Consider the following 48,897-nt stretch of genomic DNA (forward strand, 5'->3'; position numbering starts at 1 on the left):
GCTGGCTGCCTAATAAAAATTTTTATTCAGTTTACAAGTAATTAATATTCAATTCCAGCTTTTTGGGTACACACCAATTCTGGCTATTTTAGTTGGGACCAGCCAGGGCGGCATTCAAGCTTTGAGTCGCTCTTATTTTGGTCGGCTAATTCCTAAAACCGACAGCAGCGAGTTTTTCGGTTTTTATAACATTCTGGGCAAGTTTTCGGCGATTCTGGGACCGGTTTTGGTTGGGCTGGCAACGCAATGGACGGGCAACTCGCGCTGGGGAATCTTTTCTTTGGTAATTCTTTTCGTGATCGGTCTGGCTATCTTCTTGATTCTGCCGCACCTGAACGATGTCAAACCAGAATAGGCAGAGTTAAAGATCAGATCAAACGGCTTGACTGCTGACTTGCGTGAAGCGCGATTCTTCGCTATACTACCAGTGCCGTCTTAGCTCAGATAGGTAGAGCACATCCATGGTAAGGATGAGGTCGGCGGTTCAAATCCGCTAGACGGCTCTATAAAACAGGCAGTAATTTAGAAAGGCTTTCTGCAGCTTGGCAGAAGGCTTTTCTTTTTTGATGAAGCCAATCATTGTTTTTGGTAAGATAAAAATATAGTTTTGTTTTTGAACATTGAAGAAAGGGGAAAGACATGAGTTTTATTGCCACTTTGGCGGGAATCCTTTTAGCCACGCAGCTTGTTTCACACTTGTTTGTACGGTGGGGCATTCCCGATGTCATTGGGCAGATCTTAGTCGGGGTCGTGGCAGGACCGGCTATGCTGAATTGGGTTCACCAAACGGAAATGATCAATGAATTCCAAGAAATCGGCGTGATTATTCTGATGTTTATCGCCGGTTTGGAAAGTGATCTGAACCTGCTGAAGAAGTATCTTAAGCCAGCAGTTGTCGTGGCCTTGATGGGGATGATTCTGCCAGTCGTGGTCATGGGATTTGCATCAGACTTGTTCGGGATGCAGTGGTTTGAGTCATTGTTTGTCGGCGTGATTTTTTCAGCCACCTCTGTCAGCATCTCAGTGGCCGTCTTACGTGAGTATCGCCAGTTAGACAGTAAAGAAGGGGCCACGATTCTGGGGGCAGCGGTTGCTGATGATATTGGCGGCGTGATTGCGCTGAGTATTTTGATCAGTATGATGCGTGGTCAGGGATTTGATGGCGAGCAGAATATGAGTCTGGGGCTGACCATCTTTTTACAGCTGCTGTTTTTTGTTGGCACCTACCTGCTGGTTAAGTTTTTAGCGCCCTATCTGATGCATGCCAGTCAACGCATGCTGACAATCGCGGCCCCTGCAGTCGCGGCAATGATCATCTGTCTGACGATGGCCGCGCTGGCTGATAAGGTTGGCTTGAGTGGCGCTGTGGGAGCATTCTTTGCCGGAATCGCGATCGGTAATACCAAGACCAGCGAAGTCGTTAACCAGAGTTTCGTACCGCTTGGCTACGCCCTATTTATTCCGGTATTTTTCGTAAATGTCGGCTTGAGCATGCGGCTGGATCACTTTATCGACTCGCTTATGTTTATCGTTGTTATGACGATTCTGGCTTGTTTGACTAAGCTGATCGGCTGTGGCGGCGGTGCCAAACTAATGGGCTTTGACTTTAACAGCAGCTACGTGATCGGCAGTGGGATGGTTGCCCGGGGCGAAATGGCACTGATTACGGCTCAGATCGGCTATGAAGCTCATCTGCTTTCTGAAAAATACTATTCTGATGTAATCACAGTCATCGTTTTAGCTACGATTTTAGCACCATTCATCTTGAAAAACGCGCTTCAAAAAACTAAACAGACGGCATAAAAAAGTCCTCGTGCAATCGCACGGGGACTTTTGCTATTGTTTATTCTTCAATCATTTCAACCAGCTGGGCCGCATTTTGATCAATTGCTGAACTGATGGGACCGGCACTGATCAAGGTCAGCTCATGCATTGCACGTGAGGCGATGGTATAGATTAAGCCAACTGCCTCAGGTCTTGGCATATTTTGGTTCGAAACGTCCCAAGCAATGGCAGCGTCAAATTCCAAGCCTTTAGCCAGATAAATCGGCAAGATTACGATTCCGGTCGGCAAAACGCTGTCTTGGTTGTTGAGCAGGTGAGCGTTTGACTTAAACCGACGATGCAGCGTTTGATAAACCTGCTTTGCCTGCGCCTTATCCTTGGTTAAGACGGCAATCGTGGCGTATTTTTGATGCAAAATGGCTGCTTGCTCCAAAAGTACGGTTGAAGCTTCATTTGCATCGGCAGTCTTGATCAGCTTGGGCTTGGTACCATGACGGGTAAACGAGACGATCTGATCGCCATCTGGTAAGAGACTCTTGGCAAAATCCGTAATCTCCATGGTTGACCGATAGCTGCGTTTGAGTTCGATTAAGTTGGGCCGTTTGAAGGCCAGTGCCGTGTTTAATTCATTTAAGAGCTGTTTTGGCAGCTGCAACGGCTTAAACAGCGCCTGCTCACTGTCGCCTAGAATCGTGAAGCGAGCCTTGGGGAAGGCGTGTTTTAAATAAATCAGCATAGCTAGTGAGTAGTCTTGCATCTCATCGATAAAGACGTATTCAAACGCCCGATTCTGACCGCTGCCGCTCATCAAGTCACGCAGATACATCAATGGTGCTGTGTGCATCAGTGCCATGCGATGGTATTCAAGCTGCTGGCGAAAGGCAAAGAGCATAGACTGCCACTCGTGGTCTGCGATTTTTTCAGGCAGTGCAAGCCACTGCAAAAACTTTTCGTATTGAGTGTTAAAGTCGATGAAATAGTTATTGTAGATAGCGTCATAAACGATCCGCAGCCGCTTTTTGGCCAGCTGATACGATAAGTAGGCATACTGGACGTCTTCATCTTCAAAGTCGTCAATAGTCTTTTTGCCATATAGATTATGCAGGCTGATAACGTCTTGATCGTTGAGCTCTTTGGCAATCCAATCGCTTTTGGCCACTTCACGAATCTGGCCTTTTAATTCCTTGATTAAAATGTTTTTGGTTTTGAGCAGGCGGTCGGCAATCGTCATAGCAGCCGGCTGCGTTTGGTAGATTGCCTGAACGTGGGCGGCAGTAAAGAATGGCTGCTGCCTAAAGTTCAGAGCGGTAAAACAGATGTCGTCTGCATGCTGCTGTAGATATGCCAGGTAATCTTTTACCTTATGCATGCAGTCGGAGCCCTCCAAATAGTTGGCGATTGCTAGATTAACGTCTGGATTTTGCGATCGTGTCTCATAGCGCTCAAACAACGACTCCACGTTCAAGCCCTCAAATCGTCGTCGCAAAAAGCCTTCCAGCGTTACCTGGCGCATGTTGCGCTCACCTAAGCTGGGCAATACGTCTGAGATGTAGTGACTAAACAATAGGTTGGGACTGAACAAAACGATCTGATCGGCATTGAGTGCGGCGCGACTGTGATACAGCAAGTAGGCGATCCGCTGTAAAATGGCTGAGGTTTTGCCTGATCCAGCCACCCCTTGTACCAGTAAGAGATCGCTTTTGGTATCTCTGATGATGTCGTTTTGTTCTTTTTGAATCGTTGCCACGATGTTTTGCATGTATTGATCGTTTTGATGACCCAATGCCTCTTGCAGCATCTGGTCGCCAACGGTCTCATTGGTATCGAACATGTTGACGATCTGGCCGTCTTTAATGGTAAACTGCCGCTTTTTAACCAGGGTCGTCGTCTGCATGCCGGCTGGGGTCTGATACTGAACCTTGCCCAGCGTACCGTTGTAATAGATTCCAGAGATCGGTGCACGCCAGTCATAGATGATAAAATCGGTCTTGTCATCGTTCATTAATGAAGCCGTGCCGATATAAAGCGATTCGGGCTCTTTTTCGCCAGGATCCAGAATATCAATGCGGCCAAAATAAGGCGACTGCTTTAATTGCTGCAGCGTGTGCAGCTGTCGTTTCAAAATAGTTTCGTTTTCTACCGTTCGCGCCACCAGCTGCCGCTGCTGCTCTAGCTCGGAGCGGGATTCAGCAATATCGTCGACTTCATAGCGGTTGATCGACGCATTTTCACCAAAATTCTTTTCCACGGCCCGCGTTTCTTGATGGGCACTGGCTAAAGCTGCCTGCGTTTTTTTAATCTGAGCATCGATCTGTTGAATTGTCCAGTCGACGCGTTGCTGTTCATATTCACGTTCTGAGTATTCGTCTGCCAAACTGAATTCCCCACTTTTTCCAAAAATTGCCTAATTATTTTAGCACGTTCGAACATGGATTGCGGGAAAAGCGAATTTTAATGGCAAAATCGGTGTTTATGATGGCAGATAATGGTAACATTAAATGGATATTGAAAAAAATAATGATCAACAAATCATGCGGAGGTGAAAGTGGTGGAAAACCTCGCGATTGTTGACCTGGGATCAAATTCAGCTCGAATGGCGGTAACTGAAATCTCTCCGGATGGGAAGTTTCGGGAAATCAAGCGCGTTAAGGAAAATACGCGTCTTTCAGAGGGGATGGGTCACGAAAAGATTCTCCAGCCCGAGGCAATGGAACGCACAATCTTGGCAATCAAGCACTTTAAGCGTCAGTACCAAGGCCTGCCCAATCTGCAAGTACAAGCGATTGCAACGGCAGCAGTACGCCAAGCCAAGAATCGACAAGAATTTCTTCAACGGGTCAAGCAGGAAACCGGTCTGACGGTCCGTGTTCTTTCCGGCTATAAAGAGGCATATTATGACTATCTGGGCGTAGTGCGCACTTTAAAGCTCAATCATTGTCTGATCCTGGATGTGGGTGGGGCCAGTTGTGAATTGGTCTTAGTGCAGCATCGTAAGGCTCGAGACTTGATTTCACTGCCGATCGGTGCGGTTAACCTTTCCGAGCAGTATCATTTGGGGGGCTATGTGCGCAGTGCCGATCTTTTCAAGGCTCAAGCGGCAGTCTGTGATCGTCTCAATAAGATTCCATGGCTGCGCTATGCTACGCGCATGCCGATCGTTTTGTTGGGCGGGGCCAATCGTACGCTGGCCCGGATGAGTCGCTCATATCGCCATAAGAATCGCGGCTCGATTCATGGTTATCGGCTAACGTCACGCGTAGTCTATGCAACCTACCGTGAGCTTTTGAGTCGTAATCTGGCTCAGCGCAAGAAGATGCCTGGTTTGGAACCAGATCGGGCTGATATTATCATCGGCGGGATGTTGCCATTGGTGACGCTTTTGGAACGCAACAGCGATGGCCGCGTGATCTTTTCGGAAAGCGGCGTTCGTGAAGGGATTATTACCGAATATATTCAGCAGCGTGAAAAACGGAGTCAAAACGATGAAAAACAACGATAACAATAATGATAATTCTGACTGGATGCATGGACTCTACCGACTGTCGGATGCTCAGCGGCGTCAGATCATCAGTGATCGATTTAAGCTGAATGATGACAAACGAGAGCTTTTGGCTCGCAATGCCAGTCAGCTGGGCAATCAGCTGATCGAAAACTATCTGACTGATTATCGATTGCCGGAAGGTTTGGTTACCAACCTGGTCGTTAACGATAAAACGTATGCCGTACCAGTGGTTACTGAAGAACCTTCTGTTGTAGCAGCAGCGTGCAACGGTGCTCGACGCGTGGCTTTAAGCGGCGGCTTTTTTGCTCCGGATGCCAAGCGAGCGATGCTGGGACAGGTTGTCTTAAAAAACGTTGCTGATCCAGACAAGCTGCAAGACTGGCTGACCGGTCACGAAACCGAGATTCTGGCGGTTGCCAATGCTGCGCATCCTTCAATGCAAAAGCGTGGCGGTGGGGCCAAAAAAATTCGGCTCAGAAAAATTGATCCGTTTGTCAGTGTTGATCTGATTATTGGCGTAGGTGAAGCCATGGGAGCCAACACGGTTAATACAATGGCCGAGGCGGTTGCTCATTACCTAAAGGCTCATAATTATGACGTCTTGACGGCTATTTTGACCAACGCGGCATTCATGAGCCTGCAGTCAGCTGCTTGTCGGGTTAGTTTTAAGAATCTGGCAACCGCGACCATGGATGGAGCTACCGTGGCTTTACGGATTGCAGACCTGAGTCAGCTGGCGCAGGTCGATCCATATCGAGCGGCTACTCATAACAAAGGAATCATGAATGGCATCGATGCATTGATGATCGCCAGCGGCAATGATTGGCGGGCCATCGAAAGCGGAGCATACGCCTATGCAGCAAGCAGCGGTCAGCTTAAAGGACTCAGTACCTGGGAAATTGACGGTGATGCCTTATTGGGTCGCATAAAACTGCCATTACCGGTGGGAACGGTTGGTGGCTCAATCGGCCTGAATCCAATGACGCGGCTCAATTTTAAGATTAATGACATTCAATCAGCTGAAGAATTGGCAAAAGTAGCTGCCAGCCTTGGTCTTGCCCAAAATCTGGCAGCGTTGCGAGCCCTGGCTACCAGCGGCATTCAAGCGGGCCATATGCAGATGCAGTATCGTTCACTGGCGGTTGTGGTAGGAGCAAAGGATAAAGAAATTCCGGCCCTGGTCAAGAAGCTCAAGCAAATGCCACAGGTCAGTCAGGCAGTTGCCAAAAAAGCACTGCAGGAATTGAGAAAGGATTCAACAAATGACAGAAGAACAACCGATTAAATTAAATCAAGAAGCGCAAAGTCTTTTGGATGCCGTTAATGCCATCTATCCACAAGGCAGCGTTTTTGTGCAGTTTGAAGGCGAAAAATCTGGCTGGCTCAGACATGATCAGGCCCGTCAGACCACATTGCCTGGGGGCTTGGTAATCACGGTAACCGACTTGACGGCACCTGACTATACTGCCTCACATGAATTACTGCACCTGCTGATGCTTTTGCGTGGTTTTCCCCAGATCTTTTTCCAGCTTTCACTGGGCAATGAAGAACTTGATGAGCAGATGATGATCATGGCGACCGATCTTTACGACACGGTCATGCATCGCGTCGTAGTTTCTGAGCAGCGCAAGCACGGCTTGGTTGACGATCAGATCGAAGAAGAGTACTTTAAGGGCATCGAGCATACCTTGACGCCGGAGTCCGATCAGGTTGATGATGAACGAACGATGCGGCTGCTGACGCTTTTGGATGCATTGGTCTTTTATGGTACCGGTGATCATCTGGATGAATATAAGGCACGAATGACCAAGCTTTATCCATTGGCAGCTAAAGCAGCTGAGCAGATGTATGAGAAGCTGGTTGCAAAGCCGATTGACTCGCCGTTTGACCTGCGTCGCAACGTCGTCAAGCTGTTTGAGCTGTTTGATGAGCAGATGACGGCTTGGAATCTGCCTAAATTGCACAACAAGGAATTTGTTACGCTGTCACCAGTCTTGAGTGAGCGACAATTGCGCTTGAGCGTACGCCAGGTGTTTGAAATCTTCCATTCTGACATGAAGGATCGGAAAACCGGCAAGCGGGCCTACATCGGCGTACGGCGCAATGACGGGCAGAACTCATTTACGATTCCAGCACCTGAAAACGATGCGCCAGCTGAATTTTTAAAGCTGTATGATGAACCAGTGGAAAAGCTGCTGACGGATCTGAACGTGCCATTTATTGTTAGAAAATAACTAAGGAAGTGGTTTGATGGATGCTAAAGATCAAGAATTATTCGATCAGGCAAAACAGATTGTCTTTTTAACCGGCGCTGGCGTCTCAACGGCTTCGGGAATTCCGGATTTTCGCAGTGCCAATGGCTTGTATACACAGAATCACAATGCAGAATACTACTTGAGCCATCGTTATTTTGAAACGGATCCGGATGGCTTTTACGAGTTTTGCAAAAAGAACCTGTATTTTCCTGATGCACTGCCTAACCCGATCCATCAAAAGCAGGTTGCCTTAGCTCTTCAAAATCGAGCGGTAATCATTACCCAAAATATCGATAATCTGTATGAGCTGGAGTTTCAAAGACAAGGTGCCAAGCCCAAGCATCTGATTGACTTTCATGGTAATCTGTATCATGTTTACTGTGAGAAATGCGGGCAGACGGTGCCAGTCAGTGAGTATTTAAACAGCCGGCTGCACAGTACCGATCAAGGCCCGCTGCGTCCTGATATTGTCTTGTATGATGAGGGCATTAAGCAAGATGACATCTTGGATTCGGTGCATGCCATGCAAAAAGCCGATTTAGTGGTAATCGTTGGTACCAGCATGCGTGTTTATCCGTTTGCTGGCTTGTTGGAGTATCGCAATCCGCAGGCTAAGGTAATAGCAATCAATCAAGAAAAGCTTGATTTCCCATTTGACTTTGAAATGATTCAAGCCGATGCTACCAGTTTCTTTGCCCAACTGCATGCCTAAAAGCCACTCAAGGCCCAGCCTGCCGCTGCAGACTGAGCCTTTCTTAATCCAGCCGTTTAAAGCGAAAGGGGCGGTTTTATGACTCAGATTACCATTGGACTGACGACTTGGTCAGAGCATCCAGCACTGATAAAAAATCAGCGCCAGACAACGACGCTCAATGAATATGCTCAGCATTTTCCAACCGTTGAACTCGATACGTTTTTTTATGCTCTGCCTAAGCCGACGACGGTTCAAAAATGGCTGACCGAGGTACCGCGCAATTTTCAGTTTATCGTTAAGGCGCATCGACTCATGACCCAGCACGAAAAACTGGATAAGCAGGAACCAACGCTAAAAGAGGTATTTGAAAGCTACCGTTCTGCTATCATGCCGCTGGTTGCCGCTGGCCGGTTAAAGTGCGTGCTGTTTCAGTTTCCGCCTTTTTTTGATGCACAGCTGGATCATATTGACTATCTGCGTCAGATCCGTTTGCTGATGGGCAATCTGCCACTGGCCGTTGAATTTAGAAATGCCAGCTGGTATCAGCCCGCGATCTTGCAGCCGTTGACTGAGTTTTGTCGCGATTTAAAGATTACCCTGGTGGCTGCCGATGAGCCGCATGATACGCTGACCAGCGTGCCATTTTATCTGATTGTGACCAATCCTGAACTGGTATTGATTCGACTGCACGGTCGCAATCGCGAAGGGTGGAATCATCCAGACAAAGAATGGCGCAAAAAAAGGACGCTCTATCGCTATTCAACGACTGAGCTGCAAGGACTGGCAGCATTAATTGACAATCTGCAGCCGGCTCCAAAAGAGATCTGTGTTATCTTTAACAACAACTCCGGAAAGGACGCGGCTCCCAACGCCATGGAGCTGCAGAAGATCATGCATCTAAGTTTTAATGATTTGGCGCCGCATGATCCTGAACAGTTGAATCTGTTCTAAAATCAGTAAAAACGGTTCATTTTATGTTAAACTAAAGATTATTAAATCCGTATTAGAAAGAAGGGCCAACATGGCTGAACAAAAACCAACCTACTATATCACGACACCTATCTACTACCCATCTGGCAAGCTGCACATCGGCAATTCCTATACCGAAGTTGCCTGTGATGCTGAAGCCCGCTTCAAGCGTCTCGATGGCTACGACGTCTTCTTTTTGACTGGGACCGATGAACATGGTCTCAAGATTGAAGAAAAGGCTGAAAAGCTTGGTATGGAGCCGCAAGCTTACGTTGATGAGATGGCAGCCGGTATTAAAAAACTGTGGAAGAAATTGGAAATCTCCAATGATAAATTTATTCGGACCACCGATGACTATCACGAAAAGGCCGTCCAAAAAATCTTCCAAAAGTTTGTTGACCAAGGTGACATCTACAAGGGCGAATACGTTGGCTGGTACTCAGTTGACGACGAAGAATACTTCACCGAAAGTCAGCTGGCTGAAGTCTACCGTGATGAAAACGGCAATGTTACTGGTGGTAAGGCACCGTCTGGTCATGAGGTTGAGCTGGTTAAAGAAGAGTCTTACTTCTTTAAGATGAGCAAGTACGCGGACTGGCTGATGAACTACTACAAAGAGCATCCTGACTTTATCGAACCGCACACGCGGATGAACGAAATGGTCAAGAACTTCTTGGAACCTGGCCTGGAAGACCTGGCAGTTACGCGGACCTCATTCAACTGGGGGATCAAGGTGCCAAATGATCCAAAGCACGTCGTCTACGTCTGGATCGATGCACTGTCCAACTATATTACGGCACTAGGCTATGGCAGTGATGACGACAGCCTGTTTAAGAAATATTGGCCAGCTGACGTTCACATGGTTGGTAAGGAAATTGTGCGCTTCCACACCATCTATTGGCCAATCATGCTGCACGCCCTGGGACTGCCATTGCCAAAGCACGTTATCGGTCATGGCTGGCTGACGATGAAAGATGGCAAGATGAGCAAGTCCAAGGGTAACGTCATCTACCCAGAAACTTTGGTTGATCGCTATGGCCTGGATGCTACGCGCTACTACCTGTTGAAGGCAATGCCATTTGGCAATGACGGTGTGTTTAGTCCTGAAGACTTTGTCGACAAGGTCAACTATGATCTGGCAAATGACCTGGGGAACCTGCTGAACCGGACCGTTGCCATGATCAACAAGTACCAAGGCGGCGTTTTAAAGGGCGAAAATGCGGTAACGACCGCCTATGATCAAGACCTTGAGAATACGGCTGAACAAGTCTTTGCCGAATATAAAGATCTGATGGACAAGACGCATTTTGCCGATGCCTTGAGTGCCGTTTGGAAGTTGATTGCACGTGCCAACAAGTACATTGATGAAACCACGCCATGGCTGCTGGCTAAAGATGAAGCCAAAAAAGAAGAGCTTTCTGATGTAATGACGCACCTGGCTAAGAGTCTGCGCATGGCAGCCGCAATGCTGCAGCCAGTAATGACGCATGCGCCAAAAGAAATTCAGGAACAGCTTGGTCTGCCAAAAGAAGGCATCTCCTTGACTAACCTGTCATTTAACGACTTCCCAGCTGAAGTCAAGGTTGTAGCCAAGGGAACGCCAATCTTCCCACGGCGCGATGTTGAAGAAGAGGTTGCCTTTATCAAGAGTCAGATGAGTGCCAACCAAAAGGCCAAGGGTCGCAAGGCAATGGCTGAAGCGGCTGAAAAAGCCAAGCCACAGACTGAGACGGCAGAATTGAAAAAAGACATTCGTATCGATGTTTTTGACAAGGTTGATCTGCGGGTTGCTCAGATTAAGGCAGCTGACCATGTTGAAGGGGCCGACAAGCTGCTCAAGTTCCAGCTGGACGATGGTACGACTGAGGGACGTCAGATTCTGTCCGGTATTGCTCAATGGTATCCAGATCCAAGCGTGCTGGTTGGCAAGAAGGTATTGATCGTTGCCAATTTAAAGCCACGTAAGATGCGCGGCGAATTGAGTCAAGGCATGATCCTTTCTAATGAGGATGCAGCCGGCAACGTACAGGTCGTTACGGTTCCAGAAAATATGCAACCAGGGACGACGGTCTGCTAATGTCTGGATTAAAACCAAACTTAAAAATCTATGACTCACATACGCATCTAAACGATGATGCCTTTTATAGTGACGTTCCGGCTTATCTAGCAAGGGCACGGCACTTTGGCGTTGTTGAAATGAATATGATCGGTTCCAATGAACTGCTCAATCAGCGTGCTATTGAGCTGGCGCATCGCTATCAAGGAATGCATGCCGTGATTGGCTGGCATCCTGAGGACATCGCGCGTTTTGATGCAGCGGCTGAAAAAACGCTTTTAAATCAGCTTGAAGATCCCTCCGTCGTTGGTATCGGTGAGATTGGATTGGATTATTTTAACGATGAGCATTCACCGCATGATGATCAGAAGCGAATTTTTGAGCGTCAGCTGGCAATTGCCAAAGACATGCATCTGCCAGTCTCAATTCATTGTCGTGATGCGTTGGCTGATACCTATCAGATTTTGAAGTCCGCGCATGTAGATGAGTTTGGCGGCGTTATGCATAGTTTTAATGGTGATGTTGAATGGATGAAACGCTTCTTAGATTTAGGAATGGAAATCTCCTACAGTGGCGTTGTAACGTTTAACAGTGCCAAAGACGTGCAAGAAGCGATGCTAAAAACGCCATTGGAGCATTTGCTGGTTGAAACGGATGCACCATATCTAACACCGGTGCCATATCGCGGCCAGCAAAACGAACCAGGCTTTACGCGCTTTACAGTCGAAAAAATCGCTGAATTGCGCGAACAATCGTCAGTTGAGGTGGCGTTGGCAACGTTTGACAATGCCAGTCGTCTGTTTTTGAATCATTAATGAAAGGCCTTATGAAAAAGATTAAAGAAGTCATTGTTGTCGAAGGCAAGGATGACACCAAACAAATTGCTAAGGCCGTCAACGCCGACACGTTTGAAACAAACGGGTCGGCGTTGTCGTCAAGCGACCTTAAGCAGTTGTCAGAACTACAGAAAACGCGTGGCTTGATCGTGTTTACCGACCCTGATTTTAATGGCGAGCGGCTACGCAAGATGATTAGCCAGGCTGTTCCTGGCGTCAAGCATGCTTTTATCAGACGCGATCAGGGAGTTCCTGATGAGGCACATGGCAGCCTAGGCGTTGAACATGCAAATCCAGCGGTTATCAAGGCAGCCTTGGAGCATGTCTATACGCAAGAGACTGAACCAGAAGTTGCCATTACGCCAGCGATGATGCGCCAGGCTGGTCTGGTAGGCGGCAATAACGCCCGCACACGACGCGAACGGCTCGGACAGCTTTTGGGAATCGGCTATGGCAATGCCAAGCAGATGTCTAAGCGACTTAACATGTTTCGCGTCAGTGCACAGCGATTTGAAACGGCCATTGAAAAAATTAATCAGGAGGAAAAACGCGATGAGCAGTAATCCGGAGATTGGTAGTTTGAACCGGACACGGGCCATTATGAAAGAATATGGCATTCATGCTAAGAAGGGTTTTGGTCAGAACTTTTTGACGGATCTCAACGTCTTGAAAAACATCGTCAGAGCAGCTGAGATTACCAAGGCTGATAACGTGATCGAGATTGGACCAGGGTTGGGGGCCTTGACCGAACAGCTGGCTCAGGCGGCTGGCCAGGTAGTGGCACTGGAGATTGATACTGACTTGTTGCCGGTTTTGGATGAAGTACTCTCACCATATGACAATGTTAAGGTGATTAATCAAGACGTTTTAAAAGCGGATCTACCGGCACTGATTCAAGAACAGTTCACTGACCCCAGCCGGCCAATCAAAGTCGTTGCCAATCTACCTTATTACATTACCAGTCCAATCCTGATGCGGCTGTTGGAGAGTCCAGTTGAATGGGCGGCAATCTGCGTTATGATGCAAAAAGAGGTTGCCCAACGCTTAACGGCACAACCAGGGACCAAGGAGTATGGAGCATTGACGCTGGCAATTGAGTATCGCATGCAGGCACGGATTGCATTTGGCGTTTCCAGACATGCATTCGTCCCATCACCAAATGTCGACTCAGCCATTGTGGTGCTAACGCGACGGACTCAGCCATTATTGGATAAGCCGTTTGATGAAGGAAGATTCTTTGGGTTCGTAAAGAGCTGTTTTGCTCATCGACGCAAGAGTCTGTGGAACAATCTCAAGCCGCTGGCAGGTAAGGATACCGAAAAACAGGAGACGGTTCAGACCGTATTAGCTGAATTAAACATTTTACCCCAGATCCGTCCAGAAAAATTAACGTTGGAACAATTTATTGCCTTAGCTAATCAGCTTCATGATCATAAACTGTTTTAAAAAATAAATTGATTTTTACCATCAGTTATGATAAAATTTGACTTTTTGCTAATTCTTGCCTTATAATGGTTTTTTGTGAGGTGAGAATATATGCCAACGACAATTGAAGGCATCAAGGAAAAGCTTGATGCACAGGTAGGCCAAAAAGTACTGGTCACGGCGCAGGCTGGTCGTAAAAAGGTTACCCAGCGTCAAGGCATTTTAAGCGAGACGTATCCAGCAATTTTTATCGTCAAGCTTAACAAGCGTGAAGGTTCTTTTGATCGGGTCTCCTACAGCTATGCCGATCTTTTGACCAATAATATCTCTTTGACATTTGAAGAAGCTGAATAACTCAGCCAAAGCATCGTGTTTAGCACGGTGCTTTTTATTTAGGGACAAAAGAATCCATAAGGCTGGCTTTAGTCTTTGAGAATAGTTGCAACCCAGTCAGGCACATTTGTATAATAATTAAAAATTACTTGTCAAAAGGGGGGTATGACCTTGATCATAACTGAAAAAGCTCCCGCCAAAATCAACCTGGCGCTGGATACCCCAATGCGCTATATTGATGGTCTGCCACGCTGGGACATGGTAATGAACTCCATTGACCTTGCGGATTACGTTACGATTGAGACGCACCAGCACCAGCATCGTATCAAGGTTTATACCGACAGCGGCTTTTTACCCAACGATCAGCGCAATCTTGCCTATCAGGCTGCTCATATTCTCAAGAATCGTTTTCATGTTGATGAGGGCGTAACAATCAGAATCAAGAAACGAATCCCGGTCGCAGCAGGGCTCGGCGGTGGCTCGTCGGATGCGGCTGCCGTCTTAAGAGGACTCAATCAAGGCTGGAAGCTGGGACTTTCCTTAAAAGAGCTGGCACAGCTGTCGCTTTCGATCGATTCTGACGTACCCTACTGCGTCTACAGTCGAACGGCTCACGTAACCGGTCACGGTGAGCAGGTCGAGGTGCTAAGATCATTTCCGCATTACTGGGCGGTCGTTGCTAAGCCTAAGATCAGTGTTTCAACGCCAACGATTCTGCGGCAGATTAATTATGAAAAGCTTCAGCACCTGGATGTTGATTCATTGGTGGAGTGTATTCAAGCTGGACGCTGGCAGGAATCTTTTGCCTATATGGGCAATGTATTAGAGCCGGTTACAATGAAAGAATATCCTGAAATTCGTCAACTCAAGCAGCGGATGGAAAAGCTGGGGGCCGATGTAGTTCAGATGAGCGGCACGGGGCCGACCATTTTTGCGTTGTGTCATAATGAGTCAAGGGCTCGGCGGCTGCATAACAGCTTGTGCGGCTTTTGTCGGGAGGTCTATTTAGCCATGCTTTTATAGCAGCATTGGTTTCAATCAGGTTTTGACCCTGGTTGAGACCTTTTTTATTCATTTTGCAATTTACGATAATGAACAATTGATGCGTATGCAACTATTAGTTGTATGTCAATTGTTCATTTTCAAATTTATTTAAAAAAATGATATTCTAATTCTATACATTATTTGCCTAAAATATATTCATAAATTGATTGAGTAAGTATATTCGCGAAAACGTATTCATTTTATATAAAACTGCCACCAAAACGTTGATTTTACAGGATTGACAACGCTTACTTAACGGGTTATATTAAGAACGTAGTCAAGTAAGAAAACAAAGGAGTGACTGTATTATGCCAAGTCCAATTCATGTAACTTCGGAAATTGGCAAGCTGAAGACGGTTATGCTGCACCGTCCTGGCCGTGAAATTGAAAACATCACGCCAGACTCGATGTACCGTCTGCTGTTCGATGACATTCCATACCTGCCAATCGCGCAAGAAGAACACGATTACTTTGCTCAAACGCTGCGCGACCAAGGCATTGAAGTTCTGTATTTCGAAAAGCTGGCTGCTGAAGCACTGGCTGACCAAGACGTTAAGGAAGAATTTGTTGACCGCATGATTGCCGAATCCGGTTACGCAGCTGGTTTGATCCACGACGTTTTGAAGGAATACCTGCTGGCCATGAACACTCAAGACATGGTTAACAAGATCTTCGAAGGGGTTCGTCGTGAAGAAATCGATCTCCCACACATGACGCTGCAACAAGCTGCTGAAGATGCTGATTGGCCATTTGTTATGGACCCAATGCCAAACGCATACTTCACTCGTGACCCACAAGCATCAATTGGTGATGGCATTTCCATCAACCGGATGACTTTCCCAGCTCGTCAGCGTGAATCCTTAATCACTGAATACATCATTAAGCACCACCCACGTTTTGCTGGTCAAGTCAATGTATGGCGTGACCGCAACCACGAAACGCACATTGAAGGTGGGGACGAACTGGTATTAAGCGACCACGTATTTGCCATCGGTATCTCCCAACGGACGACTGCCGACGCAATCGAAGACATCGCTAAGAACCTGTTCAAGAAGTCGAACTACGACACGGTCATTGCCATCAAGATTCCACACAACCACGCAATGATGCACCTTGACACTGTCTTTACGATGATCGACTACGACAAGTTTACGGTTCACCCAGCTATCCTGGATGAAAATGGTCAAGTCGACAACTGGGTTCTGCACCCAGGCAAGGACGGCGAAATCACGATGGAACACCACACGGACATCAAGGAAGTGCTTAAGAAGGCCTTGAACAAGGACGACATTGACTTGATCCCAACTGGTAACGGTGACCCAATCATCGCTGCTCGTGAACAATGGAACGACGGCTCAAACACGTTGGCAATCGCACCTGGCGAGGTTGTTACCTACAACCGTAACTACGTATCCAACGATCTGCTGCGTAAACATGGCATCTTAGTTCACGAGGTTCGCTCAAGCGAATTGTCTCGGGGTCGTGGTGGTCCACGTTGCATGTCCTGCCCAATTGTTCGTGAAGACCTCTAAAAGCAGGCATGCGGCATGACCGCATAAAATCACGTGCCGATCAATGAGATTTGGCGCATATTAAAAGCGAAAGTTGGATCATCGCGATATAAATTCGCAACGGTACGACTTTCGCTTTTTTCGATTAAGAATTAAAATAGTATTAGACAATTCTCGATCATTTATTTTTTTAAGGTGTGTAAGGGTTCAGAGGTGGGCGATTGAGTAAGAGTCGAAGTGTTTTTAAGTCATTTAAGCGAGTTTAGGTTTGATTTGTTTGATGTCGAGTGGCTAGTCGATCTACGAATAGAAACGAGGGGATATTTATGGATACTCAAAAGAAAGGTATCGGCAAGGGCGAACTGATTGCCCTGATCATTAGTTCATGTATCGGTACCGGTATCTTCGGGATTACCAGCGACGTTGCGGCTGCGGCTGCACCTGGTCCAGCTCTTTTGGCCTGGCTGTTCGTTGCCTTTGGTTTCCTGATGCTGGTGCTTTCTTTAAACAACTTGTCAAACAAGCGTCCAGACCTAGAGGGTGGGATCTTTGCCTATGCCGGTGAAGGTTTCGGTCCACTGGGTGAATTTATTTCTGGCTGGTCCTACTGGCTGTCAGCCTGGCTGGGTAACATTGCCTTTGCTACGATGCTGATGAGTTCAATCGGGACATTTATTCCAACCTTTAAAGGTGGCCAAAACGTTCCATCAATTATTGTTGCAATTATTTTCTGTTGGCTGTTAACGATTTTGGTTAACAATGGTGTCGAAAGTGCCACCTTCGTTAACATGATTGGGACGATCTGCAAGATTGTGCCATTGGTAATCTTTATCATTATTATGTTTGTCTGCTTCAAGGGCGGCATGTTTACAGCTGACTTCTGGGGCAAGGTAGCAAGCAACGCTACTAAAGGTACGACGACTGGCTCGGTTTGGACTCAAATGAAGGGTACGCTGATGACTCTGATCTGGGTATTTATCGGGATCGAAGGGGCATCAGTTATGGCTCACCGTGCAAAGTCTCGTTCTGAAGCTGAACAAGCCTCTGTTATCAGTTTCATTCTGCTGGTAATCATCTACGTTTTGATTTCTGTTCTGCCATATGGTGCGCTGACGCGTGCTCAATTAGCCGGCATGGGTCAACCAGCCATTGGCCACGTTCTGGAAATGACGGTTGGTCACTGGGGTGCCGTATTGATTAACGTTGGTTTGATCATTTCAACGATTGTTTCCTGGCTGTCTTGGACGATGCTGCCAGCCGAAACGACGATGCTGGTTGCTGATGACAAGGCGATGCCAAAAGCTTGGGGCAAGGTTAACTCCAAGAACGCACCAACGACTTCTTTGATGATCACGGCCGTTTTGCAGACGATCTTCCTGTTCTCGCTGCTGTTTACGGAAAAGGCTTATGAATTTGCTTACTCGCTCTGTGCTGCCGCAATTTTGTTCTCCTACCTGTTTGTTGGTCTCTACCAAATGAAGTTGAGTTCCGAACGTAAGGAATGGGGTCAATACACGGTTGGTTTACTGTCGGCACTGTTTATGTTTGCCTGCATGTTCCTGGCTGGTTGGCAAGAAGTGCTGCTGGTTACGATCAGCTTTATTCCTGGCTTCTGTGTCTACTACGCCGGCTGCAAGGAAAACAGTCACAAGCTCTCTAAGGCTGAGCTGTGGACGATGGGCCTGATTCTGGTATTGAGCGTTGTTGCCATCGTATTGGTATGCAATGGTACGATCACCATTAGCTAGTGATTTTTGACGGATGATTGTCATTGAATGAATCAAGACTATTTAAAAGCTTAAAGACGAATTTAAATCGTGTTGGAATTTCTCCAGCACGATTTTTTTATATAAAGGATTGCGCAGACGTACAAAATTAGGTAAGATAGTTAACGTTGCTAAATCGTAATTATTACTATTTAATTAAATGGATTTTTAAAGAGGTGAAAAAATGGATCGACGCTTTTGGAAAATGACAGCTGGTCTGGGATTGCTTTTGGCCGTAATTCTTGGTCTGGCAGCTACTGATTGGCGACCACAGCAAAAATCACAGCGTCCAATCAGGGTTGTGACCAGCCTGAATTTCTATGGTGAAGCAGCTCAAGCGGTTGCGGGAAAGTATGGCCAGGTTACCTCTGTCATTGATAATGCCGCGATTGATCCCCATGACTATCAGCCATCAACGGTTCAGGCTGAACAGGTTGCCAAGGCCAATGTCGTAATCTTAAATGGCCTGGGCTATGATCAATGGATGAGTGATCTGGTTAAGGCCAATGCCGATGATTCACAAATCATCGTTAATGTTGGCAGTCAAGTTGCCAAGCGAAAAAACGGCGATAATGAGCATGTTTGGTATCGACCACAGACAATGAAAAAATTAGCCGATCAGCTGGCCAAAAAATATGCCAGCATTGATCCAAAACACAAACAGTATTATTACCGCAATGCCCAAAAGTATGTTCGTTCCCTGGGCGTAATTGATCAGCAGATTGAAAAATGTCGGGTACTGGCCCAAAAACAGAAAGTTGATGTCAGCGAACCGGTTTTTGACTATGCCTTAGAGAATCTGGGCTATCAAATCAATGATCGTCATTTTGAAAAAGCCATTGAAGACGGCAACGACCCATCGCCACAAGATATTCAGCAGCTGCAAGAAGACATTGAGGAGCATCGGATTGCTTTTTTTGTCAACAACAAGCAGTCTGACAGCAAGACGATTGACAATCTGGTCGCATTAGCCAAAAAGAATCACGTCCCGGTTCTCAACGTTACCGAATCACAGCCCAATGGCAAAACATATCGGCAATGGATGATGGGGCAGTATCGGCAGCTTTACCAAATTCTACAGCGAGGTGAATGATCATTTCTCTTATTACAGTTAAAAATCTGACCCTAGCCTATGGCGACAAGGATATTGTTGATGGCCTAAGCTTTTCGCTGACAGCCGGAGATTTTTTGGTTGTCATCGGGGATAATGGCGTGGGTAAGACAACGCTGGTGCGGGCACTTTTAGGACAGCTCAAGCCGAAAAAAGGCACGATTGCCATGCAAGAAAAACTGAAAATTGGCTATGTACCGCAATTTCGCAATCTTGATGAAGAGTATCCGCTGTCAATCAAAGACTTTGTGGCCTTAAACGCCGGCAAGAGTCTGCGGCCATGGCTAAATAAAAAGGAACGCCAGCATTTAAAGCAGATTCTGGAGCTAACGGATCTGATTCGCATTCAAGAACGCCAGCTGGGCCAAGCCTCAGGCGGTGAAAAGCAGCGTGCCTATCTGGCGCAGGCACTGTTGGGCAACCCGCGGCTTTTGATTTTGGATGAGTCGACGGCCAGCCTAGATAATGAAATGAAATACGAGCTGCTGGATCTGGTTGCCAAGCTGCAAAAACAGGGCTTGAGCGTGATTTTTATTACACATGACTGGGAACTGGCGCAAAAATACGGTACGCGTTATCTGAAGATGATGCCGGGTCACTATCAGACGGGGCCAATCGCTGAGTTTCGGCAGGGGGTAAAAAATGTTTGAGTTGAGTTTTATGCGCAATGCATTCATGGCAGGAACGTTTATTGCCATCGTTAGCGGAACGATCGGCGTCTTTGTAATGGCGCGCAATATGTCTTTTTTGACGCATACCCTGTCAGAGATTGGCTTTGCGGGGGCTTCATTTGCCGTCTTTGCTGGCTGGCCAGCCTTAAATGGCATGCTTTTGTTTACCATGCTGAGCTCAGTTTTGGTCGGACAAATGAGTATCAAAGAATCACGTCGGGAGGCCGTGATCAGTGCGGTTTCGGCGCTGTTTATCGGGCTGGGCATCTTGTTTTTGTCACTTTCTAGTCAAACGGCCAGCTCGGCTACCAGCATTTTGTTTGGCAGCGTGGTCGGTATCAGTAAACATGAGGTCTGGCAGCTGGTGGGGCTGTCGCTTTTGGTATTGGCGGTCGTGCTGATCGGCTATCGGCAGCTGAAGTTTGACTCGTTTGATGCGGTTGGTGCACGGGTCAATGGCGTCAATGGTACGATCGTCTCGATCATCTTTTTGCTTTTGTTGGCACTAAGCGTCAGCGTGGCAGCCCAGATTGTTGGCTCGCTTTTGATCTTTATTTTGCTGACGCTGCCGGCAGCCAGTGCTAAGTATTATACGCATGGCGTGGCCAAGATGATCGTTTTGGCGATTTTGTTTGCAATGCTGGGGACCTGGCTGGGACTTTACCTGGGTTATCTAACCAATTGGCCGGTCAGCTTCTTTATTGCGGTGATTGAGGTGACAATCTACATATCCGCATTGATTTTCCAGCATTTGGTCAACGATTAGCAGAAAGTGTTAAAATAAGACACGGCTCAAGCTTTGGGCGGTGTTTTTTAATTTTGGTCGTAAAATGCACCAATGATAATGTTTAGTCCGGAATTTCTCTTTTTTGCTTATCTAAATTGGTTAATCCTTTTAGGTGCCGTGATTATTATGATTATTTACCGAAATGGCTTGTAAGATTATAAATAAAATTGCGGTAAAAGACGAACTATTATGGTATGATTTGAAGGTATCAATAATTATTAGCTCAAGTAAAAGAGGGAGATCACATGAAAGTCAGACGCAGTAATCGCTTGGTTGATATGACGCGCTATTTGATGGAACACCCACGGACATTAGTTTCATTAAAGTTTTTTGGTGAACGTTACGGCTCGGCCAAGTCATCAATCAGTGAGGATCTAAGCATCATTCGGCGGACGCTGCACACATGGGGCGTTGGTCGTCTGGAAACTCTGCCTGGTGCCAGTGGCGGAGCCCGTTTGACGCTGCTCTACTCTGAAGAGAATGCTGCGCAGGTCATTGATGATCTGGTTAAGGCAGTTGATGACGACAGCCGTCTTTTACCAGGTGGTTATGTCTATCTGTCAGATCTTTTGGGTCGACCAGACGTGCTGCGTGAAGTTGGTCGCTTGATTGCAACGCAGTACGTTGACGATGACGTTGACGTGGTGATGACGGTTGAAACCAAGGGGATTCCGATTGCACAAAGCGTAGCAATGTATCTGAATAAGCCATTCGTAATCGTGCGCAACAGCTCACACATTACTGAAGGATCAACGGTCAGCGTCAACTATGTTTCTGGTTCATCACAACGGATCAAGAAAATGGAGCTTTCGCGGCGGACGCTTAAGGAAGGCGCCAATGTGATCGTGGTGGACGACTTTATGAAGGGTGGCGGCACGCTGAACGGCATGAAGTCGCTGATCGAAGAGTTCGGCGCTCACTTGGTTGGCATGACGGTATTTGCTGAGGGACAATTCAGCGGTCAGCGACTGGTTGACGGCTGCACGTCTTTAATTAAGGTTCAGGCAGTTGATGACACGACCAACAAAAAAATCACTGCTCAGCCAGGCAGCTACATGGAAGCCGTATTTGGCAAGAAAAAGGAGAAATAAATCAATATGACGCAACGCAATGCAATTATTCTCGCGGCCGGCAAGGGTACGCGGATGAAGTCCAAGCTTTATAAAGTATTGCACCAGGTATGTGGCAAAACGATGGTTGAACATGTCTTGGGTCAGTTAGAAAAAGCCAAGATCGACAACATCGTAACGGTAGTTGGCTATGGTGCCGAAACTGTTGAGCAGACGCTGGGCAATCGGACCAAATATGCTTTGCAAAAACAGCAGCTGGGGACCGGTCATGCCGTTATGCAGACTGAGCAGCTGCTGGGTGATCAAAAGGGTGAAACGCTGATCGTTAGCGGGGATACGCCTTTGTTTACCGCTGCGACCTTTAACAAGATGTTTGAATACCATGAGCAGCGTCATGCGGCAGTCACCATTTTGACTTCAGTGGCACCGGATCCAACCGGCTATGGTCGTATTGTTCGTAATGACGTGGGCATCGTTGAGCGGATTGTCGAACAAAAGGATGCCACGCGTGAAGAACAGGAGATTCACGAAATCAATACTGGGGTCTACTGCTTTGACAATGAAAAACTGTTCCAGGCCTTGAAATTAATCAATAATGACAATGCTCAGGGCGAATATTACCTGACCGATGTCATCGGTATTTTAAAGAGCCATGGTGAAATCGTCACGGCCTACCGGATGAATGATTTTGATGAATCAATGGGGGTCAATGACCGCGTTGCCTTGGCCCAGGCCAACAAGATCATGAGAAAGCGCATCAACACCCAATTGATGCAAGACGGTGTTACCATGGTTGATCCCGACACGACCTATATTGATGCCGACGTCAAGGTGGGACGTGATACGGTTATTGAAGGCAACGTCGTAATTAAAGGCAATACGACAATCGGCAGTGACTGTTTTATTGGAGCCCATTCCGTAATTACGGATTCCGTGTTGCATGATGACGTTAAGGTTTATGCCTCAACGCTGAAAGAATCCGAAATGCACACCGGTTCCGACATTGGCCCCAATAGTCACCTGCGTCCGCAAGCTGAAATCGGCAAGGGCGCTCACATCGGAAATTTCTGTGAGATCAAGAAGGCCTACATTGGTGAAAATACCAAGATCGGTCATCTGAGTTACGTTGGCGATGCAACCTTGGGCAAGAACATCAATATTGGCTGCGGCGTGGTCTTTGTCAACTACGATGGTTCTAAAAAGCATCACACCAACGTTGGTGATCATGCTTTTATCGGCAGCAATTCAAACATCGTTGCACCAGTTAATATTGCTGAAGACTCATTTATTGCGGCTGGATCGACGATTACGGACAGTACTGAACGTTTCGACATGGCAATCGCACGGGCACGTCAGGTCAACAAACCGGATTATGCCAAGAAGCTTCCTTGGTAACAGTTGCTTTTTGTGCTTTAAATCAATATGATTAGAGTGTTGGAAAAAGTATGCAGATTTCGGAGGACCCCATGAAAGAACGTTATGCTGACCCTAAATTAAAAATCTTTGCCCTAAATTCCAATCGTCCCTTGGCAGAAAAGATTGCCGAAGAAGTTGGCGTGGAACTGGGTAAACTTTCGGTTGACCGCTTTAGCGATGGTGAGATTCAGATCAACATCGAAGAAAGCGTTCGTGGTGATAATGTCTACGTGATTCAGTCAACCTCAGCTCCTGTCAATGACAACCTGATGGAGCTGATGATCATGATCGATGCCTTGCGTCGGGCAAGTGCCAATACGATCAACGTGGTCTTGCCATACTATGGCTACGCACGGCAAGATCGTAAAGCGCGGAGCCGGGAACCCATCACGGCCAAGCTGGTTGCCAACATGCTGCAGAATTCCGGCGTAACGCGGATCGTTGCCCTCGATCTGCATGCAGCTCAGATTCAAGGCTTCTTTGATATTCCGGTTGACCATCTGATGGGGGCACCGCTTTTGGCTGACTACTTTATCAATGAAGGCGTGGCTGCCAATGCCGTTGTTGTCTCGCCTGACCATGGTGGGGTTACGCGGGCACGGGCCCTGGCTGAGTTTTTGAAGGCGCCAATTGCCATTATCGACAAGCGGCGGCCACGGCCAAACGTTGCCAAGATCATGAACATCATTGGTGACGTTAAGGGTAAAAAGTGCATTATGATTGATGACATGATCGACACTGCCGGTACGATCTCCAAAGGTGCGCAGGCACTGATGGATGCTGGTGCAGAAGAAGTCTATGCTTCAGCAACCCACGCCGTTTTATCCGGTCCAGCCATCGAGCGTTTGGATAACTCGCCATTAAAACAGGTCGTCGTTACGGACTCAATCCAGCTGCCGGCTGAAAAGCAGATTGACAAGATCGTGCAGGTTTCCGTAGCACCGCTGATTGGATCGGCCATCAAGCGGATCAACGAAAATCGCCCGGTCAGTCCATTGTTCAACAATCGTTTTGAACAAGCCAACGAAGATTAATCAAACTATGCTTCAAGAGTCGCTGATGGGCGGCTCTTTTTGATTTTGAGGCAAAATAGCAGTCCATGTTATAATGGTTGAGGCAAGACATAAAGGAGCAAAAAATATGAAAATCAAAACTTCGATGAAGCGACTCATGCTGGGCATGGCTTCAGTAATGGTCATGTTTGGCCTGGCTGGATGCGGCAGTACGTCTACTCAGTCCAGCGAGTCGTCTTCTGCGTCGTCACAATCTTCTACCAAGACGACGGCTGCTTCCAAGGCGCGGGATACTGCCAATAATCAGATCATGTCCGGCCAGTACAAGGAAGCATTGAAAACGCTGCTGGCAGTTAAGAATCCCGATTCACAGACTCGCAGCATGATTAAGGATCTGCAAAAATACTTAGCGGCTCAAGATGCCTATAACGATCAGGAATATGAGGAGGCTGCCAGTGATCTGGCTTCAGTATCGTCAAGTTCCAAGCCAATGCGCTCTGCGTTTATCAGCATGAAAAACAAGGTCAAGCAGGCTCAGCAGTCGGCTTCAACCAGCTCTGCCAGTCAGACCAGCACGAGTACTTCGAACAGCACGAGCGCTTCGTCGGCTGCCAGTTCATCCAGTTCAGCGGCTAACTCACAGGCGGCCAGTCAGACTGGTATGGACGTGATTGATGCGTTTGCAGCCAAGATGAGCTTTAACCAATCCAGTTATGGAATCATTCCAGAGGGTAAGGATGGCGACGTGTACACCTTTGAGGTTCGTCAAAACAATGATGACAATACCGTTGCCCACTTGATTGGCATCTATCAATATAATGCCGTAACCGGTGCGGTGGAAAAAATCGGCTAATATCCAACTAAGAAGGTGAGAAATGGAATGAGCGAGGAAATTATTGCCCGTCCGTTGATTACAATCACCAACATCATTTGGAGCTTTAATCGGCAGACGCATGAAATGCAGCTGCTTTTGATCAAGCGATCGGAAGCCCCATTTCAAGATGCCTGGGCCTTGCCGGAAACTCTTTTGCGCAGTACGGAAAGTGCCGATGATGCTGCATTGCGCCTGATCAAAGACAAGATTGGTCTTGAGGTACGTTCAACGGCAACTGAACAGTTGGCAACATTTACGGCTCCACATCGTTCAGTGGGGGAGCGGGCCTTGGCATTGGCCTACATGACTTTTTTGCCGGCCATGCCCAAACTAAAGCCTGGTTATGGTGCGGTAGCTGCAGAATGGTTTGCTTTTGAGAATTTCGGCCATCATTATTTATTAAGTGATGGCAAGCAGCGGTTTGATCTTTCTGATACCTCACAGGCCTTGGCGTTTGATCATGATCAAATCGTTACGACGGCCATTCAGCGGATTCGCAATAAGCTGGACTACCAGCCAACGGTTCTGCAGGTGTTAGGACCAACGTTTACGCTTAAAGAGGCCCGTGAGGTTTATGCGCCGTTTTGGCAGTTGCGAGCTGACCAGATTGATAATTCCAATTTTCGCAAAACGCATCAGCATCTTTTTAAAGAAGTCGGGACGGCTACCACGCGCAGGCGCAGCGGTCGGCCTCCTAAGATATATGCATTGGCGAGCTTGCCAAATCCATTGGAAAGGAGTAAAGTTGACAACAATTAAAGTCAACTTTACTTTTTTTTGCGCTTATTAAAGTAATTTATACTTTTATCCAGTGATTTGAGAGGTGAAACAAATGGTAAACGAGGCACTGCTGATTATTGACTATACCAACGACTTTGTTGCTGATGATGGTGCCCTAACCTGTGGCAAGCCCGCCCAGACTCTAGACGATCACATTACAGAACTGGCCGACTCATTTTTAAAGGCCGGCAAGTGGGTCTATCTGCCAACCGACGTTCATCAGCCAAATGATCCGTATCATCCGGAAAGCAAATTATATCCCCCGCACAACGTTAGAGGAACCTGGGGTCGCAAGCTTTATGGTCAGCTTGGCAATTGGTATGAAGAGCATAAAGATGATGAGCATGTCATTTTAATGGACAAGACGCACTATTCATCATTTTGTGGCACGCCCTTGGATCTGCGCTTGCGTGAAAGAAAAATCGACACGCTGCATTTGACCGGAGTCTGCACGGATATCTGCGTTCTGCATACGGCGATTGCTGCCTATGATCTGAATTACCAGATCGTCGTACATGAAAAAGCCGTAGCAACTTTTGATCCAGCTGGTCAAGACTGGGCAATGCGGCATTTTAAAAACGTATTGAACGCACGAATTGAAGATTAAGCAAAGTTAGATAAGTTGAGGGAGAGAGAAAATGGCAATGTCTGAAGAATTATTGACGGATCTGTATGAATTTTCGATGGCCAATGGCTACTATGCGACCCTGCCGCATGACCAAGAAGCGGTTTTTGACGTCTTTTACCGCAACGTTCCCGATAATGGCAGCTTTGTCATTGCGGCTGGGCTGGCCCAGGTTGTTGAGGCTTTGGAGAATTTTCACTTTACGGATGATGACATCAGCTACCTGCGATCATTAAATCTGTTTTCGGCTGGCTTTTTAGACTACCTGGCCAATCTGGAGTTTTCCTGCACGGTTCGGGCAATTCCGGAAGGTACGCCGGTATTTCCACGGGAGCCAATGCTGACGGTCAAGGGCCCATTGCTGCAGTGTCAATTACTGGAAACGTTTGTATTAAACATCTTGAACCATCAGTCACTGATTGCTACCAAGTCGCGCCGTATCTGTGCGGCGGCTGAGGGACGTGCGGTGATGGAATTTGGCGCGCGGCGGGCACAGGGACCAGATGCCTCGGTCTTTGGTGCACGGGCTGCTGTCATCGGTGGGTGTACCAGCACGTCCAACTGTTTGGCAGCCAAGAAATTTGGCCTGGTGGCTGCTGGGACGATGGCACACAGCTGGATTGAAAGCTATCCTGACGAACTGACGGCTTTTCGGGCATGGGCTCAGGTTTACCCCGACAGTGCCTCACTGTTGGTTGATACCTATGACGTCTTAAAGAGCGGGGTGCCAAATGCAATTAAGGTCTTTAAAGAACTACGGCAGGCCGGGCATGAACCGGTTGGCATTCGCATTGATTCCGGTGATTTGACTCAATTGGCAACCAAGGCGCGGCAAATGCTGGATGAGGCCGGATTTGAAAATGCTAAGATCACGGCCTCCAATGCGCTGGATGAAACCGTGATCCAAGCATTGCTCAAAGAAGGGGCACCACTGGATAATTTTGGGATTGGTGAAAAGCTGATTACCAGCTCGACTTCACCGGTTTTGAGCGGAGTCTACAAAATGGCGGCCTTAAAGGTAGATGGTCAATGGCAGCCAAAGATCAAGCTCAGCAACAGTCGTGAAAAGGTAACGCTGCCCGGCGACAAGATGGTCTATCGGCTCTACAAAAAGGATGTCCCCAAGGCTGCCTTTGCCGATGTGATTGCACTGGCCGATGAAGAGCTGCCAGCCACGCTTTATGCAATCAATGCTGATCCATTGGCAACCAATGATGAGATTGAATTGAGCAACTTTATCGCCAAACCATTGCAACAAGAAGTCGTTGGTCAAAATGCACAGCCAATTGAAACCAATGTCATGAAGCTGCAAGCCTCAATGAAGCATCAGCTGGCTGAGCTGCCAAAAGCAACCCAGCGGCTGATCAATCCAGATATTTACCAGGTATATCTGACGCCAAAGCTGTTTAAGCTGCAGCAACAGTTGATTAAAGAACACCATCAAAAGGCCCAGGGCTAGGCCATACAAAAAAGCGTCGCACCATCTGCGACGCTTTTTTGTTGATTATTAGGCATTTAAGACATATTTTTCAATAGCTTCGGCAACCCCATCGTGATTATTATCATTTTCGGTAACTACATCAGCCATCTGCAAAGTGTGTTCAATTGAGTTGGCCATTGCAACGCCGGTTCCGGCAAATTCAATCATGGACTCATCATTTTGCGCGTTGCCAATTGCCATAACGTTGTCGGCATTCAGTCCCAGCTTATCAGTCAAAGCAGCCAAGGCCACGCCTTTGCTGGTCTGCTTGTTGATCAGTTCCAGGTAGAAAGCCTCGCTGCGAACGACGCGGAAACGATTGCTTAGTTCTTTTGGCATATTGGCCAAAGCAGCGTCGATCTTTTCTTTTTCATCGGTCATCATGGCTTTGCCGATCGTAATCGATTCGCGCATGTGATTTAGCTGATCCATGCTGCGGTAGCGCAACGGCATTGATACCAGATTGGACTCGTAGACCGTGTATGGATTGATATCCTGATTAGGCGTGTAGATGTAGTTGCTGGTTTCAATGATAGAAGAGACGTTTTGCTTGCGGCAGTACGCCTCAAAGTCAATATAGTCGTCAAAATCGACCGTGTAGTGAGCCAAAACGGTGCCATCAGTAGCCTGGGCCAGGGCACCGTTATAACAGATAACGTATTCGCTGGCAGAATCAGCCAGGCCCAGTTGGTCAACGTAGGCCTTGACGCCAGTCATCGGACGACCGGTACACAAAACGATCCGAACGTCGCGTTTGGTAGCCTCATTGATAGCGGCAACGGTTGCCGGGGTGATTTGACGATGGTCGTTGATCAGCGTGCCATCAATATCAATGGCAACAAGTTTGATTGACATAAAAAAACCTCCTGAGTTTAGTCGGCAATGACTTGGTTGTTTTTGATACAGTGTTGAAATGCTTCGTAGATCGGCTCAAAAATCTCGATGTCGTCTTGTTCAGTCAGCATCTCGCGTGGGAAAAAGAAGCGCTGATCGCCAGCTTCACGACCTGAGACGCTTGCTACCAGCGTGCTGACCTGTGACAGCTCAACCAGCTCACCATTAGGATAGATGAGCTCAATTTGAGTCTGGGGCTTAAAATCTTGTGGGTTATAGGTGTCATAGGGCAGCTTGTAGCTGGAGTCGACAGCTGTATAGTAGTCAACATCAAAACCAGCCGTGGCAATCAATTCACGCAGCTTAGGCAGCATGAACCGAGTCTGCTGATCATAGACGGCGGATTTGAATGGTCGCCGATTGATGAAACGCTGGGCCAGATCGCTGAGAATGCGATCGCTGGAACTCATCCAATGAATAAAATAAGTAGTCAAAACGCCATCGTCAAGTGTCAGGTAGTCGTTTAAATCATAGTGGCCATTGAAAAACGGCATCAAGAGCTTAGGCGTGAAGTCCGGCTGATACTGACTGGGATGCTGATAAAGCCACTTGGCCCGCATCAGTAAGTGATCCAAGATAACCTCCATTGAGCGTGAGACTGGATGAAAGTAAACTTGTAGATACATTTGCAGCCGGCTGAGAATGTAGTCCTCGACGGCGTGCATGCCATTAATTTCAAAAGCAATGCCATCCTTGACTGGCCGCATCATGTGCAAGACGCGATCCAGATCGAATTTGCCATAATTGGTCCCCGTATAATATGAGTCGCGCTGCAGGTAGTCCATGCGATCGGCATCAACTTGGCTGGAGATCAGCTGCACTACTTGCGGATTTTGATAGGTATGATCGATCACGCTGGCAACCTTTTGGGGAAAATCCTTGCCAACGCGCTGCAAAATCCGGTTGATGCTGGTTGATTCGCTGGTGATGATGCGTCGGGTGATCTGCTCATGATCAGTGTGAAAAATATGTTCAAACGTATGTGAGTATGGTCCATGCCCCAGATCATGAAGCAAGGCTGCACATAAGGCAACGGGTCGCTCTTGATCATTCCAGAGACCATCATTTGGTGACTGCTGCGGATAGTTGCGCTGAAACAAATTGCAGATGCGCCGCGTAATTTCATAGACGCCCAGACAATGACCAAAGCGGGAATGCTCGGCGCCATGAAAGGTCATCGAAGAGGTGCCAAGCTGCTTGATTCTGCGTAGTCGTTGAAATTCCGGCGTATCAATCAAGTCGAGAATGATTTGATTGTCAACGATAATCGTGCCGTGGATCGGGTCACGAAAGACTTTTTCGCGCGGCAGCTGTTCATCTTTAAATGTCATGACTAATCCTTTCTTAGAAAAAGCAGTTGGTCTAATTATACAAAAATATTATTTAGTCCGCATTGGTTGAGAAATTAAAAACAATCCGCGTATAATCAAATTGAAAAAATCGAACAAGGGGGGCCGAGTCTATCAAATCCATTGTACCAGTCAAGGTCAGCTTAAATACAAAAATGACTCAGGATGGCAAAAGCGATCATTATCATTTTGAAGAAGACGGTCAATTCGTAACGTTGGAAAACGGTCAGCACTATCTGCGCTATGTCGAGCATCAGGGCAGCCAGGCCACACCGGTTCAGTTTCGGATTGCAGAAGACGAGATTCGCTTGATTCGCAGCGGCGCGCAGAAAACACATTTTTGCTTTGCTAATGGCAGTGAGCATCTGACACATTATCAAACAGAATACGGGCGAATTGCCCTGCGTGTCGTTACCAATCGCTTGGATGCCGACTTGAATCTGGCAGCCGTTGCCGGTCGCGTTGAGATTTGCTATCAGCTGCTGATGCAGGATCAATTAATCGGCAACTATCAGATTCAATTGCAATTTGGCGCGTAATATCGTATTATGTAGAGTAGACTTTTTGAGACTTTTTGAAGGGATGTGCACCAGTTTGGATTTAACCCATTTGGATTTAAAGGTTTTCGATGGCCAAGACAAGTCAGAACTGTCCATGATCGAAGTAGCGCACGCTATTTTGGCCTACCATGGTGAAGCAATGGCGTTCGCTGATTTGACCAACGAGGTTCAGCAATATCTTGGTAAGAGCGATGAGGAGATTCGGGAACGGCTCCCACAGTTCTACACGGACCTGAACGTCGATGGCAGTTTTATTTCCCTTGGTGACAATACTTGGGGCCTGCGTGCATGGTACCCATATGAATCAATCGATGAAGCCACGGTTGGCGAAAACGAAGAAGAAGAGGATCGTCCAAAGAAGAAGCGTCGCAAAGTCAATGCCTTCTTGGCAGGTGCTGATGAAGACGACGACGTGATCGACTACGACAACGATGATCCAGAAGATGACGATCTGGCTGACGTTGACGACGAAAATGACAGCGACAGCGAAGAAGAAGACTACGATAACCCAGATTACGATGAAGACAATCCTCTGGGTGACGACGATGAGGATACCAATCTGGAAGATCAGCTCTCATCAGAAGGCTTCGATGACGAAGACGACGATGAAGATGATGACGACGAAGAAGAATAAATAATACATCACTCTTGACTAACCAGTCTGGTCTTTGTATTATTTTACTTGGGCTCCCAAGTTTATCTTGGGACTTTTCGTTTTAAAGGGCTCCCTGTTTCAATGAAATGGGGAGCCTTTTTGTATTAGAGAACCGGACGCAGTTCCAAAAGGAGAGAAATAATGACTAAATACATTTTCGTAACTGGTGGGGTTGTTTCATCATTGGGCAAAGGGATCATTGCTGCATCTCTTGGCCGATTGCTGAAAAACCGGGGTCTGAAAGTGGCCATTCAAAAGTTTGACCCATACTTGAACGTGGACCCTGGGACGATGAGCCCTTACCAGCACGGTGAGGTTTTCGTTACCGATGATGGTACGGAAACCGACTTGGACTTGGGACACTACGAACGGTTCATTGACAATAACTTAAACAAGTACTCCAACGTTACGACTGGTAAGATTTACTCAGAAGTGCTGCACAAGGAACGGCGTGGCGACTACCTTGGTCGGACGGTTCAGGTAATTCCACACATTACCGATGCCATTAAAAACAAAATCAAGCGGGCCGGCGAGAGTACGGATGCTGAGATCGTGATTACTGAAATTGGTGGTACGGTTGGGGATATCGAATCACAACCGTTTATGGAAGCCATTCGGGAAATGAAAAAGGATGCCGGCGCCGAGAACGTGCTATACATTCACGCTACGCTGATCCCATACCTGCATGCCGCTGGCGAAATGAAGACCAAGCCAACGCAGCACAGCGTTCGTGAGCTGCGGGGTCTGGGAATTCAGCCTAACATCTTGGTCGTACGGACGGAAGCACCGATTACCGACAGCATGCGCAAAAAGATTGCCATGTTCTGTGACGTTGATGAAAATGCCGTTATCGAATCGCGCGACGTCAAGGTTTTGTATGAAATTCCACTGAAGCTGCAAAAGCAGGGAATGGACCAACTGGTAGTCGACCACTTTGGTCTTGACGTTCCAGAAGCTGACATGCGTGACTGGACCAATATGATTCACCACATTGAAAATGGTCTGACCAACACGGTAACGATTGCGATGGTTGGTAAGTACACGGATCTGCAAGACGCCTACATCTCAGTCAACGAAGCGCTGCGCCATGCCGGCTACCCAGTCAACGCCAAGGTTAAGATTGACCACTTCAACTCTGAAGACATCAACGATGAAAACGTGGCTGAAAAGCTGGGCAAGTATGATGGAATCTTGGTTCCCGGCGGCTTTGGCTCTCGTGGGGTCGAAGGAATGATTGCCGCAATCAAGTACGCACGTGAAAATGACGTACCATACCTGGGGATCTGCCTGGGGATGCAGACGGCCTGCATCGAATTTGCTCGTGACGTACTGGGCTACAAGGATGCCAACTCAACCGAGTTCAATCCAAACACTGAACACAACATCATTGATCTGATGCCGGATCAAGAAGACGTTGAAAATATGGGTGGTACGCAGCGACTGGGTTCATACCCATGCAAGCTCAAGGCTGGGACCAAGGCTGCGGCTGCTTATGGCAACAAGACGATGATCCATGAGCGTCACCGTCACCGTTACGAATTCAACAATGAATATCGTGAAGCTATGGAACAAGCCGGTTTGGTTATTTCTGGTGTCAATCCAGATCGTAATCTGGTTGAAGTCGTAGAACTGCCAAAGAACAAATTCTTCGTTGCAGCTCAGTACCACCCAGAATTCCTGTCACGGCCAAACCGTCCAGAAGGTCTGTTTGCTGCCTTCGTTAAGGCGGCTGCCGAAAATCAAAAATAATTAGTCTGTATCATAAAAAACGACGCGATCAGAGATGGTCACGTCGCTTTTTAGACTGGCAAGGCGTAAGTTATGAAGATTGTTTGAAAAGGTTGTAATTTAGCGGTTTATTAATTATCATTAAAGCTGACTGTTTTAAAAATAAAGAAAGATTCAACTTAGAAAACAATTATCAATTTTGTAAGCGAGGAAAAGACAATCATGAAAAAAATGATCATTCAAGGAGGAAACCGACTTTCGGGCGAAGTAACCATCGGCGGAGCCAAGAACAGTACCGTGGCTTTGATTCCGGCGGCTATTCTGGCCGATACGCCTGTTCAGTTTGATACCGTGCCGGATATCTTGGATGTTCACAATCTGATGATTATTTTGGAGTCAATGAACGTCAAATCATCGTTCAAGCATGGCGTCTTAAATATTGACCCCACTCAAATCATGGAAGCTGAACTGCCCAGCAAGGCGATCAAGAGTCTGCGGGCTTCCTATTATTTCATGGGAGCCCTGCTTGGCCGCTTTCATCGAGCAACGGTAACTTTCCCAGGTGGCGACAACATTGGTCCTCGGCCAATCGACCAGCACTTGAAGGCTTTCAAGGCTTTAGGCGCCAACGTCAGCGAATCGGGCGGCACCGTAAAGATGGACGCGCCAAACGGACTGCATGGAACGCGGATTTTTATGGATATGGTTTCAGTTGGTGCTACGATCAACGCGGTCTTGGCCGCCGTACGGGCTCAGGGAACCACGATTATCGAAAACGCGGCTCGTGAACCCGAAATCGTTGACTTGGCAACCTTCTTGAACAACATGGGGGCTAAGATTCGTGGTGTTGGGACTGATACGATTCGCATTACCGGCGTTGATACGCTGCAATCAATGAACACGCATACGATCATTGCCGACCGGATCGAGACCGGGACCTACCTGTCATTGGCTGCTGCAATGGGTGATGGAATCATGTTGAACAACGTGATTCCAGAACACTTGGAGGCTTATACCAGCAAGCTGATTGACATGGGGGTTGACCTGCAGATCGACAGCGATAAGATCTATGTTCCCAAAACCGACCACCTCAAGCCGATCAGCGTCAAGACGATGCCTTACCCAGGTTTTGCTACCGACCTGCAACAGCCATTGACGCCGCTGCTTTCCAAGGCTGACGGAGAAAGCACGATTGTTGATACGATCTATCCAAAACGAGTCAAGCACGTCCCTGAACTGCAAAAGATGGGAATGAATATTGAGACCCAAGATGGCCAGATCGCCGTTCGTCATACGGAAAAACTGCACGGTGCCGATGTCAAGGCTGGTGAGATTCGGGCCGGAGCTTCCTTGATGATTGCTGGCTTGATGGCAGATGGTCAAACGGTTATTCATGATGCCGACCATATTTTGCGCGGTTATGACCGAGTTGTCTGGAAACTCAACCGTTTAAATGCCGACGTTAGAATTGAAGAAGAATAGAAAATGACAGAGTAGTTGCAAGTTGGACAAAGATATGTTAATCTGTGAAGGTTGATTATCTATGTTTCAGGCAATGATTCATGGCAAAAGGAGCGTAAAATTTATGAAACAAGGAATTCATCCAGATTACCACTTGGTAGTTTTTGAAGACTCAGCAACCGGCTACAAGTTTATCTCCGGTTCTACTGCTACTTCTAAGGAAACCGTTAAATGGGAAGACGGCAACGAATACCCACTGATCCGGGTTGAAGTTACCTCTGATTCTCACCCATTCTACACGGGCAAGCAAAAGTTCACGCAAGCCGATGGTGCCGTGGACAAGTTCAACAAGAAGTACGGCCTCAAGTAAGCCGCATCTTGGCCAAAAGTCTCACTGCTGGATTTTCCGCGGTGGGGCTTTTGTTTTATCATTATAAAAGTTGAGGAAGCAAAACATGCATCGCAAGTTAAACTGGCTGCGCTGGAGTGCCGCGGCAATTCTCTTTATCATTGGCCTGGTCTTGATCTTCAACCAGCAGATTAAGTCAGCATTAGTTGATAGCTATCGTCCTGCGGTAACGCGCAAGGCAGTAGTCAAAAATCAAAAGAAAAAGGCCAGCTATGATTTTGACAGTGTTCAAGACCTCAGTCTGCAAAGCGTTGCCGAGGCCCGTGCCAAAAAACAAGCCATCAACGTGATTGGTGAGATTGCCATTCCTGACATTGATATGGTACTCCCAATAGCCAAAGGGGTTGACAATACCACGTTAGCGCTGGCGGCTGGAACCATGCGCGAGGACATGCAGATGGGCAAGGGCAATTATGCGCTGGCTGGACATAATATGGCCAATGGCAGTAAAATCTTGTTCTCGCCGCTTTACTACCATGCTAAAAAAGGTCAGATGATCTATCTGACTGATATGGATCGCGTTTATGAATATCGGATCTATCAGCGCAAGTTTATTAAGGCCACTGATGTTCAAGTCGTCAACGATACCAAAAAGGCCATCGTTACCTTGATTACATGTGATGATACTGGGAAGGGCCGCTTGATGATTCGCGGTAAATTAGTGCGCAGCGAGAAGTTCTCCCAGGCACCTAAAAAAGCCCAAAAAGCCCTCAGCAGTAAATACACGACTGGGCGCGATTAACCAAAAAAGGATCAGACGCAAAATGCGCCGATCCTTTTTTATTTGGTCTGCAGCTGTTCTTTAACGACGTCCAGCCAATATGGCAAAGCTTCGGCCAAACTGTCGTAGGTGTCCTGGAAACGATGCGTATACCAGGGATCGGGAATTGACGTGCCCTTTTTGCCTGGTACTATGTCAAAGGCCTCGTAGATTTTATCACGGTCTTTTTTAGGTGCAATGGTTTTTAAATGGCGGATATTCATATCGTCCATACCGATGATCAAGTCGGCCGTATCAAAGTCGGCTTGGCTGATTGGCCTTGAGATTAGGCCTTCAGTTGGCAGATGGTACTTGTGCATGATTTTTAAGGCACCAGGATGGGGACCATTACCTTCTTCTTCATAGCTGGTTGCAGCGGAGTCGACTTGAACCTGGTCAGCAAGATGATTTTGGGCAATCATCTGTTTAAACATCGCCTCTGCCATTGGTGAGCGGCAGATGTTGCCCAGACAGACGAATAAGACTTTCATAAAAAACTCCTTATCAATACTTTTACAAATTATTCTATAAAAGTTTAAGTTTTTATGCAAAACAGCAAAATCATTTTATTCACTTATCATTAACTGTTATCATTAAGAAAATCAATCTCTTAAGGAGGAGTAGTAGTTTATGATGGCAGCAATTATCGTTGCAGTAGTCGTGATTCTGCTGATTGTATGGTATGTCAGCATGTACAACGGCTTTGTCACTACGCGCAATCAGGTTGAGGAATCGGCCAGTCAGATTGACGTTCAGCTGCAGCGTCGAAACGACCTGATTCCAAATCTGGTTAATACGGTTAAGGGGTACAGCAAATATGAAGCTGGTACGCTGGAAAAGGTTACCGCGTTGAGAAATCAGCTGGCTGGTATGAATATGGAAGATGATCCGCAAAAGACCATGGAAATTTCTAATCAGCTGAGTGGCACCTTAAAGACACTGTTTGCCGTTAGCGAAGCCTATCCAGACTTAAAGGCCAGTGCGGAGTATCAAAAACTGATGGAAGAACTGACCAATACGGAAAACAAGATCGCCTACTCACGTCAGCTCTATAACAGCTGCGTACGGCGCTTTAACGAAAAACTGCAGGCTTTCCCATCCAATCTGGTCGGTAAGATTCATCACTTTACCAAGTTTGAATACCTGCAGGTGCCAGCTGAGGCTAAGGAAACGCCAAAAGTTGAGTTTTAAAATCGAGCTGAGGGACACGCATGCTTTATCAACAAATTAATATGAATAAGCGGCGGACGGTCTACGTGGTCTTCGGCTTTTGTCTGCTGGTAGCCCTGGTTGGTGCCGCAGTCGGCTATTGGCTGGCTGGTTCGGCAGTTGTGGGTATCATCATGGCATTAGTGATTGCTTTGATCTATACTTCGGTGATGATCGGCCAGTCAACGGATGTCGTGATGAACATGAATCATGCCCATGAGATTCATTCGGCAGCGGAGTCGCCAGAACTCTGGCACGTCGTTGAAGATATGGCAATGGTTGCACAGGTACCAATGCCGCGGGTTTTTATCATTGATGATCCCAGCCCCAATGCATTTGCAACTGGCAACGATCCTGAGCATTCGGCAGTCGCTGCCACGACCGGCTTGATGCAGATGATGAATCGAGAAGAGCTGGAAGGCGTGATGGGCCATGAGATAACGCACGTCCGCAACTACGATATTCGCTTGCAGACGATTGCATTGGCACTTTCGGCAGCCATCTCGTTTTTGGTCAATCTGGTCAGCAATTTTTGGTGGCTGGGCGGTGGCCGCCACGATGATGACGAAGATCGTGGGGTCAACATTTTTGGTATGGTTGCCTCAGTGCTTTTGATTATCCTGGCTCCTTTGGCAGCTGCCATTGCCCAGATGGCCTTGTCGAGAAATCGCGAGTATCTGGCTGATGCCGGTTCGGTAGAATTAACGCGCAATCCACAAGGGATGATCAGTGCCTTGCGTAAGCTGGAACATGCCGAACCAATGCAGCAGGCAGATCCAAGCAGCGCCTCGCTTTATATTACCGATCCAGAAGAAAACGCCAAGCGTCATCGCTGGCTGGATCATCTTTTTGATACGCATCCGCCACTGGAGGATCGGATCACCCGACTGGAAGAAATGTAGCATATTTTAAAACAAGGGTTTATGGATACCGATTGATAGCCATGAGCCTTTTTTGATGCTTAAAAATTAAGAACTATGCAATTGATAAATTTATAACCCTCGTTTTGTGATCATAAGGGTGATATAATTAATCAGTTAGACTAGTCGGTACGAAAGTTCAAAAATAAACAAAAGAGGAAATTTTCATGAAGATGAGTTTAGCCGAGATTGCCAAGGCAATTCGGGTGCAAAATGATATTGCAAAATGGCAGGATCTGGAAGCGACCAGCGTGGCTTTTGACAGTCGTGCCTTAGAAGACGGGGCACTGTTTGTTCCATTGATGGGTGAACAAGACGGACATCAATACGTCGCCAATGCATTTGCAAATGGCGCGGTAGCATCGCTTTGGGCCAGCGACCATGATCTGCCGGCAATGGATCGGCCACTGCTGGTGGTTGATGATCCGCTGCAGGCCTTACAGGAACTGAGCCAATACTACCTGCACAAGATCAATCCGTTCGTGGTTGCCGTAACGGGCAGCAATGGTAAGACGACCACCAAGGATATGACGGCTGCAGTCCTGGCAAGCCAAATGAATGTAACCAAAACCTATGCCAACTTCAATAACGAGATTGGTGTACCGGTTACGCTGCTCAATATGAATCCCAATACAGAAGCCGTTGTGGTTGAAATGGGAATGGATCGTCCAGGACAATTGGATTTTTTGAGCAAGTTGACTACGCCTGACATTGCAGTCATCACGATGATTGGTGAAGCGCATATTGAATTCTTTGGTACGCGCGACAAGATTGCCGATGCCAAAATGGAGATTGTACACGGCCTCAAAGAAGACGGTACGCTGGTCTACAACGGTGATGAGCCGCTGCTTAAAGAACGGGCCGCCAAGATCAAGCAGTACACCAAGACGTTTGGTCGTGAATTGGGTAATGATCTGTATGCTACCAGTGTTACGACTGCGCCTAGCCATGTTACGTTCCAGGTCAATGAATGGCCAGGATTGAGTTTTGATCTGCCAATGGGTGGTGAATACAACGTCAACAACGCCTTGGCAGCCATCACGGTTGGCAAGCTGCTGCACGTCAAGCCGGAAAACATGCAGCAGGCCTTGGCTGGCGTTGAATTAACGGCCAACCGTGCTGAATGGATTCAAGGCGATGCTGGCGAGGCGATCTTAAGCGATGTCTATAATTCCAATCCAACGGCCGTTAAGCAGGTTATCAAGACGCTGGCCACGGTCAAGACCAATGGCCGGCATATTGCCGTATTGGGCGACATGCTTGAATTAGGCGATGCTTCGGCCAAATTGCATGCCAGCTTGGCTGAGGCAATTTCGCATGATCAGATTGATGCCGTTTACCTGGTTGGCAAGGAAATGAACAATCTAAAAGATCAGCTGATTAAAGACGGTTATCCACAAGCAGATATCCATAGCTATGATGCTGATCAGCTTGAGCAGCTGACAAGCGATCTCAAAGCAGTACTGACAGCTGACGATGCCGTTTTGATGAAGGCCAGTCATGGCATTCATTTAGAAAAGGTTCTGGCAGAATTGGCCAGTGCCAATGAAAAGTAATCATAGTCATGAACGATCATGATTGAAAATTAAGGAGAATATATTTAAGTGAAATTTGGAGAATTAGGGTTGTCAAACAGCCTGCTTAAAGCCATCAAGCGCAGCGGCTATGAAGAAGCTACGCCCATTCAAGAACAGACGATTCCGATGGTTTTAAATGGCGATGACGTGATTGGTCAAGCTCAGACCGGTACCGGTAAGACGGCCGCATTTGGGCTACCGATCCTTGAACACATCGATACCCAGAATCCGGCTATTCAGGCACTGATTATCTCACCAACACGTGAGCTGGCAATTCAGACGCAAGAAGAGCTGTATCGACTTGGTAAGGACAAGCGGGCGAAGGTTCAGGTTGTCTACGGTGGTGCTGACATTCGTCGTCAGATCAAGAGCTTAAAGCACCAGCCAGAGATTTTGGTTGGTACGCCGGGCCGGCTGCGTGATCACATTCGACGCCACACGGTTGATCTCAGTCAGATTCATACGCTGGTCTTGGATGAGGCCGATGAAATGCTGAACATGGGCTTTTTGGAAGATATTGAGGCCATTATTAACGAAACGCCGGCAACGCGGCAGACATTGCTGTTCAGTGCTACGATGCCGCCAGAAATCAAGCGGATCGGCATGCAGTTTATGAAGGATCCTAAAACTGTACGCATTCAGGCTCAAGAGCTGACGACTGACCTGGTGGATCAATATTACGTGCGGGCACGCGACTACGAAAAATTTGATATCATGACCAGATTAATCGATGTGCAGGATCCGGACCTGACGATCGTGTTTGGTCGGACCAAGCGGCGTGTCGACGAACTGTCTAAAGGCTTGACGGCCCGTGGCTACAACGCGGCCGGTATCCATGGCGACTTGACGCAGGATCGACGGACCAAGATCATGAAGCGGTTTAAAGAAGGCAAGCTGGATATTTTGGTGGCTACCGACGTTGCGGCGCGGGGACTTGACATTTCAGGCGTTACCCATGTCTACAACTACGATATTCCATCCGATCCCGACAGCTACGTACACCGGATTGGTCGAACGGGTCGTGCCGGGCATCATGGCGTCTCACTAACGTTTGTTACGCCAAATGAGATGGATTACCTGCATGAGATCGAAAAATTGACTAAAGTCCGGATGCTGCCCTTAAAGCCACCTACGGAAGAAGAGGCCTTTAAGGGTCAGCTGGCCAGTGCCGTCAGCGAAATTGATGAATTGATTGCCCAGCCATCTACGCAGCGCTATGCCGAAGCTGCCCAAAAATTGCTGGAAACGCATGATGCGCTTGACTTGGCAGCAGCTTTGCTTAACGATATGACCAAAGAGGCGGCTAGTCAGGTACCAGTTAAGATTACGCCAGAACGACCATTGCCACGGCGCAAACGTCGCCAAAACAGTGGCTATCGTACCGGCAGCTACCGTCATGGTCATGGCAGCTCATCACACCGCAATTATCGTGGCGGCAAGCGCAGCGGCCAAAGCAAGAGTCGGCGCAGCTATCGCGAGGACTCAAACAACAAGAATCGACGTGGGTTTAACATTCGGCGGCGTGGCGGTCAGGAACAGTAGCCAATGATTCAAGGATTTGGAATTGATTTAACGGAAATTGCCCGCGTTAAGCGTGCCGTTGATAAAACGCCCAGCTTCGTTAAGCGGATTCTAACGCCGCCTGAACTGGAGCAATTAGCGACGCTGGGCGGTCGGCGCCGATACGAATATATCGCCGGTCGCTGGTCGCTAAAAGAGGCTTTTGCCAAGGCTTGGGGAACCGGGATCGGTCGCGAGGTTGGCTTTCAAGATATTGCGATCATCAATAACCAAAATGGTCGTCCGATCGTGGTTAAATCACCATTTGAAGGTCAGGTGTGGGCATCGGTCAGTCATACCGCCGATCTGGTAATGACTGAAATCATTTTGGAAAGGACAAGCGATCAGAGAAATGATTAGCGCACAATTGCGTGATGCCGCAATGGTAGTTGACCTAAAGGCATTGAAGCACAACATCAAACAGCAGCAGGCAGCTCTGCCAGTCAACAGTCGAATCTTGGCGGTCGTCAAGGCCGATGCCTATGGACATGGTGCTGTTCCGGTTGCCAATGCCGCTAAAGAAGCCGGCGTGGATGGTTTTTGCGTAGCCATGCTGGATGAAGGACTGGAATTAAGAAATGCCGGAATTGATCGGCTGATGCTGGTTTTGGGATTGACACCGGTTCATTATGCACCGATTGCGGCTCTAAACGACATCTCACTGACGGTTGGCAGCACTTCTTGGCTAAAGGAGTATGCCGAGTTGGCCAAGCATGAGTCGCTGCCACCATTAAAGGTCCATCTGGCACTTGATACTGGTATGGGCCGCATTGGGTTTCAAAGCGTAAAAGAGTTTAAGGAAGCCCTGGATCTGGTTAGACAGCCGGTATTTGTCTTTGAAGGGATGTTTACGCACTTTGCAACGGCTGATGTGGCTGACGATACCTACTTCAAACGTCAGCTGCAGCGCTGGCAAGAGTTTTTGGATACTGTTGATCAAAAACCGCCTTACGTTCATATGGCTAATTCCGCTGTTGGCATGTGGCATCGGGAAACGATTGCTGCCAATACGGTACGAATGGGGATTTCAATGTACGGCTGCAATCCATCTGGTCATGAACTGCCGGATTCATTGGATTTGCGGCCGGTTGCCTCAATCATTGCCAAAACAACCTTTGTCAAGCATCTCAAGGCTGGTGAGTCGGTCAGCTATGGCGCAACCTATACGGCTCAAAATGACGAATGGGTAGCTACCTTGCCAATTGGCTATGCAGATGGTTATCTACGGCGGATGCAAGGCTTTAAGGTGTTAGTGGATGGTCAAGAATGTGATATTTTGGGTCGCATCTGCATGGATCAGATGATGATTCGACTGCCTGAGTCCATGTCGGTTGGTACCGAGGTTGTCTTGATGGGAACTTCTAAAGACAAGACGCTTTTTGCAACTGATCTGGCTGACTACGCGCACACGATCAACTATGAAATCTTGACCAGTATTACACCACGTTTATTGCGGCGTTATCAAGACTAGGCAGGCGATGATGAATGGGAAAGATACGGATTCAACGCGGTGATGTTTTTCTAGCTGATCTATCACCGGTAATCGGCTCGGAACAAGGTGGCGTACGGCCAGTTCTGATTATTCAAAACGATGTCGGTAACCGCTACAGTCCGACGACGATCGTAGCCGCCATTACGGCCCAACTAACCAAGAATACCTTGCCGACGCACGTTAAAATCAAAGCATCCGAATCGGGAATCGCCCATGATTCGATTATTTTACTCGAACAGTTGCGTACGATCGACAAGCAGCGCTTAAAAAAGCATTTAACGCGGTTTGACGATCGGACTATGAAAAACGTTGATCATGCACTGCATATCAGTTTGAATCTATCGTAAACAAAAAGATCCAGTCATATTTGGCTGGATCTTTTTGTATATGGAAAAATCAATTTTTCAATTAGTAATTTGGATGCAGGTCTTCAATTTCTGGGACCTCAAAGCCTTTGCGATTCAGCCGTTTAACGACTTTATCAACCAAAGCCTGGTCGGCACTGGCCGGCAACGTAAACAGGATCTGCTTGTTGTGAGTCTGAGTTGGATCAAGGTTTAACGAGATGACGTTGGCAATGTCGGTAAAGCGCGTGATCTCTTTGGCTGCCGTTACCAAGGCGCCTCGTTCATCAGGTACCGTTACCGTCAGAACATAGCTGCCGGCATTGATGTTCCAGGCTTCAGCCAGCATGCGTAAAACGCGGCTGTGCGTCAAGATACCGTAAAAATGGTTGTCCTCATCTAAAACCGCAATGTATGGCAAGTCGCGAATGGTAAAGAAGACGTTGAAGAAAGCGGCCTTGATTGAGATGAACTTGGTTGAGTTCTTTAAAAGGCTGGTAACGGGCAGATCCATGTCGCCGTGGCGTGATTTATGCCGATAGATATGCATCTTATAGATGTTGCCTCGAAAAATCGTGCCAGTCTTATCCAAAACAGGTACACAGCGAAAACCGGTATTTTCCAAAACGGTCAGCGCCTCAGCCAAGGTGGCATCTTCAGGCAGGGTAGTCAGTTGATCCTTGGTCTTGATCAGTGAGTTGAAAATCATGATTGTGCCTCCAGTTTGATTACATTATGCGAATTAATCTATCAACATGATAGCACAAGTAGCAATGGTCTAATCAGCAAAAATCAGGTGGGCATTTGCTTTTTGATTGATCGTCACTTGCGGTATAATGATTGCACTGATGCTGGACGGGGTACGGCTCCGTGCGGCCTTTTTGCGTGTAAAGAAAGGTGATTTTAATGAAGATGATTGTAGGATTGGGTAACATTGGTTCTCGTTATGATGAGACGCGGCACAACACTGGCTTTATGGTTGTTGAGCAGATCGCGCGCGACTATCATTTGGGAGCATTTACCCATACCAAGTACGAAGCCGTTGCGGCTACAGGCATGATTGATGGTGAAAAGGTCATGCTGGTCAAGCCAACGACGTTTATGAATGATTCGGGCCGAGCCGTCAAACCATTGATGGATTACTATCAAATTGATCTGGCTGACTTGGTGATCGTGGCTGATGACTTAGATATGCCAGTTGGCCGTGTCCGGTTAAAGACGCATGGGGCCTCGGGTGGTCACAATGGTTTAAAGAGCATCATTCAGTATCTGGGAACCAAGAACTTCAATCGCGTCAAGCTGGGCATTGATCATCCCCAAAATGGAACAGTGGTCAGTCACGTGTTGGGACGCTTTACGGCACAAGAGCGGCCCGATTTTGACCAGGCTGTTGCCACCGCTGAGCATGCTCTGATCGACTGGGTTCATGGTGAGACGTTTGACCAATTGATGAATCAATATAACTAAAGCAAAAGGGGTGAATAATTTGCGTCTGACGGAATTTATGGAATCGACCAGCAATTTTGAAACGATCCTGGCCACGATTTCCGATCATAAAAATCAATTGATTACCGGAGTTTCCGGTTCTGCCACGACGCTTTTGCTGGCGGCATTGCATGAAAAGCTGAATCACCCACAGCTGATCGTGGTTGACAGTCTCTATCATATGCAAGAGCTGGCAGCCGATCTGGAAAATCTGTTGCCAGAAACCGAGATTTACCAATTTCCAGTCGAAGAGGTCCTGGCCGCTGAGGTTGCAACCAGCTCGCCCAATTACCGTTTGCAGCGAGTGCTAGCCTTAAACGCACTGCAAAAGCATGATCCGGCGATTGTGATTGCCTCAACGGCTGGACTGCGTCGCAAGCTGATCAAGCCAACTGAGTTTAAAAAGGCCGCCTTGCATCTAAAGCCAGGGATGGAACTGGATCCAACTGAGATGCGCGCCAAGCTGGGGGCAATGGGCTATCAGTACCAGCAGATGGTATTAAGGCCCGGCGACTTTGCTATACGAGGGTCGATTATTGATGTCTATGCCTTAAATACTGAGCTGCCGATTCGAATCGATCTTTTTGATACTGAAATTGATTCGCTGCGTACTTTTGATCCAGAATCTCAGCGCAGTCAAAAAAATCTTGCTGAAGTCACGGTTCTGCCAGCAACCGACTTTATCCTGCCAATTACGGAGTTCGAACGGGTTGCGCAGAAAATGACCAAAGAGCAGGCTGATCTGCAGGCATTGGTTACCGATCAGGAACAAAGACAGGTGCTCAATAGTCATTTTGCCGAACTGATCTCGGCGCTAAAAAAACATGAGCTGCCAGTTGAAATGTTGGAATATGCTGACCTGGTCTATCCTGAGGCGGCCTCGCTTTTAGACTATCTGCCGCCAGCTGGCAGTCTGTATCTGGATGATTGGCCACGCATTAAAGAAACGGGCCAGCGTCTGGAAAAAGACGAACTAAGCTGGCTGGACGAAAAAATGCAGCATCATGAACGGGGACAGGCCGGGTTGCTGGGGCATGATCCAGAGCAGCTGGTAACTGCCGATGCTCACGTCCAGACGTATCTGGCACTGTTTAAAAAAGGGATGGGTGCCAAACGGTTTGCCGCGCTGACTGATTTAAAGACGCGCCCCATGCAGCGTTTCTTTGGTCAGATGGCGCTTTTGAAAAGCGAACTGCAGCGCTGGCAAGCTCAAGGCGAAACGATTGTCCTATTGGCACAGAGTCAAGAGCGGCGCCAGCAGATGGCCAAGACCATGGCCGAGTTTGGCGTTCAAGCAGTTGAGACCCAGCCAGACTCACTGCTTGAGCATCAGACTCAATTGACGGCAATGACTTTGGCAAATGGCTTTGAATATCCGCAAGCCAATCTGGTCGTGATTACCGAAAATGAGATGTTTGCCCAGGTCAAGCAGCGCAAAATCCGACCGCAGAAACTGGCTAACGCGGAACGGCTCAAGAGCTATACCGACCTTAAGCCGGGCGATTACGTCGTACACGTCAACCACGGGATTGGGATCTTTTCTGGAATCAAGACGATGACGGTTGATGGGGCCAATCAAGACTACATGGTGGTCAACTATCGCAACCATGCGCAGATCTTTGTCCCAGTTACGCAGCTGGATCTGGTACAAAAATATGTTGCCAGTGAAGGCAAGGTGCCCCACATCAATCGATTGGGCGGTACCGAATGGGCTAAAACCAAGGCGCGCGTGGCTGCCAGAGTCGAAGACATTGCCGATGAGCTGGTTGATCTTTATGCGGCGCGGGAAACGGAAACGGGCTATGCCTTTCCTAAAGATGACTATCTGCAAGAAAAGTTTGAGGCCGAGTTCCCATATCAGGAAACGCCCGATCAGCTGCGCAGCATCAAAGAGATCAAAAAAGACATGGAAAGCGAACGGCCCATGGATCGGCTCCTGGTTGGCGACGTTGGCTATGGTAAAACGGAAGTAGCCTTGCGAGCGGTCTTTAAGGCGGTTTTAGGCGGTAAGCAGGTGGCCTTTTTGGTACCAACAACGATTCTGGCTCAACAGCACTATGACACCATGAAGAGTCGTTTTGAGGGATTTCCCATTGAGATCGCCATGATGTCGCGTTTTAGAACGCCCAAACAGCTCAAAGAAACTGAAGCAGGGCTTAAAAATGGCAAGATCGACGTAGTAGTCGGTACGCACCGACTGCTCAGCAAAGACGTCCAGTTCAATGATTTAGGGCTTTTAGTCATTGATGAAGAGCAACGCTTTGGCGTCAAGCACAAAGAACGACTCAAACAGCTCAAGCACAACATTGACGTGTTAACGCTGACGGCCACGCCGATTCCGCGAACGCTGCATATGTCAATGATGGGCGTGCGTGATCTATCGGTGATTGAAACACCGCCTGCCGATCGCTACCCAATTCAAACCTATGTAATGGAGCAAAATCAAGCCGCGATTCGTGATGGAATTCTGCGTGAGCTGCAGCGTGGCGGACAGATCTATTATCTGCATAATCGTGTCAATGATATCGAGCGAGTCGTGTTCGAACTGCAGGAATTGGTTCCTGAGGCGCGAATCGGCTATATTCATGGTCAGATGACCGAATCACAATTGGAAGGCGTGCTGTATGACTTTATTCGCGGTGAGTATGATGTTTTGGTAACTACCTCAATTATTGAAACCGGCGTTGATATTGCCAACGTCAACACGCTTTTTGTCGAGGATGCCGATCGAATGGGGCTTTCGCAGCTTTATCAGATTCGGGGACGCATTGGTCGCAGCAATCGTGTTGCTTATGCCTATTTTATGTATCAGCCAAACAAGGTACTGACGGAACTGGGTGAAAAGCGGCTGGCTGCAATTCGTGACTTTACCGAGCTGGGCAGCGGCTTTAAGATTGCAATGCGCGACCTGGCAATTCGCGGTGCGGGTAATCTTTTAGGCAAGCAGCAGCACGGCTTTATCGATTCAGTCGGCTATGATCTGTATTCAGAAATGCTGAGCGAAGCCGTTGCCAAAAAACGTGGTCAGGTCAAAAAGCCGGTCTCAAATGCCGAAATTGACATTAATGTGGAAGCCTATCTGCCGGATGAATATGTCAGCGACTCTAGGCAAAAGATTGCACTGTATAAACAGATTCGCCAAGCCAAGTCCGATCAAGAACTGCTTGATCTGCAAGGCGATTTGCTCGATCGATTTGGCGATTATGGCAAGCCGGTTGAGAATCTGCTGCTGGTCGGTAAACTGAAGATGAATGCCGATGCGGCAATGCTGGCATCCATCAAGCGGCAGCGTGATAATCTTAACCTGACGTTTACCAAGGCTGGCAGTCAGGTCATCAAGCCGCCAGCGATCATCAAGGCGCTTGCCAAAACTCGTTTTAAGGCAACGATGGGGCAGACTGATGATGGATGCTTGACGATCAGGCTGGTTATTCAGCCAAAGATGACGCAAAAAGACTGGCTTGAACAGTTGATCGTCTTGGTTAGCGGCATTAAGCAGGCTATCAATGCGGCAATTGAATCGAAGAATGATTCAAATGACAATGCCGCCTCCGCACAGGATCAAAAGCAAGATAAGGAAAGTGATGAATAAATGCGATTAGACAAATTTTTAAAGGTTTCGCGAATCATTAAGCGACGTACCGTTGCCAAAAAAATTGCCGATCAAGGCCGGATTCTGATCAATGGTAAGCCGGCAAAGTCATCCAGCAGCGTTAAGGCTGGAGACGAACTGACGATTCAGTTTGGCAATAAGACTGAGACGGTTCGTATCGATCAGATCATTGAGACAACCAAGAAAAGCGAGACTGATCAGATGTACACCATTATTGATGAAAAATTTGCCGAAGACTTCAGCAATCCCTTTGATGATTAGGGCAAATCGTCAGCAGATCTGACTAATCAATGATTTATCAAGGAATTAGCGATTGGGTTGGACAGACGGTTAAAAATACTGTTATACTTTGGACAATAATTACAAGGTGAGGAATTTTTAATGAAAGGTCGCAACGTATATAATCTTGACACGCCATACGTGCAGCAGAAAACGGCTCAACTGGCGGCTGATCTAGCATACGTCCGGCATGTCCGCAAACGCCGCTTTGTGATGATTTCGGCAATTATTGGCGTACTTGTTTTGATTCTGGGCTTTCAGCTCTGGCATAATCAGCGCCAGCTCGGTCAAGTCAACACGCAGATCCAGCAGACGCAGACACAGCTTACCAAGCAGAAGAACAAGCAAAAGGAATTAAATGCTCACATTAAAGAGCTTAATGATTCAGAATATCTGCAGCAGCTGATCCGCTCCAAATACAACTACGCCAAAAAAGGTGAAACGATTTATAACTTTGCTAATTAAGCTAAAAGCGCTTTTAAAATCGTGACAGCGTTTAACTGACGATAAAAGAAAGCGGTTTTGGTGTGTACCCAAAAAGCTGGAATTGAATATTAATTACTTGTAAACTGAATAAAAATTTTTATTAGGCAGCCAGC

At 47.5% G+C, this 48,897-nt stretch carries 46 protein-coding genes, 1 tRNA gene and 1 pseudogene; 43 read left to right on the forward strand and 5 right to left on the reverse strand.

From position 1 onward, the window contains the following. Positions 1-76 precede the first annotated feature (76 nt). The 3 genes and pseudogenes from HF864_RS06940 to HF864_RS06950 all read left to right on the forward strand — a co-directional run. A pseudogene (locus tag HF864_RS06940) lies at positions 77-355 on the forward strand (MFS transporter); the annotation flags it as partial. A gap of 74 nt (positions 356-429) precedes the next feature. Further along, positions 430-503, forward strand: a tRNA-Thr gene (locus HF864_RS06945). 136 nt (positions 504-639) lie between these two features. Beyond that, entirely contained in the window at positions 640-1,803 is a 1,164-nt protein-coding gene (locus HF864_RS06950) for a cation:proton antiporter (RefSeq protein ID WP_169462264.1), read from the forward strand. Positions 1,804-1,843: 40 nt separating this feature from the next. Here the strand turns inward: HF864_RS06950 and helD are convergent, their stop codons facing one another. Next, the gene (gene helD / locus HF864_RS06955) at positions 1,844-4,159 is read right to left on the reverse strand and encodes an RNA polymerase recycling motor HelD (RefSeq protein WP_169462265.1); all 2,316 of its coding nucleotides are present in this window, start codon (positions 4,157-4,159) and stop codon (positions 1,844-1,846) included. A gap of 174 nt (positions 4,160-4,333) precedes the next feature. Here helD and HF864_RS06960 point away from each other — a divergent pair, with 174 nt between their 5' ends. From HF864_RS06960 to HF864_RS07070, 23 genes are all read left to right on the forward strand, one after another. Next, the gene (locus HF864_RS06960) at positions 4,334-5,284 is read left to right on the forward strand and encodes a Ppx/GppA family phosphatase (RefSeq protein ID WP_169462304.1); all 951 of its coding nucleotides are present in this window, start codon (positions 4,334-4,336) and stop codon (positions 5,282-5,284) included. After that, on the forward strand, positions 5,268-6,572 hold the full coding sequence (locus HF864_RS06965; protein ID WP_169462266.1) for a hydroxymethylglutaryl-CoA reductase, degradative: 1,305 nt from the start codon (positions 5,268-5,270) through the stop codon (positions 6,570-6,572). The genes HF864_RS06960 and HF864_RS06965 overlap by 17 nt, the downstream gene beginning before the upstream one ends. After that, positions 6,550-7,521 carry an IpaB/EvcA family protein gene (locus HF864_RS06970; protein ID WP_169462267.1) on the forward strand — a complete coding sequence of 324 codons (972 nt, stop codon included), beginning with the start codon at positions 6,550-6,552 and terminating at the stop codon, positions 7,519-7,521. Before HF864_RS06965 ends, HF864_RS06970 begins: the two co-directional genes overlap by 23 nt. Before the next feature lie 16 nt (positions 7,522-7,537). Beyond that, complete coding sequence (locus tag HF864_RS06975; RefSeq protein ID WP_169462268.1) at positions 7,538-8,254, forward strand: NAD-dependent protein deacylase; 717 nt, start codon at positions 7,538-7,540, stop codon at positions 8,252-8,254. Positions 8,255-8,332: 78 nt separating this feature from the next. Next, positions 8,333-9,187 (forward strand): DUF72 domain-containing protein, encoded by an 855-nt coding sequence (locus tag HF864_RS06980; protein ID WP_169462269.1) that lies wholly within the window; start codon positions 8,333-8,335, stop codon positions 9,185-9,187. A 70-nt stretch (positions 9,188-9,257) separates the two neighbouring features. Next, positions 9,258-11,282: a methionine--tRNA ligase gene (gene metG / locus HF864_RS06985; RefSeq protein ID WP_169462270.1), complete on the forward strand. Its 2,025-nt coding sequence runs from the start codon at positions 9,258-9,260 to the stop codon at positions 11,280-11,282. After that, positions 11,282-12,076 carry a TatD family hydrolase gene (locus HF864_RS06990; RefSeq protein WP_169462271.1) on the forward strand — a complete coding sequence of 265 codons (795 nt, stop codon included), beginning with the start codon at positions 11,282-11,284 and terminating at the stop codon, positions 12,074-12,076. The genes metG and HF864_RS06990 overlap by 1 nt, the downstream gene beginning before the upstream one ends. 11 nt (positions 12,077-12,087) lie before the next feature. Beyond that, a complete protein-coding gene (gene rnmV, locus HF864_RS06995; protein ID WP_169462272.1) occupies positions 12,088-12,660 on the forward strand; it encodes a ribonuclease M5 in 573 nt (190 codons plus the stop codon). Further along, positions 12,650-13,543, forward strand: coding sequence for a 16S rRNA (adenine(1518)-N(6)/adenine(1519)-N(6))-dimethyltransferase RsmA (gene rsmA / locus HF864_RS07000; protein ID WP_169462273.1), 894 nt, complete (start codon positions 12,650-12,652; stop codon positions 13,541-13,543). The genes rnmV and rsmA overlap by 11 nt, the downstream gene beginning before the upstream one ends. A 90-nt stretch (positions 13,544-13,633) precedes the next feature. Next, complete coding sequence (locus HF864_RS07005) at positions 13,634-13,876, forward strand: Veg family protein (protein ID WP_169462274.1); 243 nt, start codon at positions 13,634-13,636, stop codon at positions 13,874-13,876. Positions 13,877-14,026: 150 nt separating this feature from the next. Further along, positions 14,027-14,878, forward strand: coding sequence for a 4-(cytidine 5'-diphospho)-2-C-methyl-D-erythritol kinase (ispE, locus tag HF864_RS07010; protein WP_169462275.1), 852 nt, complete (start codon positions 14,027-14,029; stop codon positions 14,876-14,878). 329 nt (positions 14,879-15,207) lie between these two features. Then, a complete protein-coding gene (arcA, locus tag HF864_RS07015; protein WP_169462276.1) occupies positions 15,208-16,431 on the forward strand; it encodes an arginine deiminase in 1,224 nt (407 codons plus the stop codon). A gap of 305 nt (positions 16,432-16,736) precedes the next feature. Further along, positions 16,737-18,158, forward strand: a complete 1,422-nt coding sequence (locus HF864_RS07020; RefSeq protein ID WP_169462277.1) for a basic amino acid/polyamine antiporter — start codon at positions 16,737-16,739, stop codon at positions 18,156-18,158. A gap of 202 nt (positions 18,159-18,360) precedes the next feature. Beyond that, the gene (locus HF864_RS07025) at positions 18,361-19,269 is read left to right on the forward strand and encodes a zinc ABC transporter substrate-binding protein (RefSeq protein WP_169462278.1); all 909 of its coding nucleotides are present in this window, start codon (positions 18,361-18,363) and stop codon (positions 19,267-19,269) included. Continuing rightward, positions 19,266-19,937 carry an ATP-binding cassette domain-containing protein gene (locus HF864_RS07030; protein WP_205882315.1) on the forward strand — a complete coding sequence of 224 codons (672 nt, stop codon included), beginning with the start codon at positions 19,266-19,268 and terminating at the stop codon, positions 19,935-19,937. The genes HF864_RS07025 and HF864_RS07030 overlap by 4 nt, the downstream gene beginning before the upstream one ends. Next, positions 19,930-20,724 carry a metal ABC transporter permease gene (locus tag HF864_RS07035; RefSeq protein WP_169462279.1) on the forward strand — a complete coding sequence of 265 codons (795 nt, stop codon included), beginning with the start codon at positions 19,930-19,932 and terminating at the stop codon, positions 20,722-20,724. Before HF864_RS07030 ends, HF864_RS07035 begins: the two co-directional genes overlap by 8 nt. A gap of 266 nt (positions 20,725-20,990) precedes the next feature. Beyond that, the gene (gene purR, locus HF864_RS07040; RefSeq protein ID WP_169462280.1) at positions 20,991-21,836 is read left to right on the forward strand and encodes a pur operon repressor; all 846 of its coding nucleotides are present in this window, start codon (positions 20,991-20,993) and stop codon (positions 21,834-21,836) included. Between the two features lie 6 nt (positions 21,837-21,842). Then, on the forward strand, positions 21,843-23,210 hold the full coding sequence (gene glmU / locus HF864_RS07045) for a bifunctional UDP-N-acetylglucosamine diphosphorylase/glucosamine-1-phosphate N-acetyltransferase GlmU (RefSeq protein ID WP_169462281.1): 1,368 nt from the start codon (positions 21,843-21,845) through the stop codon (positions 23,208-23,210). A 71-nt stretch (positions 23,211-23,281) separates the two neighbouring features. Beyond that, positions 23,282-24,265 (forward strand): ribose-phosphate diphosphokinase, encoded by a 984-nt coding sequence (locus HF864_RS07050; protein WP_169462282.1) that lies wholly within the window; start codon positions 23,282-23,284, stop codon positions 24,263-24,265. A gap of 106 nt (positions 24,266-24,371) precedes the next feature. After that, the gene (locus HF864_RS07055; protein WP_169462283.1) at positions 24,372-25,097 is read left to right on the forward strand and encodes a hypothetical protein; all 726 of its coding nucleotides are present in this window, start codon (positions 24,372-24,374) and stop codon (positions 25,095-25,097) included. Between the two features lie 27 nt (positions 25,098-25,124). After that, on the forward strand, positions 25,125-25,877 hold the full coding sequence (locus HF864_RS07060; protein WP_169462284.1) for an NUDIX domain-containing protein: 753 nt from the start codon (positions 25,125-25,127) through the stop codon (positions 25,875-25,877). A gap of 73 nt (positions 25,878-25,950) precedes the next feature. Beyond that, positions 25,951-26,505: an isochorismatase family cysteine hydrolase gene (locus tag HF864_RS07065; protein ID WP_169462285.1), complete on the forward strand. Its 555-nt coding sequence runs from the start codon at positions 25,951-25,953 to the stop codon at positions 26,503-26,505. Positions 26,506-26,536: 31 nt separating this feature from the next. Then, positions 26,537-27,982: a nicotinate phosphoribosyltransferase gene (locus tag HF864_RS07070; protein WP_169462286.1), complete on the forward strand. Its 1,446-nt coding sequence runs from the start codon at positions 26,537-26,539 to the stop codon at positions 27,980-27,982. Positions 27,983-28,030: 48 nt separating this feature from the next. On the opposite strand, the gene yidA is transcribed toward HF864_RS07070, so the two are convergent. Both yidA and HF864_RS07080 read right to left on the reverse strand, forming a co-directional pair. Then, positions 28,031-28,858, reverse strand: a complete 828-nt coding sequence (gene yidA, locus HF864_RS07075; RefSeq protein ID WP_169462287.1) for a sugar-phosphatase — start codon at positions 28,856-28,858, stop codon at positions 28,031-28,033. A 17-nt stretch (positions 28,859-28,875) separates the two neighbouring features. Then, positions 28,876-30,228, reverse strand: coding sequence for an HD domain-containing protein (locus HF864_RS07080; protein WP_169462288.1), 1,353 nt, complete (start codon positions 30,226-30,228; stop codon positions 28,876-28,878). 140 nt (positions 30,229-30,368) lie between these two features. Between HF864_RS07080 and HF864_RS07085 the strand changes: the two genes are divergently transcribed. The 6 genes from HF864_RS07085 (at position 30,369) to HF864_RS07110 (ending at position 35,801) form a co-directional block, all read left to right on the forward strand. Beyond that, on the forward strand, positions 30,369-30,785 hold the full coding sequence (locus HF864_RS07085; protein ID WP_346774612.1) for a DUF1934 domain-containing protein: 417 nt from the start codon (positions 30,369-30,371) through the stop codon (positions 30,783-30,785). 70 nt (positions 30,786-30,855) lie between these two features. Continuing rightward, positions 30,856-31,440 (forward strand): DNA-directed RNA polymerase subunit delta, encoded by a 585-nt coding sequence (gene rpoE / locus HF864_RS07090; RefSeq protein WP_169462307.1) that lies wholly within the window; start codon positions 30,856-30,858, stop codon positions 31,438-31,440. Positions 31,441-31,602: 162 nt separating this feature from the next. Further along, positions 31,603-33,210 (forward strand): CTP synthase, encoded by a 1,608-nt coding sequence (locus HF864_RS07095; RefSeq protein ID WP_169462289.1) that lies wholly within the window; start codon positions 31,603-31,605, stop codon positions 33,208-33,210. A 201-nt stretch (positions 33,211-33,411) separates the two neighbouring features. Beyond that, positions 33,412-34,671 (forward strand): UDP-N-acetylglucosamine 1-carboxyvinyltransferase, encoded by a 1,260-nt coding sequence (locus HF864_RS07100; RefSeq protein ID WP_169462290.1) that lies wholly within the window; start codon positions 33,412-33,414, stop codon positions 34,669-34,671. Positions 34,672-34,774: 103 nt separating this feature from the next. Then, positions 34,775-35,020, forward strand: coding sequence for a type B 50S ribosomal protein L31 (locus tag HF864_RS07105; protein WP_169462291.1), 246 nt, complete (start codon positions 34,775-34,777; stop codon positions 35,018-35,020). Between the two features lie 85 nt (positions 35,021-35,105). Beyond that, on the forward strand, positions 35,106-35,801 hold the full coding sequence (locus tag HF864_RS07110) for a class A sortase (protein WP_169462292.1): 696 nt from the start codon (positions 35,106-35,108) through the stop codon (positions 35,799-35,801). Between the two features lie 38 nt (positions 35,802-35,839). Here the strand turns inward: HF864_RS07110 and HF864_RS07115 are convergent, their stop codons facing one another. Then, on the reverse strand, positions 35,840-36,310 hold the full coding sequence (locus HF864_RS07115) for a low molecular weight protein-tyrosine-phosphatase (protein ID WP_169462293.1): 471 nt from the start codon (positions 36,308-36,310) through the stop codon (positions 35,840-35,842). Positions 36,311-36,452: 142 nt separating this feature from the next. Between HF864_RS07115 and HF864_RS07120 the strand changes: the two genes are divergently transcribed. From HF864_RS07120 to HF864_RS07150, 7 genes are all read left to right on the forward strand, one after another. Further along, positions 36,453-37,010 (forward strand): LemA family protein, encoded by a 558-nt coding sequence (locus HF864_RS07120; RefSeq protein WP_169462308.1) that lies wholly within the window; start codon positions 36,453-36,455, stop codon positions 37,008-37,010. A gap of 20 nt (positions 37,011-37,030) precedes the next feature. Beyond that, positions 37,031-37,930 (forward strand): zinc metalloprotease HtpX, encoded by a 900-nt coding sequence (gene htpX, locus HF864_RS07125; protein WP_169462294.1) that lies wholly within the window; start codon positions 37,031-37,033, stop codon positions 37,928-37,930. A 185-nt stretch (positions 37,931-38,115) separates the two neighbouring features. Beyond that, on the forward strand, positions 38,116-39,504 hold the full coding sequence (gene murF / locus HF864_RS07130; RefSeq protein WP_169462295.1) for a UDP-N-acetylmuramoyl-tripeptide--D-alanyl-D-alanine ligase: 1,389 nt from the start codon (positions 38,116-38,118) through the stop codon (positions 39,502-39,504). 48 nt (positions 39,505-39,552) lie between these two features. Next, positions 39,553-41,067: a DEAD/DEAH box helicase gene (locus HF864_RS07135; protein WP_169462296.1), complete on the forward strand. Its 1,515-nt coding sequence runs from the start codon at positions 39,553-39,555 to the stop codon at positions 41,065-41,067. Between the two features lie 3 nt (positions 41,068-41,070). Continuing rightward, entirely contained in the window at positions 41,071-41,445 is a 375-nt protein-coding gene (gene acpS / locus HF864_RS07140; protein WP_169462297.1) for a holo-ACP synthase, read from the forward strand. Next, positions 41,438-42,556, forward strand: coding sequence for an alanine racemase (gene alr, locus HF864_RS07145; protein WP_169462298.1), 1,119 nt, complete (start codon positions 41,438-41,440; stop codon positions 42,554-42,556). Before acpS ends, alr begins: the two co-directional genes overlap by 8 nt. A gap of 14 nt (positions 42,557-42,570) precedes the next feature. Then, a complete protein-coding gene (locus HF864_RS07150) occupies positions 42,571-42,924 on the forward strand; it encodes a type II toxin-antitoxin system PemK/MazF family toxin (RefSeq protein ID WP_205882317.1) in 354 nt (117 codons plus the stop codon). Positions 42,925-42,985: 61 nt separating this feature from the next. On the opposite strand, the gene cbpA is transcribed toward HF864_RS07150, so the two are convergent. After that, positions 42,986-43,630, reverse strand: a complete 645-nt coding sequence (gene cbpA / locus HF864_RS07155; protein ID WP_169462299.1) for a cyclic di-AMP binding protein CbpA — start codon at positions 43,628-43,630, stop codon at positions 42,986-42,988. 197 nt (positions 43,631-43,827) lie between these two features. Here cbpA and pth point away from each other — a divergent pair, with 197 nt between their 5' ends. The 4 genes from pth (at position 43,828) to HF864_RS07175 (ending at position 48,763) form a co-directional block, all read left to right on the forward strand. Continuing rightward, positions 43,828-44,388, forward strand: coding sequence for an aminoacyl-tRNA hydrolase (pth, locus tag HF864_RS07160; protein WP_169462300.1), 561 nt, complete (start codon positions 43,828-43,830; stop codon positions 44,386-44,388). Between the two features lie 37 nt (positions 44,389-44,425). Beyond that, positions 44,426-47,998: a transcription-repair coupling factor gene (gene mfd, locus HF864_RS07165; RefSeq protein ID WP_240936894.1), complete on the forward strand. Its 3,573-nt coding sequence runs from the start codon at positions 44,426-44,428 to the stop codon at positions 47,996-47,998. After that, positions 47,999-48,280, forward strand: coding sequence for an RNA-binding S4 domain-containing protein (locus tag HF864_RS07170; protein WP_169462302.1), 282 nt, complete (start codon positions 47,999-48,001; stop codon positions 48,278-48,280). Positions 48,281-48,400: 120 nt separating this feature from the next. Further along, positions 48,401-48,763 carry a septum formation initiator family protein gene (locus HF864_RS07175; RefSeq protein WP_169462303.1) on the forward strand — a complete coding sequence of 121 codons (363 nt, stop codon included), beginning with the start codon at positions 48,401-48,403 and terminating at the stop codon, positions 48,761-48,763. The last annotated feature ends 134 nt before the right edge of the window (positions 48,764-48,897 follow it).

Origin of the sequence: Lactobacillus sp. MRS-253-APC-2B (assembly GCF_012843675.1) — a bacterium.
GTDB lineage: Bacteria > Bacillota > Bacilli > Lactobacillales > Lactobacillaceae > Limosilactobacillus > Limosilactobacillus pulli.

Coding starts and splice junctions, on each gene's coding strand:
- HF864_RS06950 (WP_169462264.1), top strand. CDS start 640: ATGAGTTTTATTGCCACTTTGGCGGGAATCCTTTTAGCCACGCAGCTT.
- HF864_RS06965 (WP_169462266.1), top strand. CDS start 5,268: ATGAAAAACAACGATAACAATAATGATAATTCTGACTGGATGCATGGA.
- HF864_RS06970 (WP_169462267.1), top strand. CDS start 6,550: ATGACAGAAGAACAACCGATTAAATTAAATCAAGAAGCGCAAAGTCTT.
- HF864_RS06975 (WP_169462268.1), top strand. CDS start 7,538: ATGGATGCTAAAGATCAAGAATTATTCGATCAGGCAAAACAGATTGTC.
- HF864_RS06980 (WP_169462269.1), top strand. CDS start 8,333: ATGACTCAGATTACCATTGGACTGACGACTTGGTCAGAGCATCCAGCA.
- metG (WP_169462270.1), top strand. CDS start 9,258: ATGGCTGAACAAAAACCAACCTACTATATCACGACACCTATCTACTAC.
- HF864_RS06990 (WP_169462271.1), top strand. CDS start 11,282: ATGTCTGGATTAAAACCAAACTTAAAAATCTATGACTCACATACGCAT.
- rnmV (WP_169462272.1), top strand. CDS start 12,088: ATGAAAAAGATTAAAGAAGTCATTGTTGTCGAAGGCAAGGATGACACC.
- rsmA (WP_169462273.1), top strand. CDS start 12,650: ATGAGCAGTAATCCGGAGATTGGTAGTTTGAACCGGACACGGGCCATT.
- HF864_RS07005 (WP_169462274.1), top strand. CDS start 13,634: ATGCCAACGACAATTGAAGGCATCAAGGAAAAGCTTGATGCACAGGTA.
- arcA (WP_169462276.1), top strand. CDS start 15,208: ATGCCAAGTCCAATTCATGTAACTTCGGAAATTGGCAAGCTGAAGACG.
- HF864_RS07020 (WP_169462277.1), top strand. CDS start 16,737: ATGGATACTCAAAAGAAAGGTATCGGCAAGGGCGAACTGATTGCCCTG.
- HF864_RS07025 (WP_169462278.1), top strand. CDS start 18,361: ATGGATCGACGCTTTTGGAAAATGACAGCTGGTCTGGGATTGCTTTTG.
- HF864_RS07030 (WP_205882315.1), top strand. CDS start 19,266: ATGATCATTTCTCTTATTACAGTTAAAAATCTGACCCTAGCCTATGGC.
- HF864_RS07035 (WP_169462279.1), top strand. CDS start 19,930: ATGTTTGAGTTGAGTTTTATGCGCAATGCATTCATGGCAGGAACGTTT.
- purR (WP_169462280.1), top strand. CDS start 20,991: ATGAAAGTCAGACGCAGTAATCGCTTGGTTGATATGACGCGCTATTTG.
- glmU (WP_169462281.1), top strand. CDS start 21,843: ATGACGCAACGCAATGCAATTATTCTCGCGGCCGGCAAGGGTACGCGG.
- HF864_RS07050 (WP_169462282.1), top strand. CDS start 23,282: ATGAAAGAACGTTATGCTGACCCTAAATTAAAAATCTTTGCCCTAAAT.
- HF864_RS07055 (WP_169462283.1), top strand. CDS start 24,372: ATGAAAATCAAAACTTCGATGAAGCGACTCATGCTGGGCATGGCTTCA.
- HF864_RS07060 (WP_169462284.1), top strand. CDS start 25,125: ATGAGCGAGGAAATTATTGCCCGTCCGTTGATTACAATCACCAACATC.
- HF864_RS07065 (WP_169462285.1), top strand. CDS start 25,951: ATGGTAAACGAGGCACTGCTGATTATTGACTATACCAACGACTTTGTT.
- HF864_RS07070 (WP_169462286.1), top strand. CDS start 26,537: ATGGCAATGTCTGAAGAATTATTGACGGATCTGTATGAATTTTCGATG.
- yidA (WP_169462287.1), bottom strand. CDS start 28,858: ATGTCAATCAAACTTGTTGCCATTGATATTGATGGCACGCTGATCAAC.
- HF864_RS07080 (WP_169462288.1), bottom strand. CDS start 30,228: ATGACATTTAAAGATGAACAGCTGCCGCGCGAAAAAGTCTTTCGTGAC.
- HF864_RS07095 (WP_169462289.1), top strand. CDS start 31,603: ATGACTAAATACATTTTCGTAACTGGTGGGGTTGTTTCATCATTGGGC.
- HF864_RS07100 (WP_169462290.1), top strand. CDS start 33,412: ATGAAAAAAATGATCATTCAAGGAGGAAACCGACTTTCGGGCGAAGTA.
- HF864_RS07105 (WP_169462291.1), top strand. CDS start 34,775: ATGAAACAAGGAATTCATCCAGATTACCACTTGGTAGTTTTTGAAGAC.
- HF864_RS07110 (WP_169462292.1), top strand. CDS start 35,106: ATGCATCGCAAGTTAAACTGGCTGCGCTGGAGTGCCGCGGCAATTCTC.
- HF864_RS07115 (WP_169462293.1), bottom strand. CDS start 36,310: ATGAAAGTCTTATTCGTCTGTCTGGGCAACATCTGCCGCTCACCAATG.
- HF864_RS07120 (WP_169462308.1), top strand. CDS start 36,453: ATGGCAGCAATTATCGTTGCAGTAGTCGTGATTCTGCTGATTGTATGG.
- htpX (WP_169462294.1), top strand. CDS start 37,031: ATGCTTTATCAACAAATTAATATGAATAAGCGGCGGACGGTCTACGTG.
- murF (WP_169462295.1), top strand. CDS start 38,116: ATGAAGATGAGTTTAGCCGAGATTGCCAAGGCAATTCGGGTGCAAAAT.
- acpS (WP_169462297.1), top strand. CDS start 41,071: ATGATTCAAGGATTTGGAATTGATTTAACGGAAATTGCCCGCGTTAAG.
- alr (WP_169462298.1), top strand. CDS start 41,438: ATGATTAGCGCACAATTGCGTGATGCCGCAATGGTAGTTGACCTAAAG.
- HF864_RS07150 (WP_205882317.1), top strand. CDS start 42,571: ATGGGAAAGATACGGATTCAACGCGGTGATGTTTTTCTAGCTGATCTA.
- cbpA (WP_169462299.1), bottom strand. CDS start 43,630: ATGATTTTCAACTCACTGATCAAGACCAAGGATCAACTGACTACCCTG.
- pth (WP_169462300.1), top strand. CDS start 43,828: ATGAAGATGATTGTAGGATTGGGTAACATTGGTTCTCGTTATGATGAG.
- mfd (WP_240936894.1), top strand. CDS start 44,426: ATGGAATCGACCAGCAATTTTGAAACGATCCTGGCCACGATTTCCGAT.
- HF864_RS07170 (WP_169462302.1), top strand. CDS start 47,999: ATGCGATTAGACAAATTTTTAAAGGTTTCGCGAATCATTAAGCGACGT.
- HF864_RS07175 (WP_169462303.1), top strand. CDS start 48,401: ATGAAAGGTCGCAACGTATATAATCTTGACACGCCATACGTGCAGCAG.